At 41.4% G+C, this 57671-nt stretch carries 55 protein-coding genes and 4 pseudogenes (1 of these 59 running past the window's edge); 33 read left to right on the top strand and 26 right to left on the bottom strand.

The annotated features are described in order from the left end of the window. The 4 genes from V7K76_RS33865 to V7K76_RS33850 all read right to left on the bottom strand — a co-directional run. Nucleotides 1–730, bottom strand: partial view of a protein adenylyltransferase SelO gene (locus tag V7K76_RS33865; RefSeq protein ID WP_334776889.1) — the 5' portion only. The gene continues 749 nt to the left of window position 1, outside the view; only the first 730 of its 1479 coding nucleotides appear in the window; its start codon is at nt 728–730; the stop codon falls past the left edge of the window. Nucleotides 731–1057: 327 nt separating this feature from the next. After that, nucleotides 1058–1513 carry a hypothetical protein gene (locus V7K76_RS33860; RefSeq protein ID WP_334776887.1) on the bottom strand — a complete coding sequence of 152 codons (456 nt, stop codon included), beginning with the start codon at nt 1511–1513 and terminating at the stop codon, nt 1058–1060. 387 nt (nt 1514–1900) lie between these two features. Continuing rightward, nucleotides 1901–2476 carry a GNAT family N-acetyltransferase gene (locus V7K76_RS33855; protein ID WP_334776886.1) on the bottom strand — a complete coding sequence of 192 codons (576 nt, stop codon included), beginning with the start codon at nt 2474–2476 and terminating at the stop codon, nt 1901–1903. Nucleotides 2477–2638: 162 nt separating this feature from the next. Beyond that, nucleotides 2639–2842 (bottom strand): hypothetical protein, encoded by a 204-nt coding sequence (locus V7K76_RS33850; protein ID WP_334776885.1) that lies wholly within the window; start codon nt 2840–2842, stop codon nt 2639–2641. Nucleotides 2843–2939: 97 nt separating this feature from the next. Between V7K76_RS33850 and bioB the strand changes: the two genes are divergently transcribed. Then, nucleotides 2940–3947 (top strand): biotin synthase BioB, encoded by a 1008-nt coding sequence (bioB, locus tag V7K76_RS33845; RefSeq protein ID WP_334777022.1) that lies wholly within the window; start codon nt 2940–2942, stop codon nt 3945–3947. 85 nt (nt 3948–4032) lie between these two features. On the opposite strand, the gene petL is transcribed toward bioB, so the two are convergent. Continuing rightward, complete coding sequence (gene petL / locus V7K76_RS33840; protein ID WP_334776884.1) at nt 4033–4128, bottom strand: cytochrome b6-f complex subunit PetL; 96 nt, start codon at nt 4126–4128, stop codon at nt 4033–4035. Between the two features lie 156 nt (nt 4129–4284). On the opposite strand from petL, the gene aroB reads away from it, so the two are divergent. From aroB to V7K76_RS33825, 3 genes and pseudogenes are all read left to right on the top strand, one after another. Further along, nucleotides 4285–5376: a 3-dehydroquinate synthase gene (aroB, locus tag V7K76_RS33835; protein WP_334776883.1), complete on the top strand. Its 1092-nt coding sequence runs from the start codon at nt 4285–4287 to the stop codon at nt 5374–5376. Nucleotides 5377–5512: 136 nt separating this feature from the next. Further along, nucleotides 5513–5860 (top strand): annotated as a pseudogene (locus V7K76_RS33830) (Uma2 family endonuclease); the annotation flags it as partial. Nucleotides 5861–6134: 274 nt separating this feature from the next. Further along, nucleotides 6135–6455, top strand: a complete 321-nt coding sequence (locus V7K76_RS33825) for a hypothetical protein (protein ID WP_334776881.1) — start codon at nt 6135–6137, stop codon at nt 6453–6455. A gap of 82 nt (nt 6456–6537) precedes the next feature. Here the strand turns inward: V7K76_RS33825 and V7K76_RS33820 are convergent, their stop codons facing one another. Further along, nucleotides 6538–6753 (bottom strand): hypothetical protein, encoded by a 216-nt coding sequence (locus V7K76_RS33820; protein WP_334776880.1) that lies wholly within the window; start codon nt 6751–6753, stop codon nt 6538–6540. Nucleotides 6754–6960: 207 nt separating this feature from the next. Here V7K76_RS33820 and V7K76_RS33815 point away from each other — a divergent pair, with 207 nt between their 5' ends. Together V7K76_RS33815 and trxA are read left to right on the top strand one after the other, a co-directional pair. Then, entirely contained in the window at nt 6961–7272 is a 312-nt protein-coding gene (locus tag V7K76_RS33815; RefSeq protein ID WP_334776879.1) for a hypothetical protein, read from the top strand. Nucleotides 7273–7492: 220 nt separating this feature from the next. Next, on the top strand, nt 7493–7831 hold the full coding sequence (trxA, locus tag V7K76_RS33810) for a thioredoxin (RefSeq protein ID WP_292851230.1): 339 nt from the start codon (nt 7493–7495) through the stop codon (nt 7829–7831). A 124-nt stretch (nt 7832–7955) separates the two neighbouring features. On the opposite strand, the gene V7K76_RS33805 is transcribed toward trxA, so the two are convergent. Continuing rightward, complete coding sequence (locus tag V7K76_RS33805) at nt 7956–8489, bottom strand: dihydrofolate reductase family protein (RefSeq protein WP_334776877.1); 534 nt, start codon at nt 8487–8489, stop codon at nt 7956–7958. A 257-nt stretch (nt 8490–8746) separates the two neighbouring features. On the opposite strand from V7K76_RS33805, the gene V7K76_RS33800 reads away from it, so the two are divergent. After that, the gene (locus V7K76_RS33800; protein WP_334776876.1) at nt 8747–9217 is read left to right on the top strand and encodes a (2Fe-2S) ferredoxin domain-containing protein; all 471 of its coding nucleotides are present in this window, start codon (nt 8747–8749) and stop codon (nt 9215–9217) included. Beyond that, on the top strand, nt 9214–9375 hold the full coding sequence (locus tag V7K76_RS33795; RefSeq protein WP_335030422.1) for a hypothetical protein: 162 nt from the start codon (nt 9214–9216) through the stop codon (nt 9373–9375). The genes V7K76_RS33800 and V7K76_RS33795 overlap by 4 nt, the downstream gene beginning before the upstream one ends. A gap of 3 nt (nt 9376–9378) precedes the next feature. Here V7K76_RS33795 and V7K76_RS33790 read toward each other — a convergent pair whose 3' ends face one another. Together V7K76_RS33790 and V7K76_RS33785 are read right to left on the bottom strand one after the other, a co-directional pair. Beyond that, nucleotides 9379–9783, bottom strand: coding sequence for an ExbD/TolR family protein (locus tag V7K76_RS33790; protein WP_334776875.1), 405 nt, complete (start codon nt 9781–9783; stop codon nt 9379–9381). Further along, nucleotides 9770–10438 (bottom strand): MotA/TolQ/ExbB proton channel family protein, encoded by a 669-nt coding sequence (locus V7K76_RS33785; RefSeq protein ID WP_334776874.1) that lies wholly within the window; start codon nt 10436–10438, stop codon nt 9770–9772. The genes V7K76_RS33790 and V7K76_RS33785 overlap by 14 nt, the downstream gene beginning before the upstream one ends. A 343-nt stretch (nt 10439–10781) precedes the next feature. Here V7K76_RS33785 and V7K76_RS33780 point away from each other — a divergent pair, with 343 nt between their 5' ends. The 3 genes from V7K76_RS33780 (at nt 10782) to V7K76_RS33770 (ending at nt 14031) form a co-directional block, all read left to right on the top strand. After that, entirely contained in the window at nt 10782–12227 is a 1446-nt protein-coding gene (locus V7K76_RS33780) for an energy transducer TonB (RefSeq protein WP_334776873.1), read from the top strand. A gap of 507 nt (nt 12228–12734) precedes the next feature. Next, complete coding sequence (locus tag V7K76_RS33775) at nt 12735–12980, top strand: hypothetical protein (RefSeq protein WP_099099597.1); 246 nt, start codon at nt 12735–12737, stop codon at nt 12978–12980. A gap of 10 nt (nt 12981–12990) precedes the next feature. Further along, nucleotides 12991–14031, top strand: coding sequence for a hypothetical protein (locus V7K76_RS33770; protein ID WP_334776871.1), 1041 nt, complete (start codon nt 12991–12993; stop codon nt 14029–14031). Nucleotides 14032–14349: 318 nt separating this feature from the next. Here V7K76_RS33770 and ilvA read toward each other — a convergent pair whose 3' ends face one another. Continuing rightward, a complete protein-coding gene (gene ilvA, locus V7K76_RS33765; RefSeq protein ID WP_334776869.1) occupies nt 14350–15861 on the bottom strand; it encodes a threonine ammonia-lyase, biosynthetic in 1512 nt (503 codons plus the stop codon). 241 nt (nt 15862–16102) lie between these two features. On the opposite strand from ilvA, the gene V7K76_RS33760 reads away from it, so the two are divergent. From V7K76_RS33760 to V7K76_RS33740, 5 genes and pseudogenes are all read left to right on the top strand, one after another. Continuing rightward, a complete protein-coding gene (locus tag V7K76_RS33760) occupies nt 16103–16417 on the top strand; it encodes an RNA recognition motif domain-containing protein (protein WP_334776868.1) in 315 nt (104 codons plus the stop codon). A gap of 144 nt (nt 16418–16561) precedes the next feature. After that, nucleotides 16562–16678: pseudogene (rpsU, locus tag V7K76_RS33755) on the top strand (30S ribosomal protein S21); the annotation flags it as partial. 115 nt (nt 16679–16793) lie between these two features. After that, complete coding sequence (locus V7K76_RS33750; protein ID WP_334776866.1) at nt 16794–17300, top strand: hypothetical protein; 507 nt, start codon at nt 16794–16796, stop codon at nt 17298–17300. Nucleotides 17301–18243: 943 nt separating this feature from the next. Then, the gene (locus tag V7K76_RS33745; RefSeq protein ID WP_334953763.1) at nt 18244–19758 is read left to right on the top strand and encodes a beta strand repeat-containing protein; all 1515 of its coding nucleotides are present in this window, start codon (nt 18244–18246) and stop codon (nt 19756–19758) included. Nucleotides 19759–19775: 17 nt separating this feature from the next. Continuing rightward, nucleotides 19776–20450, top strand: a complete 675-nt coding sequence (locus V7K76_RS33740; protein WP_334953762.1) for a hypothetical protein — start codon at nt 19776–19778, stop codon at nt 20448–20450. Between the two features lie 316 nt (nt 20451–20766). Here V7K76_RS33740 and V7K76_RS33735 read toward each other — a convergent pair whose 3' ends face one another. From V7K76_RS33735 to V7K76_RS33720, 5 genes and pseudogenes are all read right to left on the bottom strand, one after another. After that, on the bottom strand, nt 20767–21732 hold the full coding sequence (locus tag V7K76_RS33735; RefSeq protein WP_334953761.1) for an acetamidase/formamidase family protein: 966 nt from the start codon (nt 21730–21732) through the stop codon (nt 20767–20769). Between the two features lie 134 nt (nt 21733–21866). Beyond that, a pseudogene (locus V7K76_RS33730) lies at nt 21867–22508 on the bottom strand (S-layer homology domain-containing protein); the annotation flags it as partial. A 1653-nt stretch (nt 22509–24161) separates the two neighbouring features. Next, nucleotides 24162–24881 carry a conjugal transfer protein TrbI gene (locus V7K76_RS33725; RefSeq protein ID WP_334776862.1) on the bottom strand — a complete coding sequence of 240 codons (720 nt, stop codon included), beginning with the start codon at nt 24879–24881 and terminating at the stop codon, nt 24162–24164. Nucleotides 24882–25252: 371 nt separating this feature from the next. Beyond that, entirely contained in the window at nt 25253–25384 is a 132-nt protein-coding gene (locus V7K76_RS34765) for an NACHT C-terminal helical domain 2-containing protein (protein ID WP_442936253.1), read from the bottom strand. Between the two features lie 18 nt (nt 25385–25402). Next, a complete protein-coding gene (locus tag V7K76_RS33720) occupies nt 25403–25534 on the bottom strand; it encodes a hypothetical protein (protein ID WP_334776860.1) in 132 nt (43 codons plus the stop codon). Nucleotides 25535–25673: 139 nt separating this feature from the next. On the opposite strand from V7K76_RS33720, the gene V7K76_RS33715 reads away from it, so the two are divergent. The 4 genes from V7K76_RS33715 to V7K76_RS33700 all read left to right on the top strand — a co-directional run bounded on the left by V7K76_RS33715 (nt 25674) and on the right by V7K76_RS33700 (nt 31088). Continuing rightward, nucleotides 25674–26822, top strand: a complete 1149-nt coding sequence (locus tag V7K76_RS33715) for a helix-turn-helix domain-containing protein (protein WP_334776858.1) — start codon at nt 25674–25676, stop codon at nt 26820–26822. Between the two features lie 82 nt (nt 26823–26904). Continuing rightward, on the top strand, nt 26905–27324 hold the full coding sequence (locus V7K76_RS33710; RefSeq protein ID WP_334776856.1) for a hypothetical protein: 420 nt from the start codon (nt 26905–26907) through the stop codon (nt 27322–27324). A gap of 79 nt (nt 27325–27403) precedes the next feature. Continuing rightward, nucleotides 27404–27718: an ISAzo13-like element transposase-related protein gene (locus V7K76_RS33705; protein ID WP_334777021.1), complete on the top strand. Its 315-nt coding sequence runs from the start codon at nt 27404–27406 to the stop codon at nt 27716–27718. A 343-nt stretch (nt 27719–28061) separates the two neighbouring features. Beyond that, nucleotides 28062–31088 (top strand): SMC family ATPase, encoded by a 3027-nt coding sequence (locus V7K76_RS33700; RefSeq protein ID WP_334953760.1) that lies wholly within the window; start codon nt 28062–28064, stop codon nt 31086–31088. 36 nt (nt 31089–31124) lie between these two features. Here V7K76_RS33700 and V7K76_RS33695 read toward each other — a convergent pair whose 3' ends face one another. Further along, nucleotides 31125–32531, bottom strand: a complete 1407-nt coding sequence (locus V7K76_RS33695) for a peptidoglycan-binding domain-containing protein (RefSeq protein WP_334776854.1) — start codon at nt 32529–32531, stop codon at nt 31125–31127. 306 nt (nt 32532–32837) lie between these two features. Here V7K76_RS33695 and V7K76_RS33690 point away from each other — a divergent pair. The 3 genes and pseudogenes from V7K76_RS33690 to V7K76_RS33680 form a co-directional block, all read left to right on the top strand. Beyond that, nucleotides 32838–33800, top strand: a pseudogene (locus tag V7K76_RS33690) (S-layer homology domain-containing protein); the annotation flags it as partial. 651 nt (nt 33801–34451) lie between these two features. Continuing rightward, nucleotides 34452–35192, top strand: coding sequence for a hypothetical protein (locus V7K76_RS33685; RefSeq protein ID WP_334776853.1), 741 nt, complete (start codon nt 34452–34454; stop codon nt 35190–35192). Nucleotides 35193–35198: 6 nt separating this feature from the next. After that, nucleotides 35199–37925: a protein kinase domain-containing protein gene (locus V7K76_RS33680; protein ID WP_334776852.1), complete on the top strand. Its 2727-nt coding sequence runs from the start codon at nt 35199–35201 to the stop codon at nt 37923–37925. 120 nt (nt 37926–38045) lie between these two features. Here the strand turns inward: V7K76_RS33680 and V7K76_RS33675 are convergent, their stop codons facing one another. Further along, nucleotides 38046–39398, bottom strand: coding sequence for a GAF domain-containing sensor histidine kinase (locus V7K76_RS33675; protein WP_334776850.1), 1353 nt, complete (start codon nt 39396–39398; stop codon nt 38046–38048). Nucleotides 39399–39683: 285 nt separating this feature from the next. Here V7K76_RS33675 and V7K76_RS33670 point away from each other — a divergent pair, with 285 nt between their 5' ends. Further along, a complete protein-coding gene (locus V7K76_RS33670) occupies nt 39684–40001 on the top strand; it encodes a DUF3155 domain-containing protein (protein ID WP_099100497.1) in 318 nt (105 codons plus the stop codon). 450 nt (nt 40002–40451) lie between these two features. On the opposite strand, the gene V7K76_RS33665 is transcribed toward V7K76_RS33670, so the two are convergent. Together V7K76_RS33665 and V7K76_RS33660 are read right to left on the bottom strand one after the other, a co-directional pair. Beyond that, complete coding sequence (locus V7K76_RS33665; RefSeq protein ID WP_334776848.1) at nt 40452–40982, bottom strand: cofactor assembly of complex C subunit B; 531 nt, start codon at nt 40980–40982, stop codon at nt 40452–40454. A 148-nt stretch (nt 40983–41130) separates the two neighbouring features. Further along, complete coding sequence (locus V7K76_RS33660) at nt 41131–41478, bottom strand: PadR family transcriptional regulator (RefSeq protein ID WP_334776847.1); 348 nt, start codon at nt 41476–41478, stop codon at nt 41131–41133. Between the two features lie 797 nt (nt 41479–42275). Between V7K76_RS33660 and V7K76_RS33655 the strand changes: the two genes are divergently transcribed. The 6 genes from V7K76_RS33655 (at nt 42276) to rpsN (ending at nt 47411) form a co-directional block, all read left to right on the top strand. Next, nucleotides 42276–42854: a DUF3611 family protein gene (locus tag V7K76_RS33655; protein ID WP_334711516.1), complete on the top strand. Its 579-nt coding sequence runs from the start codon at nt 42276–42278 to the stop codon at nt 42852–42854. Nucleotides 42855–43163: 309 nt separating this feature from the next. After that, nucleotides 43164–43481 carry a hypothetical protein gene (locus V7K76_RS33650; RefSeq protein WP_334776846.1) on the top strand — a complete coding sequence of 106 codons (318 nt, stop codon included), beginning with the start codon at nt 43164–43166 and terminating at the stop codon, nt 43479–43481. 333 nt (nt 43482–43814) lie between these two features. Continuing rightward, entirely contained in the window at nt 43815–45095 is a 1281-nt protein-coding gene (gene serS / locus V7K76_RS33645; protein WP_334776845.1) for a serine--tRNA ligase, read from the top strand. A 140-nt stretch (nt 45096–45235) separates the two neighbouring features. Further along, entirely contained in the window at nt 45236–46336 is a 1101-nt protein-coding gene (rseP, locus tag V7K76_RS33640) for an RIP metalloprotease RseP (RefSeq protein WP_334776844.1), read from the top strand. Between the two features lie 23 nt (nt 46337–46359). Continuing rightward, nucleotides 46360–47031 carry an endonuclease III gene (gene nth, locus V7K76_RS33635; RefSeq protein WP_334776843.1) on the top strand — a complete coding sequence of 224 codons (672 nt, stop codon included), beginning with the start codon at nt 46360–46362 and terminating at the stop codon, nt 47029–47031. Nucleotides 47032–47108: 77 nt separating this feature from the next. Continuing rightward, nucleotides 47109–47411 (top strand): 30S ribosomal protein S14, encoded by a 303-nt coding sequence (rpsN, locus tag V7K76_RS33630; protein ID WP_334776842.1) that lies wholly within the window; start codon nt 47109–47111, stop codon nt 47409–47411. 85 nt (nt 47412–47496) lie between these two features. On the opposite strand, the gene V7K76_RS33625 is transcribed toward rpsN, so the two are convergent. Continuing rightward, a complete protein-coding gene (locus tag V7K76_RS33625) occupies nt 47497–47826 on the bottom strand; it encodes a hypothetical protein (protein WP_012410384.1) in 330 nt (109 codons plus the stop codon). 105 nt (nt 47827–47931) lie between these two features. Here V7K76_RS33625 and aat point away from each other — a divergent pair, with 105 nt between their 5' ends. Beyond that, on the top strand, nt 47932–48507 hold the full coding sequence (aat, locus tag V7K76_RS33620) for a leucyl/phenylalanyl-tRNA--protein transferase (RefSeq protein WP_334776841.1): 576 nt from the start codon (nt 47932–47934) through the stop codon (nt 48505–48507). Between the two features lie 71 nt (nt 48508–48578). Here the strand turns inward: aat and V7K76_RS33615 are convergent, their stop codons facing one another. From V7K76_RS33615 to fni, 3 genes are all read right to left on the bottom strand, one after another. Next, a complete protein-coding gene (locus V7K76_RS33615; RefSeq protein WP_334776840.1) occupies nt 48579–49214 on the bottom strand; it encodes a glutathione S-transferase family protein in 636 nt (211 codons plus the stop codon). 105 nt (nt 49215–49319) lie between these two features. Further along, nucleotides 49320–51155: a signal peptide peptidase SppA gene (gene sppA, locus V7K76_RS33610; protein ID WP_334776838.1), complete on the bottom strand. Its 1836-nt coding sequence runs from the start codon at nt 51153–51155 to the stop codon at nt 49320–49322. 225 nt (nt 51156–51380) lie between these two features. After that, on the bottom strand, nt 51381–52451 hold the full coding sequence (gene fni, locus V7K76_RS33605) for a type 2 isopentenyl-diphosphate Delta-isomerase (RefSeq protein ID WP_334776836.1): 1071 nt from the start codon (nt 52449–52451) through the stop codon (nt 51381–51383). A gap of 153 nt (nt 52452–52604) precedes the next feature. Here fni and V7K76_RS33600 point away from each other — a divergent pair, with 153 nt between their 5' ends. Together V7K76_RS33600 and V7K76_RS33595 are read left to right on the top strand one after the other, a co-directional pair. Beyond that, nucleotides 52605–53192: a Uma2 family endonuclease gene (locus tag V7K76_RS33600; RefSeq protein WP_334776835.1), complete on the top strand. Its 588-nt coding sequence runs from the start codon at nt 52605–52607 to the stop codon at nt 53190–53192. 242 nt (nt 53193–53434) lie between these two features. Then, nucleotides 53435–53578: a hypothetical protein gene (locus V7K76_RS33595; RefSeq protein WP_334776834.1), complete on the top strand. Its 144-nt coding sequence runs from the start codon at nt 53435–53437 to the stop codon at nt 53576–53578. Between the two features lie 260 nt (nt 53579–53838). Here the strand turns inward: V7K76_RS33595 and V7K76_RS33590 are convergent, their stop codons facing one another. The 3 genes from V7K76_RS33590 to V7K76_RS33580 form a co-directional block, all read right to left on the bottom strand. After that, nucleotides 53839–54912: an SGNH/GDSL hydrolase family protein gene (locus tag V7K76_RS33590; protein WP_334776833.1), complete on the bottom strand. Its 1074-nt coding sequence runs from the start codon at nt 54910–54912 to the stop codon at nt 53839–53841. Between the two features lie 491 nt (nt 54913–55403). Further along, nucleotides 55404–56801 carry an S-layer homology domain-containing protein gene (locus V7K76_RS33585; RefSeq protein ID WP_334776831.1) on the bottom strand — a complete coding sequence of 466 codons (1398 nt, stop codon included), beginning with the start codon at nt 56799–56801 and terminating at the stop codon, nt 55404–55406. 198 nt (nt 56802–56999) lie between these two features. Continuing rightward, nucleotides 57000–57671, bottom strand: a 672-nt coding sequence (locus V7K76_RS33580; protein WP_335030421.1) for a group II intron reverse transcriptase, incomplete at its 5' end; no start/stop codon positions are given.

Below are 57671 nucleotides of genomic sequence, written 5' to 3'. Positions count from 1 at the left end.
GTTTAACTAATTCGGCGTAAAACAGAGCATATTTATCTTCTTCAGCATTTAAGTGTCGATAATACTGCTCAATTACGTGGTCTAACAGCTTCTTAGTTAAATCTGGACGCTGGAAATAGTGCAGTCGCTCAAAAGTGCCAAACCGAATATGAGAACTGCTCATTCTAATCATCACAGATGAACGGGTAGGCGAAGGTTCATCACCCCGCCAGAGGGGTAAACCTGTTTCAATCATGCTCAGACAGCGCGAAGTACGTACACCCAAGTAATGCAGTGCTTCCGCAGCCAGAACTTCCCGCACCCCACCTTTGAGCGTCAGCATACCATCGCCACCACGGGAGTAGGGCGTTCTCCCAGAACCTTTAGTGCCAAAATCGTACAATTGGCCATCATTGGCGCGTACTTGCCCGTAGAGAAAGCCTCTACCATCACCCAACTGTCCGTTATATTCACCAAATTGATAGCCGTGGTAACGCAGTGCCAACAAGGGTTTGCGCCCCTGAAATTGGCCAAAGGCTGTGATGAAATCTTCGTCTTTGACTACTTGGGGGTCTAGACCAAAACGGGGTAATAGTTCATCGTTACGCCAACGCAAGAGGTGTTGGGGAAATTCCGCCGCTGCAACCTCATCATAGTAGTCATCGCCTAGAGATTCTAAAGCGCTTTCGTAGTTGAGGGTGAGAAAAGGATTGCTAGAATTCTTGTAGTTTGGGGTTTCAGCCAGAGTCATTACGAGCAAAGCTTAATTCATTCTTCCTTTAATACTACCTCTGGCTTCAGCATCAGCATAGACGCAAAAAGCGACTTATCTCTAAAATATGGCAGCACCACCATCAAAATCTGGAGCGCATAATGAATAAAATTTTACAATTAAAGAAAAAGTTAACTTAATTAGCAATTTTAGACTCTAAATTTGAGTTTTTTGGTTCAGAATCACACTAATATTAAAAGCAACCTGTGAGTTTTTCTGATTGCGATGAAGACTGGCTTAACCGAAGTTTGTATCAAATCCGCCAGTCTCCTGAAACTTAACCTTAATTAAATGAAGCTGAGTTTTTTATTTGTTAATTGGTTGTGATGTTGGTGCGGCAATTCCTACTGAGTTTGATGTTCCTGGTGATACCTGTGAAGAGAGAATTTTTTTCACTTGTAGGTTATAAGTTTGCAAAATTGATTGAACCTGTTTCTGTTGATCTTGATTCAGATCCAAAGATTTTAACACTATTCTGATTCTCTGACGTGATTGCAAAGCTGCCTTAAATTTAGTAGCTTGGGACGGGTTTAATAGAGCCTGAATATCTTTATCTCTTTGCTGGCGAGCCAGTTGAATTTGTAGCCGCTGTTGCTTTGTGAGTTTGATGGGCTGGTGTGATGCAGTACTAGTCTGAGTTTTTAAGACTGGTGTAGTGGTTGAATTTGGAGATGGTGCTGCCAAGACAACTCCGTTTAAGATGGTAGCAAAAGCGAAGATAGCAGAAAATACAGAAAAGGGCTTTATAGAATTAATGAACATTTGAAAAAACTCCTCAGTCATTTAATAAGATTGGACACATCGGGTAAAGCTAACCTTGATAAATAAGCTAGGTAGTGAATAAATCTTACTATTGCATTTGCTTATGGACTTGTTGTGTATTTATTATGAATTTGTTATGAATTTTAAAATGTTCATACTTGAGATATCAAATCTATTATATTTTAGATATTTTACCATTATTAGTATCTTTACTATTAGCAATATTTACAATTTTAAAAAAATAGTTGGTGCGAAAATCAAGGATTGCTAACCTTACAAAAATTATCTAATTTCTGTTCATAAATAGAATTTAGAAATAAGTAAATTTATCATGATAAATAATATGGAAAGTAACTTAATCTTCTTGAGACTTGTACTCAGCCATTTTTAAAATATAGGTACTTCCCAATTAGGATTTGTAAGACTTGTCAAAATATGATCTTCCCATTGACCATTAATTAATAAATAGTCTCTAGCATATCCTTCAATAACAAAACCGAGTCTTTTGAGTACATTGCCACTGCGTCGATTGTGAGGCATGTAATTAGCCATAACTCGGTGAAAATTTAACTCTTGAAAGAGATATTGAGTTGCAGATTTTAGCCCTTCTGTCATATACCCTCTACCTTGTTTATTTTCAGCAAGGCTATATCCCACATAGCAAAAATGAGCGGCTCCTCGAACAAAATTACTAAAATTGACCGTTCCAATAACAACGGTGGGATTTTTTTTGGTAAAAATAAATAGTTTTAACGATTGCCCATTGATAAATTCCAGAAAACTATTCTCTATTTGATATTGCCAATATTCTTCAGTGAAGAAACCATCAGCCCAAAGAGGGTAGAATGGAGTGAGATAAGTTTTATTATTAATGAAGTATTTGAGAATTTGGGGTATATCTTCATGGATCGCTGCTCGTAATAATAGGCGATCGCTTGTAATTATTGGCAGTTCTGATATCATAAATTACTTAATTGGCGGGATCTCTTCCAAAAGCATTCACTAAATTTATAAATTTTCTCATACCCTGCGGTTTAGCAGCAGCCAAGGCAATAGAATTCGCTCCTACACAGGCAAAGTCCGCAGAGGCGGACTAAGGAAAATAGTTCTTGTGCCTGTTTTATGCTAAACCCACTCAGCTAACTTCTGACCAACAAAAGATATATGCGCCAGTTGCATAAGTCCCCCCAATCCCAAATCCCAAATCCCCAATACATGAGTATTTTTGCTCTTAATCTGCCATTCCACCAAAATCTTGATAAGCTGATGTCTAATATCTAGAGCGGAAGGATTGAGAGCCAATGGGTGATAAAGCACAGTGCAGGGCATAACTTCAATAAAATTGCTTTGCCCAAACGCTGTACCGCAGCAGATTCAAGCAAAAAATAGCTCAAGATTCAACCCAGTCTACAAGAAGGATAGTGATGTGGTGGGAATACGCTACGATTGGCAGGAATTAGAGATTCGGGCGATATACAATACGCCATTGCTAGAGCTTATTTATCAAGCTGCTAGCGTGCATCGCCAATGTCATGACCCAACAAAAATACAAGTTTGTAAACTCATATCGATTAAAACTGGGGGTTGTCCCGAAGATTGTAGCTACTGCGCCCAATCTTCTCGCTATAAAACAGAGGTAAAGGCGCAAGCACTCCTAGAAAAGGAAACTGTAGTTAACATCGCCCAGAAAGCAAAAGAAACTGGTGTTAGTCGCATTTGTATGGGTGCTGCTTGGCGCGAAGTGCGGGACAACTCACAATTTGAGGAAGTCCTGGAAATGGTCAAGGATGTGACGGCAATGGGTTTAGAAGTGTGCTGTACTCTGGGTATGTTGACGGCCAATCAGGCCAGGAAATTGGAAGAAGCGGGACTTTACGCCTACAACCATAACTTAGATACCTCGCAGGAATATTACAGCACAATTATTACCACAAGGACATATAGCGATCGCTTGAACACAATTGAAAACATCCGTCAGACAAATGTTACTGTATGTTCTGGCGGTATTCTTGGCTTGGGCGAAACCGTTGATGACCGTGTTGGAATGTTACAAACTCTGGCAAACTTACATCCGCATCCAGAGTCCGTGCCGATTAATATTCTTTCACAAGTACCAGGCACACCCTTAGAAAATCAGCCTGATGTCCCCATTTGGGATATTGTACGGATGATTGCCACAGCCAGGATTTTAATGCCAGCTTCCGATGTACGTCTTAGTGCTGGTAGGGCGAGACTTTCTCAAGTTGAGCAAGCTTTCTGCTTCATGGCAGGAGCCAATTCTATCTTTTCCAGCGACGACAACAAGATGTTGACGGTGACAACTCCCTGTCCAGATTATGACACTGACCGAGAAATGCTGAACTTACTTGGTTTGGGAATGCGATCGCCTTCCCAAAGACAGGAGAAAATAGCAAGTCCGGCTGTTGTAGGATAAATATCTTTTTCTGGGATGGGCGTCTCGCCCGTCCCTAGTAAACTGAGGGCAGGCAAGATGCCCACCCCACAAGAAAGATTCTTGGTTAAATTATTTTGGCAGTCCGCAGACCGAAAAACAGACCGACAGCCAAACCAAAGAACAAAGCTAAAAAGCCGATGTAAGCTGCAATTGCAAACATTTGTTTTTCTCCACAATACTTCCTAAATCTATTGAATCATTAGTTGTTGGGCATTGGGCATAGGTTATTATCCTTGTCCCCAGTCCCCAGTCTCCAATCCCCAATCCCCAGATTGCGATACAATACAGCCCACGGGCGCTTGTTTAGGGTTGGGCAATGACTTCTGTAATTAATGTAAATTTACCAGGGCAGTCTTATGAGATTGCGATCGCACCTTCGAGTTTAGATCAAATCGGTCAACAAATGGCTAGTCTCAAGCTAGGTAAGAAGGTATTGCTGGTTTCTAATCCGACGATTTTTAAACATTTTGGCGAAAGAGCGATCGCATCCCTAAAATCTGCTGGATTTGAAGTTGCTAGCTGCACCCTACCACCTGGGGAACGCTACAAAACCCTCAATTCCATCCAAAAACTCTACGATATTGCCTTAGAAAACCGCCTAGAACGTTCTTCTACGATGGTGGCTTTGGGCGGAGGTGTAATTGGTGATATGACTGGCTTTGCGGCTGCAACTTGGCTGCGAGGCATTAACGTTGTCCAAGTGCCTACCTCTCTGTTAGCGATGGTAGATTCGGCAATTGGTGGCAAAACTGGCGTAAATCATCCTCACGGCAAAAACTTGATTGGGGCATTCCATCAACCACGCTTAGTTCTGATTGACGCAGATGTGTTAAAAACTCTACCTATGCGCGAGTTTCGGGCAGGAATGGCAGAAGTGATTAAATACGGTGTAATTTGGGATGCCGAATTGTTTGCCCAGTTGGAAGCAAGTAAACGCCTCGACCAACTCCGCTATGTCAAACCTGAACTAATAACCAGCATATTAACGCGTTCTTGTCAAGCTAAAGCTGATGTTGTTAGCAAAGATGAGAAAGAAGGGGGATTACGGGCGATTCTCAACTATGGACATACCATCGGTCATGCAGTGGAAAGTTTGACTGGTTATCGTCTAGTAAATCATGGTGAAGCAGTGGCTATTGGTATGGTAGCAGCCGGTCAAATTGCTGTGGAATTGGGAATGTGGCAAAATGTTGACACAGAACGTCAAAATGCTTTAATTCAAAAAGCGGGTTTACCAACTCAATTACCAACTGGGGTAGATATTGAGGCAATTATTGAGGCGTTGCAATTGGATAAGAAAGTCAAGGCCGGGAAAGTGCGGTTTGTTTTACCAACAGAAATTGGTGTAGTAACAGTTACCGATGAAGTGCCATCGGATATTATTCGGCAAGTGTTGCGGGGAATGTGAACAATTTCAAGAAGAATTCAGGAGCCAGAATTCAGGAGTAAGAATTCAGGAGTAAGAATAAAAATTAGTTGCTCTGTTCTTCAATTACGAATTACGAATTACGAATTACGAATTACGAATTACGAATTATTCAGCCATGATACTCCAAGCCAAGAATCAATTGACCTTGCAAGAGTTCTTAAATCTTCCATCAGGCGAGGGAGATATCACCTACGAACTCATTGATGGTCAAGCAATTCCTAAAATGTCACCAAAATTTTTTCACGCAAAACTTACCCGTGTCCTTCTCAATTTGATTGAGCAATCGTGTGAAGGGAAAGGAGAAGTTTGCCCAGAATGGGCTGTTCCATTAACCCGTCGGGGACGAGATTGGATGCCAATTCCAGATATCTTGTACATTTCTTATGAACGTTTACCTGCTAACTGGGATGAAAACGAAGCTTGTCCTGTTCCTCCTGATTTGGTAATTGAAATTATTTCACCATAGGAGATTTTTTGCATCTAGGACAATTTTTTAGCTCTCAACATTCATCGAAATTTCAAGTGGTAGAAGTTTGTCTAGTTTTAACAAGTTGCTTGAGCAACTTGGCTAGTGAATTGATATGGTGGCTGGATTTTTGCTGTGCTGTACTAATAGTTTGATTGATTAATTCACCCATTTGTGGGAGGTAATTAGCAACCCAATAAGTGTACTTTGCTTATAGTCAGACCAATACAAGATGGTTTGAAGCAGGATTCACGCAACAGATGTATCAATTATGTTAAACCTAATATCCACCGGATGTATAAAAATAAAACCCTTGGTAGTTTCAACAGCTTTTTTTCTAGCTATACAAACTTCTGCCAATGCTGAACCAGCTATTCCTAGTTTAACTCCAGGACAAGCTCAACATTTATCCCGTGACTTGGTTCCATATAATTCTCAAGACTTTTTTAGGCAAGGAAAAGATTCAATTGAGAGAGAAATTCAAATTCTGAGGCTAGAACAACAGCGCTCAATTAAACCTGTTCTTAAGATTGATTCAGTACCGCAAATCAAAAAACCAAATCTCCAGCAAAAACCTCAAGGTCTTATCTAAGGAATAAGAATTAAATAACATACGATTTAGGGTTACAGAGGTTTTGTGTTTTCAAGAAAATTTGTAACACAAATTTACAATTTTAATCGTCTAGCAAAGCCATCAACGCTTGAACTTCAACGTCTTGCTCTTGCGGCTCTGATAATTGAGACTGTAGCCTTAATAATTGACCCTGTAATTCTTCTGCTACATGGATCATATCAGATTCTTGTGCGATTTTTATCTGATTTTCTTTAATTTTGATTTGTTTAAGCAAATTATTTTCAACATGGGTTGAGTTGTAATGTTGAGCAATCATAGCTTTAGTTTTACGATCAATGTATGGAGTGCAGTGAAATTTTTCACCTATGTATTATTCCACACTTTTGTCATTTTTTAAATATAGCTGTTCATGGTGAGCTAAAAGAATTCCACACCCAAAGCCCTCGCAGCTGGTTTCGTAGAGGGGACTATGATGTACCTTGTATGATTAGGAAACGCTATAAACATTATTTTTGTGAACAGTATGGACTTAAAGTTTATTAAGAAAAAGATTTATACCTTTGTAAAAATTATATCTACAGTGCTTATAACAAGCGCAATTGGATTGGAATCGTGGAATATTTATGCAGTCATCACTAATACTAATGTACCAAGCAGTCTGAATCCAATTTTTTGGATTGAGCGTTTTGCCATGATCAGCCATTTTATTGAAGGTATTATAGCAGCTTTTTATGCACCTGCAAGACAAAAAATACCAATAAAATATGCTACTTATACTTTTTTTGTCGGCACAATTGGTTTGTTGGAACTGTTTGAACGACAGGATGAGTATTGACGCTTCTACGCCTTGAAGGCATAGGTTTTTAGATTTGGTTGGTAGGGTGCGATCGCATAACGCACTCTACCTACAAAAATTGTAAGTTATTAAGTATACGCTACTCATCTGCGGGAATTTTCCAATGTAGGCAACTGGTGAATCTGACACTCAGAAGGGAGTATAGTTTATATAGCTAGCTTTTTGCTGAGATTTTAGTTTGATACTAAGGAATTGAAAAATGTCTACTGATACTGACATAGTTAGTTACGTTGAAGAAAGCGAATTTGATGTTGTTTTAAATGGAAGTGAAGAAAAAATTGTTGTTGTTGATTTTACTGCTACTTGGTGTGGGCCTTGTCGCCTAGTCAGTCCGTTAATGAATCAACTTGCCGAAGAATACAAAGGTCGCGCTAAAGTCGTTAAGGTGGATGTTGACAGTAACAAGCCAATTTTCAAAAAATTCGGTCTTCGCAGTATTCCAGCAGTTTTAATTTTCAAAGATGGTATCTTAGCAGAAACGATAGTAGGGGTTTCTCCTTACGAAGAATTTAGCAATGCCGTTCAGAAACTTCTTTAGTTAATTTGTAATGACGCTCTTCGCGTAGCGTCTTCCCTTCTCTACGAGACGCTACGCGAAGGCAGAAAACTCCCTAAGTTAATGCGTAATTTATAGATATTATCATTAATAATTACGAATTATTTTAATTTTTGATTTGTCGCCTGTAATGTGACTGGAGTAAACCACTAGAATATTGTTTTGAGTTAATTAGTTCCAATTTCTCTTCAGGGGTAGGCGGTGGGAAAAGTTGTATACCACCACCTAAGATAGTTGGAATAGTTGAAATAATATATTCGTCAATCAAGCTGTGCTGAAGAAACGAATTGATTAATTTTCCGCCACCAACTAGCCAGATATTTTTAAAACCTTCAGTCTCTATATTTGCTAACGCCTGTTTTACTGGTTCAGAAACAAACACAACGTCCTCACGGTCAGATTGGAGATGGCGCTGGGTGAAAACGAAGGATTTTTTTTCTGGATAAGGCCATTGTTCAAAACCAAGCCCGACTTCATACGTATTACTACCTAAAACGATCGCATCAATCGATTCGTAGAAAGCAGTGTAACCGAAGTCTTCACCTTCTGTATCAAGGATTGATAGCCAATCAATTCCGCCATCGGTGCGAGCAATGTAGCCATCCAAACTAGCTGCAATGTAGAGTGTAACTTTCGTCATTGTGCTTCTGAATTTGGTAGTTTTCACTCAATTAATGCAAGCGATCGCAGGCCGATTTCTTCTACAGTATTTTAGCCTTGGATGGTTTATATCACAAAATAGCGGTAGCTTACCCAATTAGTTACGTTTTTTTGATTGTATCTTTTAAACCGACCTGCAATAAATTCTCGCTCTTGATAAATACTTTGATCTACTAGAACAGACTAAACGGGAAACTTATATTATTCTGTCACTGAGAGAAATAGGTAGGGTCGTCCATGAAAAAATTCCTCCGGCGTATTAAAATATTACTCCAACGTATCTTCACAAGGTTTGCATCCAATTCTCAGCAACCATCGCCCTTAATAAATTCTAATTCTCGCCCTCGCTCATTAGAGACTTCTATTCCTAGTGTTTCTCCCCGATGGGAGTCTGGTTTGGTGCTTGTGTGTTCGCAATGTACAAACGAGCAGTCAGGCTCAACAGCTTCCGAAGACTTAGAAAATTGGTTGAAATCGCGTTTAAAATTTGACGGATTATGGGGTGATTTTCGGGTGGTTAGCACCAGTTGTTTAGGAGTTTGTCCCCGAATAGGCGTTACTGTTGTGCTTGTAAGTAATGGAAGTTACGGTAATAGTCCCTGCTTAATTGTAAATCCTCGGAGCGATCGCCAACTTCTCTATTCATACATCAAACAGAATAAAAAGGAGTCAGAATTCAAAATTCAGAATTATACAGAGAATTTATGATTGCTCCTATGCTTGCTGAAATCTGCGATCAGACAATAGTTAAGTCCCTGCTTTCTGCCTTATCCCAACAATATAGCGTTTCCCGAACATACCGTGACCCTACGGGTGTACCTCACGTAAACGAGAAACGCTATAATTATTTACGCCGACTTACTTAGTTTTTATCTTTGGGTAGCGATCGCTAACCTTGCTCCTTTCACCTGACGTACTTGATCCATTATCCCCACTATCTCACCGTGCAAGACCTTTTGATCGGCATTAATAATCACCAATGTATCTGCGTTAGAACCAACTAAAGTCCGCACTTGCGCTGCTAAATCATTAACTACTACTGGCTTGCGGTTTAGGCTGACCTGACCTTTTTCATCTACCGTGATGGTAATTTTATTGGGAATTTGCTGTTCTTTGGCCGTGGCTGCCTTCGGTAGATTTACTGGTAGCCCTTCCGATCGTGTTAAAAACAGTGTTGACATAATAAAAAATGTCAAAAGGGCAAACATTACATCAATCAAAGGTACTACATTTATAAACGGTGGTAAATCTGGTTCATTATCATCTAGATCCATAGGACTTCTCCTGGTGTTCGTGGCGATCGAGTTGGTCATAGCGATCGAGGAACAGTATTTCTAACTGTCCGCCGTACTCTTGAATCATTGTTATCTGTCTCTGGTATAGTCCCCGGAAGATACTGGCTCCTAAAAGCACAAAGATAGCCACAATCAATCCTGAGGCGGTAGCAACTAAAGCTTCACTAATACCAGCAGTGACTACACCAGTTTTAGTACCTCCGACATCACCAATATTCAGTCCCGCAAATGAGCGAATTAATCCTAAAATTGTGCCGAGAAGTCCCAACAAAGGCGCTAAACCGATAATGGTGTCAAATACAGCTTGAAACCGCTTGAGCAGAGGAATTTCTGCTTGTGCTTCGCTTTTCAAAGCCAAACGAAATTTCTCTGGAGTCGGTCTTTCTAGCTGTAGTCCAGCCAGAAAAATGCGTGCTATGGGTAAATCTACATTTTTTTGCAGCTTATCCACAGCACTCACGACATTATCAAGTCGATAAAGATTTAAAACCTCTCGCACTACCCGGTTTTGACGCTTACCAATTTGTATCCAAAACTTTGCCCGCTCAATCATTAGTGCCCCTGCCAACACCGAAAAGGCCAACAGGGGTAACATGACCACACCGCCTGCTTCAAACAAATTCTGAATTCCCATGTAGTGCCTCTAAACGTCATCAACAATACAAAATCAGACTACCAGAATCAAGCTAAAAAATGAAATCTTTTCTCAATAGAGTCTAAGATATAATCATAATTTTTTCAAATTTAGCGATCATTAATTTTATTAAATATTTTTCTATTTTATATAAATTAATTTAATTAATACATAACACAAAAATTAACTGTATCTAGAAATCCTCATAATCAACAGTTAAAGATATTTTTACTATTAAGTATGCTGTTCGTAACAGTGCCCGAAATAATTTTAATTTTTTACTTGATATTTGCAACCATGCATTCTAAGATAGCTAAATTAGTGAGAATAGGTAGCAATAGCTATGAGTTTTTCCGGCACTACTGTCGAGCAACGTTCCAAAGAAGTTGAGGCTCTCAAGTCTTTTCTGACTTACAGTCTGATAGGTTCACTGGCGCTGCATATCGGCGTACTGTCATCAGGCATAGGTAATTATTTAACGAAAGTGCCCACAGGTGAAGAAGAACCAATAGAGTTTGCGGTCGTGGATTCTCCAACTGCCGAACCAGAAAAACCAATTGCAGAGATTCCAGAAGAAATCAAAAAAGAACCACTTATTGTCCAAAAACAGCCTATAGAAACTCCACCAGTAGAAAAAATTCAGCAGGAAGAACAGATTACAACAGTCACTCGGAAGCCACAGCCGACAAATACACTGCCAAAAGCAATTGCTACTAAGCCAGAAGTTGCGGTTAAATCTGCACCCGTTCCACAATCAGCCCCACCTAAAAGTTCAGCAGGCGGTGGTGGTGGTGGCGGCTCTGGTGTTGGTTTAGGCTCAGGTAGTGGTATTGCTGTAGGTACAAGTACTGGCACTGGCACTGGTGGAGGTACTGGCACTGGCACTGGCGGTGGAATTGGTAGCGGTACTGGCACTGGAATTGGTAGCGGTACTGGTAGTGGTACTGGTACTGGCATTGGTAGTGGCACTGGCAGTGGTATTGGCAGTGGAGTAGAGAACCGTCCGACAGTAGCAACAGCGCCAATAGCGCCAACACCTCCAACAATTAACACTTCAGGTAATGGTAATGGTAATGGTAATGGTCGTGCAGCCTGCCGCGAATGCAACGCCAAGTATCCAGAAGCAGCAAGACGGCGAGGAGTTGAAGGCAAAGTAGAAGTAGCTGTCGATACTGATGCACAAGGTAATGTTACCAATGTGCGGATTGCTCGCTCCAGTGGAAACCGCGAATTAGATGAAGAAACAGCCAGACAAGCGCGTGAGTGGAAATTAAAACCCGCAGAAGGTGGTAGACAAGGGGTATCTATCGCCACTGAATTTGCCATAAAAGGTTCACGGCGATCGCGCGAACTTGAACAACGGCAAGCGCAAAGACAAGCAGAAGAAAGACAAGCACAAGAAAGAGCCCAGCAGACAACGGCTGCCAATTCCACAGAAGAATCCCCAAGACGTAGGCGCAGAGAGTTGGCACCCTCATCTAATGAAGCTACAACCACAAAACCAGCAATATCTGGATTGAGCCGGCGACTGGAACCTCAAAGAGCGGAAAGTGGTACTACAAGCTCGTCATCTGAAGCTAGAACAACTCGCACTCAAGGAAATGTAAGAGAGTCCTTACGCCGCCTCCGACGTGAGCCAGCCGCTACCGATTCATCACAAAAGCCACCAGCAACCACAAATAGGCGGCAAAGAGATAACACTAGCCAAAACAAGTTGCGGGAGTCTTTGCGCCGTTTACGCGCACAACCACAACCTCAATCGCAACCTGCTACTCCCAGTCAGCAGTAGTCTGACATACTGGATAAAACTTATTGCAATCATACTTGGATTAGCGATCGCACACCGCCTTCTATTTTTAGGAGGCGGTTGTTTTTTTAGACAGGAATGGCTTCGATTTGCCAATAAAAGTAGAAGCGAATAATCCTGCACTTTCCTCTATCCATTTCTTACGATGAGGGTAATGTCAACCGCCTGCGCCTAAGAAATGGTGCTGGTACAACACGGCGTAAATAAACCACCCATTTAAAATCAATGAAACGCTTACGCTGTATTAATTTTGAATTTTGAATTTTGAATTTTGAATTCCGCCTTGCGGTACTAGTGTTTGCTCCTCTTATATGCTGAGAGAATAGTCAATAGCTAACTCTCAAGTTGCTCATCGGCACTTTATGCTAGGCGTTAAATTCACTGATTTGAATAAAACTTCTACATAAACACACACTGATGCGGTTTGATTTGCTTGAATAGCTATATTGGTAGGACATTGATACGTCGGCAATTCACAATTCCTGAATTATGGCAAGTAAATTCATTGATGTTAGGGAATATACTGTCAGGGCACACAAAAGACAGATTCATACTCGTGTTTTCCAGTTTGTCTGTAAAGAGTGTAACGATCTGACAAAGCGCGAGACTTTCGGCCCTCGACCTTTATATTGTGAGAGATGTCGCCCTCCCCAACCGCCTAAGAAATCCCAACCAGCATCTCACAAGGCAAAACCCAGAGCAATGTCTTATAAAAGTGACATAGATTTAAATTGATTAAAGCCTTATGACTCAAAATGGACAATTAGAACCGCCTCCGGGCACCTTTCTCTCACCACTGTTAGAATTGCGAGATTATTATGCTCGCCTCACAGAAGAGTACGAACGCCTCTTTGTACAGGCGCGATCGCAACTCGATCATGTAGAAGCGTTATTGTCTAACTGGTCTTTTTCTGATGCCAACCAACAGATATCAAGACTAACTGCGGCTGATGAAACCTCAAATCTTTCCCCAGAAGGTTCTTTGCGGTTTTTATCACCCCTTGATGACATCGACGAAATCAACTTGGTGGAGTCTGTACAGTCAGAACAAAAAGACTCAAATCAGGTTGAGATCAATAATTCTTTTTCTGCTGCTGTTGATACAAAAGAGAGTCAACCTCTAACTACATCAACCGATCCAAAGATCGCCCCAGAGAACAACGATAGTTCCACGAAGGTGGTAGAAATCCCTTTACTACCTCAATATCAGCACACTATCTCGCGAATGGAAGCCATAAAACAGCTATTGCAAGAGCAGATAGGTACTGTTTGTCATATCGATTTTATCGTGCGATCGCTTTATGGAGAGTTAGATTCCAATCTATTCAGAGTAGTTAAAGGTAGGGTGCAATCTTCCCTCACCCAAGGTAGAGAAAGAAATTACTGGGTAACTATTCCCGATGAACCAGGTTGTTATACTCTGGATTTAAGTCTGGTAGCCCCAAGTAATCGCAATGGTGCTTTTAGGAGTATCAAAAACAAAAATAAGAAGCCTTTCATACCCCCGGCAAAAACAGTACCGATGCTCAAAGCCTTTGAGGGTCTATTCTTGATTGATGCCCTCACCTCTCTATTAGAACAAAATCCAGGTAAAGTTTTCAGCGTCGCTGAAGTCATCGCCGGAATTTATGGAGAAATAGATTCTCAGCAACTTAGAGAGATCAAAAATAAGGTGTTGAATGAATTATCTAGAGGCTATCGTACAGGCAGATTCTCTAGAGTTCCTAACCAAATCGGCTTCTATACTTGGGATTCCAATCTGATATTAAAGAGTAGTTCTCGTTAAATTGGGAATGGGGATTGGGGATTGGGGACTGGGGATTGGGGATTAGGGATTGGGGATTGTTTTTCTGCTTCTTTGCCTCTCTCTACACCTCTATTGTTTGCTATCTATTACCCAATACGCTTGGGTTAAGGGCTACTAGCAACAATTTTGGGTTTTCGAGACGCGATAAATCGCCGTCTCTACAAGTGTTTTGTTGCTCATTCTGAACTGTATTCCTCTATTACCTACTCCCTATCTTCCCCATCTTCCCCATCTTCCCCAGTCCCCAGTCCCCAGTTCCCAGTCCCCAGTCCCCAGTCCCCAGTCCCCAGCCCCTACCTATCCCAAAAACAACTTGTATGCCGGATTCTTGTTTTCATCCCAATAGCGATAGCCCAAATGATCGAGAAAAGCTTGCCACTCTTCCATCTCGTGGGGGGGAACTTGGATACCAACAACGATTCGTCCGTAGTCTGCGCCGTTGTTGCGATAGTGAAAAAGACTGATATTCCAGTTGGGACTCATGGAAGTAACAAACTTCATCAATGCGCCGGGACGTTCGGGAAACTCAAAACGATAGAGCAATTCATTGTGAGCCAGGAAAGAGTGCCCACCTACCATGTGCCGCAGATGTAACTTGGTTAGTTCGTCGTCCGTTAAATCAAGGGTTTCAAATCCATGAGCTTCAAAGGTTTCTACCATCTTTGCAGCATCAGCACGGTTTTGAATTTGCACACCTACAAAAATATGGGCTGTTTTTTCATCGGCAATGCGATAATTAAACTCGGTAAGATTACGGTTGCCAATACATTCACAAAACTGGCGAATACTTCCCCGTTCTTCTGGAATTGTAACTGCAAAGATCGCTTCGCGGCGTTCACCAAACTCTGCTCGTTCTGCGACAAAGCGGAGGCGATCAAAATTCATGTTTGCACCGCAGGCAATAGCGATTAAGGTTTCTCCCTGGATTTGTTCTCGTTCGACGTAAGCTTTAGCCGCTGCGATCGCTAATGCACCAGCCGGTTCTAAAATTGATCGCGTATCCTCAAACACGTCTTTAATCGCAGCACAAGTAGCGTCTGTATCCACCAAAATGATTTCATCTACATACTGCTGACATAAACGGAAGGTTTCTTCACCGACTTCTCGCACCGCCACGCCATCAGCAAATAACCCCACTTGCGACAAGCGCACCCGATGTCCAGCTTTGAGTGATTGAGACATCGCATCAGCATCTACTGGTTCAACACCAATAATCTTGATTTCGGGACGCAACCGTTTCACATAAGCCCCAATCCCAGAAATTAATCCACCTCCTCCAATTGCAACAAAAATCGCATGGATGGGTTGCTGATATTGCCGTAAAATTTCCATCCCGATTGTTCCTTGTCCGGCGATGACATGAGGATCGTCAAAGGGATGAATAAAGGTCAATCCTTTTTCTATTTCTAATTCACGGGCATAGCTATAAGCATCGTCGTAGGTGTTTCCATGTAACACAACTGCCCCGCCCCTCATTCTCACAGCGTCCACCTTGACTTGAGGCGTAGTTATTGGCATCACGATAATCGCTTTGGTTCCCAAGCGATTGGCTGCAAGGGCGACTCCTTGAGCATGGTTCCCCGCAGATGCCGCGATTACACCCTTTGCTAATACATCTGGTGGCAGTTGCACCATTTTGTTATAAGCACCCCGTAATTTAAAAGAAAATACTGACTGCATATCTTCACGTTTCAACAGGAGTTGATTATTCAGCCGCGCCGATAAATTTGGTGCATACTCAAGTGGTGTTTCCTGAGCAACATCATACACACGGGCAGTCAGGATTTGGATTAGGTAGTCGCAAAACATGGGCGTCAAGGTGTTAGCAAATGCTGGATGGAGATTAATTTTATGTTACAAGCGATCGCACTGGTTTTATTTCAAATTGAATTGCAATAAGTATAGTGTTGCTGATGAATATAACTTCTTCATTTATGTTAAAGTATGCGTGGAAGATGAAATTCGGCTATGTAGTTTGTTTTTATATATACTTGTATTACAGACCTCTCCGGATCTAAATCTCTACACCTTTTGATTCTGGACACATTTTATGTCAATTTACGTCGGTAATCTATCTTATGAGGTTAAAGAAGATGACCTCCGGCAAGTCTTTGCAGAATACGGAACTGTCAAAAATGTTCAATTGCCTATCGACCGAGAAACAGGTCGGGTAAGAGGTTTTGGCTTTGTAGAATTGGAATCAGACGCACAAGAACAAGCGGCGATTGATGCCCTTGATAATGCTGAATGGATGGGTCGAAATTTAAAAGTTAATAAAGCCAAGCCCAAGACAGATGGGGGTTCCTCTGGTGGTAGACGAGGAAACTATGGTGGTGGCGGTGGTGGTGATTCTCGCCGCTATTAAGTCTAAAAGCAAGAATTTAACTCTAAGGTCTTGAGGGCAGACAAGGCATCTGCTTTTTTTGTGATTTTGTTGACTTGAGTGTTGACCACAACCGAACCACTAATTTAAGTCATTTAGTAAACGTTATAGTATACTACAACCCAAATAATCACAGGCGAAAGTGAAGGGATTGAATCAGCCTTACGTCGATTTAAGCGGGAAGTATCCAAAGCGGGGATTTTTCCAGATATCAGAAAGCACCGTCACTTTGAAACGCCCCTGTAAAAGCTCAAACAGCGTAAGAGAAGTTTCCGCAATTCATTATAACTGTCTCTGATGAAGCCATGCGTTAGCGTCGGCGATCGCAGGTATCGTTTTTGTAATAGGTGTAGCAACCATGAACCCAGAAGCTAAACATATTGTTAGCGAACTAAGGCATAAGTTCTACTCTAACTTTGCTGCTGCTATGAGTATGCCAGTGATTATAACTGGTACATCTTATAGTAGTAATTCACCGATCGCATCTTGGATGGATCATAGGCAAAGACTGAACTACATGAATGTATACGCTTATACAGCACCCGATGAATTTGTCCCATTTCGCCCATTCATTCTTCGACTGGCTATTAACAAGAGTGCTGGTAGAGTGACGGTGTTCAGAAAAGGACAAGTATGCCTGGGTCTAAATTTAGTGTGGGATTTCGAGTTAACTGTACTACCAAAAGAGATATTAGACTTTCTTCCCTGGATAGTTAACTTAGTTGAGGCCCATGATAAAGGTTCGCCATTGTTGCTACAATCACCACCCCATTCATTTCAATTAAAAGTGTCAGAGGTCGGGTTATTTAATAACGCGTGGACTCAGAAAGCTTGGCTGCTTGCGAATTCGACAATATCTTTATAGTAGGCTGTCAAGTTTCAATTGATGGGTAAGCAAGTTTGTAATCTGACTTTTCCCCTTCCTGATATAGGAAGCGGATTATACCATTTCATGAAATACCTGATACAAATGATTTATCTCTAACTCTTTTCCCTTGCCCCCTGCTGCCTATTTGTATCAACCTTAAAGTGAAATGGTATTAGGGGGTTAGGTTTTTGTCGGCTTTTCCAATCATCGCTGATTTTTACTTTCCTTAAATAATACTATCGATCGCAACTTAATATTACATTAATTTATCATCATCTTTCGTGTTCTTTCTACATAGTAATAATGCAAATCCAGTTAATACAAATAATCCTGGTAATGTATTAGATTCATTTAGTAGTGTTGGTTCTGACGCTGGTGTTACATCAATGTCAAAAGATGGGGTGGAGTTAGTAAAAGTAAATCCATTTGAAACAGTTATACTTTCTCTAAAACTTATTCTTTAATCAAAGTAAAATTTTATTCTTTACCAAGTATTTACATACTCTTTACTTGAATCATTCATCTGTCTTTAGAAAGATTTTTATTTGAACTTCTATATACACATTTGACATATTAATGACACAACACTGACATAGATATAAATAAAATCTTAAAAAAAAAAGAACTGTCAGTTAATGAATTAATCTAATTAAATTCATCACAATTAAGTCAAACAATTAAGACTTAAATCTCAAAATGCTCTCAGTAGTTCACGAGAGTAAACTTGGCTATTTGGGAAAGTGTTTTAACCCTTCCCCTTTAACCTTTAATATGCACCCCAACCTGAAAAAGCACATTTTTGGGTTGGCAGACTAGTAGGGCGCTCGCAGTTTTTCAAATTAACTTTGATCTCTTTCTACAGGTAAACAGCAGAAAAATGCTTGCAGACTTATATCTGATGTCAAATTTTATACGATTTTAAACAATTGGAGTAATCGGAATGTCTACATTTACCGTCACTAATACAAATAACAGTGGTACAGGTTCACTGCGGCAGGCAGTGCTAGATGCTAATGCTCTTTCAGGAAAAGACATCATCAATTTTGGTGGGCTGTTTACAGATGGGCTGGCTCATACCATCAGTCTGCCTGGTAGTAGTCTGAGTATCACAGACAACCTGACTATTGAAGGCACAAATCCGAGCTTACTAACTATTAAGGATGATAGTGCGTCTCGTGTTTTTGACATTGCCAGTGGTGTAACATCTGCAATCAACGGGCTGACTATTACCAATAGCTACGATGAAGCTGGAGGTGGTGGTGGGATCTCCAATGAAGGCGTTCTTACCTTAAGCAACAGCATCATCACTGGCAACACAGCAAAGAGCAACACAACAGACCCCGATAACGGATACCTCCTCGGCGAGGGCGGCGGCATTCACAACACTGGCAGCCTGACAGTGAACCACAGCATCATCACTGGCAACACAGCAGATCAGGGCGGCGGCGGTATTTACAATGATGGAAGCCTGACCGTGAACTATAGCACTATGACTGGCAACACAGCAGATCAGGGCGGGGGCGGCATCCAAACCAACTATTTTGACGGTACTTCGATGATGCCTATAACAACCTTGAACTACAGCACCATCGCTGGCAACACAGCAAGTAGCGGTGGCGGCATCCAAAGCAGTGGCAGCCTCACCGTGAACTACAGCAGCATCACTGACAACACAGCAGCATATAGCGGCGGTGGCATTCAGAGTGACGACAACCCCGTAACTGTGAACCACAGCAACATTAGTGGGAACACAGCAGAGTACGGCGGCGGCATCAACATCACGGACGGTATCGGGGGTACTCCAATATCAGTGAGTAACAGCAGCATTAGTGACAACACAGCAAGTAACGGCGGCGGCATCTATATTACCGGGGGTACTCCAACTCTATCAGTGAATAACAGCAGCATTAGTGACAACACAGCAGGTAGCGGCGGCGGCATCTATATTGACGGCGACAACCCACTCTCTGCCACTATAACCGTGAGTAATAGCACCATTAGTGGTAACTCGGTACTCGGCGACGGCGGTGGAATCTATGATGGTGCCCCAGCCAATGGTATATATGATACCACTGGCGCTATCATAAATTTCCCCGGCTCAATCCCTTATAGTATCAATATAATTAACAGCATCATTAGTGGCAATTCGGCACAAGATGGCGGCGGTGGTGGTATTTATAACTACAACGGACAGTACAGTAATGCTACCTCCAGCACTATAAGCGTGAGTAACAGCATCATCAGTGGCAACACAGCACAATATGGCGGCGGCATCTATAATTTGGGTATTATAACCCTGAGTAATAGCATCATAAGCGGTAATTCGACATCCCTTACCTCCCCCCTCCTGACCCCGAGCTTGTTGAACCGAACGTTATTGATTCGGGGACAAACGGCGGTGGCATCTATAACGGGGGCTTTACCTACCCCGTCTACAAAGACCCTGATAATGTAGCTTATGGCAAACTAACGGTGATTAATAGCATTATTAGTAACAATTCTGCATCTAGTGGAGGCGGCATCTACAATAATGGTATCCTATCAGTGAGTTACAGCAGCATTAGTCATAACTATGCCAGGGACTACGGTGGTGGGATCTACAACTCTAGCTCTAACGAATTCAGCCTCTCCTACCCTGACTTTAACGAGTCCAGCAAGTACAATACATTAGGCATCGTTACGGTGACTCATAGCAGCATTAGTGGCAATACGGCACTTACTGCCGGCGGTGGCATCTACAATGATCCTGACCAAGACTTTGGCAAGATAGTGGAATTCCTTAAAGGCACTGATTTGTCAGCTAATATTACATACGACGGCTTAGGCATCGTTCAGGTGAGCTATAGCGTTATTAGTGACAACCAGGCACACTTTGGCGCTGGGATATACAACAATGCCACCTTAACAGTAGGCAACAGCATTATCAGGCACAATAAAGCTTTCGGAATCGAACTCAGTTCTAGTAAATTCGAGTCTGGTAAGGGTGGCGGTATTTACAACTCTAACTCTAGCTATGCCACTGCCACAATAGACTACAGCATCGTAGCTTGTAACTTTGACACACCCGAAGAGGATTCAAATAAGTTTATTAAGCTTGATAATATTGTAGGTAAATTCATCACCAAAGGTTCGTTAGTGAGAGTTTAGAACAATATTATTTTTGTCAAATTGTAATTTCGTAATTATCTATGAAAGCTTAAAATAGTGCATTAGACATCTCCGAAAAAGAATTGTTTTGACGTAGCACTGCTACGTCTCTACAAGGGTTATGGGTAACGCATATTTAATTTATGGAGATGTCTATTAGATGTAAGTTGGGTGGAGCGGAGCGCAACCCAACGTATATCAGGATGTTGGGTTACGCAAAGCCTCCACCCAACAAAGCAATTTTTTCACAACTTTGAGAAATCACCACCGTCCTAACCTATGTGACTACGGCTATATTTAGCCTTCTTCAATTGATTTAGATAAAGTCTAGCTTAGAAAAAATTGATTTGGGTAGCATTCCATGTACACCTTTTTGGGGACTGTTTACAACTTGAGTAATGTGAAAATTCACAGCTAAACTACATAATACATAAGCATCCTCTGGCGACAAATTTCCGAAGCGTTCCAGAAAATCAATCATGTTTTTTAAAGCCAATTCTAAGGCTTCATCTAAGGTTTGAGCAAAGCCCATTGTGATGATATGAGTTGGAGTTTCGGCAATTGGTGTTGTTAGTTGTAAATTCTTGCGAAGTTTCAGTGTGATTCTACCGTTCATGGAAGTTTCAATGGCGGTGACATTTACTTCGCCGTCTCCTTGTGCCGAATGTCCATCACCAATGGAAAATAATGCACCTGGTACGAAAATTGGCAAAAATAAACGAGAACCAGCTTGCAGTTCCCGATTGTCGATATTACCACCGTAAGAACCTGGTGGGATAGAAGTTCGAGAGGTTTCTGGAGTAGCGACACCAAGAATTCCAAAAAACGGTTTGAGGGGAATTTTTATGCCAGCACCTACCGGAAATTCAGCGATATTGTTTACCAAATTTAGAGGGATGAATCTCAAAGCAGGCTGAGGAAACTGATGTGGTAAAGCTCCCCAACCTCCACGAATGGCATTGAAGCCGACAGGTAAACGAGGTGCGATCGCATCTAATTGTACTTCTAAAACATCCCCTGGTTCGGCATCGCGCACATAAATCGGACCTGTGAGTAAATGCGGCCCTCCAGCAATTTTTCGTTCCGGGAGAAGATTTTGGCAGATGTCGAGAAATTCTGGTGTGAGAAACTCAGGTGGTGCTTTGTCGTAAACGTAGTAACCAGTATAAGTTTCTACGTCAACTGTATCGCCAGAGTCAATAATGAGTGCTGGTTTTAGCAGATTAGAAAAACCACCTAAATGCACAGTTTCTTTTGAGGCTTTTAAAATGTAATGAGTCACGTCGCTTTGCTCCGAATTCAAAATTCAAAATGACGCTCTCTACGAGACGCTGCGCGTAGCTTGCTTCCCCGTAGGGGTACGCGGACTCGCTAACGCTGCGCTAACAAAATTCAAAATTAATTGCTGAGTCTTAACACAACATAAGGCGAGTTAATTGCTGAGGCTTGATTAGAACTGACTAATGCTTGGTAGATAAAAGCTGCTACTTGCGCCCGTGTAGCATTTGCAGTTGGCTTCAGTAACTTCACATCAGGATAGTTCACCACAATTTGCTTTTCAGTGGCGGCTGCGATCGGGCTACGGGCATAGTTAGCGATGTTAGAGGCATCGTTGAAATATTGCAGAGTACTTTTAGTATTGCCGCCAGAAGTATATCCCAAACCATTAGCGAGGGAAACTAAAACCTGTTCGCGGGGAATAGCTTGGTTAGGCTCAAAGCGATTACCAGGATATCCTGATAAGAAACTAATCGCATAAGCTTCCTGAATAGCACTAGATGCCCAATAGTTATTTGGCACATCAGTAAAATTGATTGCCTGCCGTCGCTGTGCTTTTTGGAAAGCTTTATCGACCATCGCAGCAAATTGAGCGCGTGTCACCGATTCTTCTGGGCGGAAGGTGCCATCAGGAAATCCAGCAATTACACCTCGCTGAGATAATTGTTGAATAAATTGTGCTGCCCAATAGTCAGATGAAACATCAGAAAAAGCAGTTTGAGCTAAAGATAGCGGGGAACATCCCACTTTGGTAACTTTCTCTTGTGAAGGATAAGTCACTGGTTCACAAGCAAAACTTGCGAACTTAGACTCTACATCAGTCCGTGTGGGCGGATTTTGTTTATCTAGTTGCGATTTCCAATCACCAGATATTTTTTCTATAGTGGGATGCTTACTTAAAAACTCTGAGTCTGCAACAATATCATGAGGCCCCTTAACACTTATCTTAGAACTATTTATGTAGATATTATAATCATAAACAACGTTTGTATTTTTAGTATTGTTATTAATATCCTTCCCAGGAAAAGCATAGAGAATGTTCCTGAGAATTCTGACATCAGATGATGTATGAGCAAATATTTGCCCACCTTTAATTTCTGGACTCTGATTATTTAAAACCGCTGTGTTATTTACAATATCAACATGATCGCTGAAAAAGGCATGAATCCCCGATCCACCATTATCAAATGTAAGATTGTTTTGAACTAAAGTACGTCCTTTATATGCACCCAGTTTGGGGTTGCCATCATTTCTTGTACTATCGATAATAATGCCATTACCGTCTGTGATCTTTCCAACTGCAATCCAAGGGATGTACATACGATTGTTGTAAGTTTTGTTGTTGGTAACAAACATCTTGTATCCTTGGTTGTTGTCAAAATTCCAATTGCTCAACATCGAAATGCCACTGCAACCATAAACACTATACCAGGCATTATCGAACACCACATTATTATCTATCGTCACATAGTCCGATTGAATCGCTGAAATACCTGCTCCTCCACACCCATGCACTTTGTTGTTGACAATACGTATATGGTGACTATGACCATTTTTTTGTCCATCCACATTTATGCAGTTTCCACTTGTCAGTGGATTTTGTTTGTTAGCCTTCTCACTCATCGCATAATCAAGGGTTATATTGGCATTGTTTCCTACTACTTCCAGCCCGTTGATCTCGATATACGAAGCTCCACTTGAAATTAGGATACCGTTCCATGTATTGTGTTGGATTTTTGGGAAATGCCCAGGATATGCTTTATACCTAATCCAGGCATTTGCAGTTCCAGAACGTTTAATACTTATTACACTCCCATCTTTGGGTGAATTTGTGTATACTCCGTTCATAATCAAGACTGTATCACCAGGGTTGGTAAGGTCTGCTGCCTTTTGAATTGTCCTAAAGGCAGATGATGTAGAAAGTCCGCTATTGTTGTCGTTTCCACTACCACTAACATAGTATGTTTTCGGTGTTGCATTCGCGCTGATTAGCCCACGACTGGATAAGCTAATTTCCTTATTAGTGGAAACCTGACGGACGTTTTCAGCTAAAGATACTTTTATCCTTTGTCCCGGAGCCAAAATATTTAATACTACGGGAATTGCTAGATATGCGCTTAAACCGAAACCTTGAATTACCATAAGAAAAGGCTCCTTTATCGTCACTACTTAATAAAAGTACCAGGATATTTCGTAAGTTTGAATACTCTTTTGGATAGAGAATACAATAGAGTCAAATTTACTAGCTATCCCATAGCATACTTAAATAAGTATTCCAATAAATACTGATACTAATTAAGACGATATAGAGGGAAAAGACTTGCTGTTAAATATAATTTTTTCGGGTTAAAAATGAAGGCGATCGCACACTATAGTTAAAGTGGCGATCGCCTATCATAGGTGATTAAATTCACGACTTGAATGAAGTTAAATCTAGTAGCGAGATGATGGTACTAAATTCAAGTTAGAATTCAGTGTGATCTTTAAATCCTGTTCAGGTCTAAGGACAAAAGCATTTACTTCTTTTTTCCGCAATAGCACACTCGCACCTGCACCCGCAGCCGCACCGAGAACAGGTTTTAAATCGTCAATTCTGCGATTACCAGTAACTAGCGAACCTAAAATACCAACACCCCCACCAATAGCTGCGTCAGTTAAAACCTGATTGGTGCTAGGTCCCTGTGTAACTTTTTGAGTTGTGCTATATGTCCGAGAAGTCGCATTAATCGACTGACGCTGACCGTTAGAAAATTCTAATTCTTGAGCTACGAACCTTACGCCTTTTCCTTGGTTATCATCTGTATTTCTTGTATCTCTTGAATAACTATCTAAGTCAACAGATTCTAGCCGTCCATGTACTTTAGTACCAGCAGGAATCAAGACATTTCTATTTCTGTCGATAATATCGTTGGCTATTCTCAAGGTTATAGATTTACTTTCTCCAGGAGCAATAGTAATTGTCTCTTTTTCATAGGTGACAGGAAGAGCAACTCCAGAAGGAATGGTAGCGTTTCCGTATTGCCCAGTTCTGTTTTGTCCAATGTATTGAGCATTAGCAGGAGCCAAGTTAAATAAGGGGCTAATGGCGCTTGTAGTAACGGCCATTGCCATAAATGCAGCGGTTCCATATTTCCATTGATGTAGACGAGTCATAGAAGGGCATCCTTTGTGTATGTGATGTATTTAATGACGAGGATTCACTGAGTTTGTTTCTGACTGTTTTTGAACCTGTCTATAGGCGTATTCCGAAGATAAAAGTACTTATTATGATGTGGAGTATCTGCGATCGCAATCACTCTTCAGAATTTTTATCCTGCTAATGTGCGTCACTCCAAATTAGAGGCGAAACACTTATAAGACGCAAATGAGTATCATTTTGTTCCAAAATGCTGTTTTACTACTCATGTCCACATATCTAAGCCATTGAATAGAAGAGAATAAGCTGACTGCGAACTCTATACTTTCATTTTAGATTGATTTGCTAGGACTTGGGAAATATTTTCGCTTTTTTAACGAATCATTCACTATCTGTTATATGGGTATTTAAGATTGCTGCTGGCGCTGTTTAATCTCTGCGATCGGTAAAGCAAAGTATCTTCTATTTGCTGTCGTACTTCCTTGCTGACATAACAATCGCTATTTAGGCAATCTACCAGTAATTGATTAGTAGTGTATCAGTAATTATTTCTGGTTTTTACTAAATTTACAATCTTCAACTTTACCCATTGTTCGGTTGCAGGGTTGTAAGTTTGGCTGTGTTTGTCCACAGCATCACGGCGATAACCGTTACCTGTATTCTTTGTCATATCTTTATCACCTCCTTCAGACTGATGTAAAACTGCTTTGACATTTTTTGTTATAATTAAATAAAATAGTATCAACAACTTTGACACCTGTAGCAATGCTCCTTCGCAGCCGCTACGCTAACGCTCTCAAGAATCAGCCATGAAAGAGATCATTGCTGCGAACCTGAACCGCTACCGTAAAAGTTTAGGCTTGTCTCAAGAGCAACTTGCAGAACAAGCTGGGGTAACTCGCCAGAGCATCAATAACTACGAGAACGCCAAAACTTTACCAGACAGCAAAATCCTCTCTGCTCTGGCGAGTGTTTTGGGCATTACACTTGATGACTTGCTACGCTCACAAAGTGAAGGGCTACCCAATTTCCGGTTCCGCGCTCATGTAACATTCGACACGGCAGTTGCTACAACGTGGGGAACCCGCGCAACGCACTGCCTCAAAAGTGCCCAGTTTGCGGCCCAAGTGCTACGAATGCTGCAAACTTATAACGCCCTAGAACAAGCCGTTGGCTTACCAAGCTACAGCCCGGAAAGTACACCTTGCCATCAAGTAGAAGGCAACGAAAAGCACATTCAGACAATAGCTGCTTTGTTTCGCCATCGTCTGGGCTTGGGAGATGCTCCCATTGCCAACCTGTTTCAGTCTGTAGAAGAAATCGGCTTAAAAGTTTTACGCTCCTCCGTTCCCATTAAAGGTTTCTTTGGTTTGAGTGCTTGTAGTGATATTGAAGGTGCTTTTGTTTTGGTGAATACCCATAACATCACCATTGAACGTCAATTGTTTACCCTTGCACATGAGATTGGACACTTAATCTTTCACCGTGTAGAGTACCAAGACATTCTGATTGAAGAAGGAACCTCATATAAAGAAAAAGCACGAGAAAAGGTGGCTGATTACTTTGCCAGTCACCTACTTGTTCCTCAAGCTGAATTTGAGCGAATGTACTCGCTTACCAAAGATATTGTCAAACTCAAACGGCATTTTCGGGTAAGTTACCTAGTCATCTTGAATCGTTTAGCAGAAATGGACATCATTGATTTTGCCAAAGAGAAAGCCAAAATATGTGCAATTTATAAAAAGCAACATGATGGTACATCTTTGCAAAATTCAATGGAATTACCACCAGCACTAATTGTGGAGGATTATACAGAAAATGAACGTTATGAATTTCTAATTTGGCAGTCCTTAAAATTGGGCAAGATTTCAGAGATGAAAGCAGCAGAACTTCTCAACTTAACTGTTGAAAAACTGCGGGTGCGTCGTCAAGAAAATGAGGTTTATGCAGTCGCTTAACGGAACAATTCTTGACGCAACAGCACTCATTGATTTTCGCTGGCTCAACGAGTGAGGGTGGCTACAACAGCACTACAGCCCGTTGTACATTGCCCAGGAACTTCTAGACTCAGATCAACTGGAACCCCCAACTCGCCAAGCTGCTAACCAATACTTAACACCTGTGGCTCTTTCCACAGAAGAGATGTTTGCCAGTTTTCTAGAATTTAGCGTCAGAGCGCCCCTTTTGAGTGTCGCGGATCGATCTACAATTGCTATTGCCCGTCATCAATTGCTGATTTGTGCTAGTGATGATGGGCTAGTTGTTGAAACCTGTAAGGCATACGGTGTTACCTACACCAGAACACTGCGATTATTGACTGAGATGGTAAAGACAGGACACAAAACAGTGATAGAGGTGACGACAATGGCTGATTCATTAATCAAGGAGCGGGGTAAACACATTTCTCCCAAAGTTTTGACAGATGGGACAATAAATTTACAGAAGTATGCCGCAAGCTAAAAAATAAAATTTATATTTTTTGCATAATTGTTATGAAATGAATATATCTAACCTCAATTAATCTTCAGATTACCCAAGTATTTTAAGCTTAAGTCTGGATGCAAAAGCTCGTATAAATATCGGCTTATTTGACCTCGGAGGTAAAAATCGAGTGCCTACGGAAGCTGATAACCATAATTTCCACCAAAAAACAACTGGAACTCCTTACGATATCTCTGTTACAGAGCTTGATAATCTGTTTTTGTATTTTACAGAATCTAAAGTAACAGGTGATTATATCGTTGGAACTGTAGCAGATTTTTGGAAATCAGAAAGCTGGCAATTTTCCGAAAACTTTTCTATCAGTACATATATTGAACTGTTGATACCTCGGTCAAGGTCAAGCGATGTCTAAGACGGGCTACGCCTACGCAACTAGCCAATGACAAATTAGATAAGAAAGATCCCCGACTTCTTTGAGAAGTCGGGGATCTGTAACTTTCAATTCTCCCAAATCCCATAAGAATGTTTTCTTCTCAGACAACAGCAAGAAATAACAAAAGCCTCCCGGAGAGTTTCATTTTTCTCCGAAGACAGTAAAACTTTTTCATGCAACAAGAAAAATTCACTCATCATATTGTAAATTTTTGTAAATTTGATGTCTTCAAGACTAGAAACCTGATATCTAGATAGCTAAACTAACAAACAGTGCATCTGTACTGTTAATTATTAAAAGTAGATGTGGCGCTATAGCGTGAATGATCCCAGTACAACTTATCCTCAAAAACTTTCTCAGTTACCGTGATGCAACTTTAGATTTTGGTGGTTTGCATACGGCTTGTATTTGTGGTTCCAATGGTGCGGGTAAATCTTCTCTTTTAGAAGCAATCACTTGGGCGATTTGGGGTGAAAGCCGCGCCACTGCTGAAGATGATGTGATCTATTCTGGTGCAAAAGAAGTTCGGGTTGATTTTACTTTCCAAAGTAACCAGCAAAAATATCGGGTGATTCGCACCCGAATTCGGGGAGGTACTAGTGTCCTTGAATTTCAAATAGAAATACCATCTGGGTTTCGCTCACTCACTGGCAAAGGGGTAAGAGCAACCCAAGATTTGATTTTAGAACACATCAAGCTCGATTACGATACATTTATTAATTCTGCCTACTTACGTCAAGGTCGTGCAGATGAATTCATGCTCAAGCGTCCCACAGAACGCAAAGAAATTTTAGCGGAGTTATTAAAACTCAATCAGTATGATGATTTAGAAGAACGGGCAAAAGAATCTTCTCGTCAATTTAAAGCAAGGGCAGTAGAGTTAGAGCGTTCTTTGGAGTCGATAAAAATTCAGCTGCAACAACGCGAAATTACCCAAGCGCAAAGAGTGGAGTTAGAAGCCGAACTAAACCAACTGCAACAGGTGCAAGCTTTTGATAATATTCAATTACAAAATTTGCAAGTTATCCAGCACCAGCGCCAAAATTGGGAACAACAACTCAATTTTGTAAAGCAGCAATACCAAAATCTTACCCAAGATTGCGATCGCCTCCAACAAGAGCAATCAGCTATTGGCTCTCAGTTATCAGATTTAGAAAAAATATTACACCAAGAAGCTGAGATTAAAGCTGGATACGCCCAATATCAAAGTTTACAATCTCAAGAAGAAGCCTTTGCTGTCAAATTTGAAGAATACACTCGCGCTGGGCAAACTCGCCAACAAAAGCAACAACAGCTTACCAAACAAATTCACGAAATCGAACGGCAACTACAACAAGCCCAAGCGCAGCTAGAAGCTTTGCAGCAACAAGAGCGAGACATTCAGCAAACTCTCACCAAGTCGGGTGAAGTTGAAGCCGCTTTGTCACAGCTAACCGCAGCCCGTCACCATGTTGCTCGTCTAGATCAACTGCAAATGCAAGTGACTCCTTTATTGCAACAACGAGCAACTTTACAAAGCCAACTCGATCGCACTCATGCTGGTTTAGTAGCGCGACTCGAACAACTCCAAAGTACTGAGAACCAATTGCAACGCCAGCACCGCCGCCAACCGCAACTGCAACAAGCGGTGATGGATGTAGCAATTCAGATTGAGGAACTGGAGAAAAAGCGAGTTTATCTGCAACGAGTCCAAGAAAAAGGGCAAGAAAGGCGGCACTTTATTGAACGTCTGCAAGCTCATCAACGGGACTATGAAAAACTGCTGGGAGAATTAGAGCAGAAATTGCAAATGCTCCAAAATCCTGAAGCACTTTGTCCATTATGTGAGCGTCCTTTAGACGAACATCACTGGAGTCGAGTGGTGGAAAAAACCCAAAGTGAGTTAGAGGATACTCAAGGGCAGTTTTGGGTAGTCAGAGAACAAATGGCTGTGTCTGACCGAGAAATTCAGGTACTTAGGCAGGAATATCGCGATATATCCCAACAATTGGCGAGCTATGATGGTTTACGCGAACAACGGGGACAGTTGGCAGCACAATTAGAAGCGACAACTGACGTGCAACAACAGTTACAACAAATTGCTGCCGAAAAACAGCATTTAGAGCGATCGCTCCAAGCTGGTGATTACGCTCCCGATAAACAAGCCGAACTCCGGCAGCTAGACCAATATCTGCAACAAGCTAATTATAATGAACAAGACCACGCCCTGGCGCGGAGCGAAGTTGAGCGGTGGCGCTGGGCAGAAATTAAACAGGGACAAATTAAAGATGCGACTAAGCGACAAGCACAACTATTAGCCCGAAAACCAGAATTACAAGCGACTATTGCTCAATTACAAGCCAAAATTCAGCAAGATCAGATTGATTCTGAATGTGCTAAACAAATCGCCGCTCTTGAGCGTCACATTGCCGAAATTGGCTACAGTTCTGAGCAGCACAACAATTTGCGTATAGCTGCAAAGAAAGCTCAATCTTGGCATTTGCGGTATCAACAACTGCTATCAGCCCAGCAGCAGTATCCGCAACTCCAGACGAGATTGCAAGAGTTAGGGGAGTCTAGAAGCGCCAGATTAACCGAGCGGCAAAAACTCGGCGGCCAAATTGAAAGCATTATTCAGCAACTACAAGCAACAGCTAACCCATCTGCCCAAATTCAAGCTTTAGAGCAGCAGTTAGCAATCCGTAGACGGCAACTCGATGAGCAAATAACCAAGTTGGGGCGTTTAGAACAACTGGCGCATCAACTGGAAACGTTGCAAATTCAGTATGAAGAACAGCAGCAGCAATTACAAGCTTGCAAGCAGGAATATCGTGTTTATCAGGAATTAGCGCAAGCTTTTGGTAAAAATGGTATCCAAGCACTGATGATTGAGAATGTGTTACCGCAACTAGAAGCTGAGACAAATCAACTACTTTCGCGGTTGAGTGGAAATCAGTTTCATGTACAATTTATTACTCAAAAAGCTAGGCGCAGTGCTAAATCAACCAAGAAAAATGCCAAGCTGATAGACACCTTAGATATTTTAATCGCCGATTCTAGAGGAACACGAGCTTATGAAACTTACTCTGGTGGGGAAGCATTTAGAATTAACTTTGCCATTCGTTTAGCTTTGGCAAAATTATTAGCGCAACGGGCGGGGGCGGCGTTGCAATTGTTGATTGTAGATGAGGGTTTTGGTACACAGGATGCTGAAGGATGCGATCGCTTGATTGCCGCAATTAATGCCATCTCTTCCGATTTTGCCTGCATCCTCACTGTCACTCACATGCCCCACCTCAAAGAAGCCTTCCAAGCCAGGATTGAAGTGAATAAAACTCAAGAAGGTTCACAGTTGAGCTTGTCAATTTAATCAAATCTTCCCAGTCCCCAATCCCCAGTCCCCAATTTAATTGAATTTTACCCGTGCATCAATACCTAATGAGCGGAGCTTTTTTGTTAGCGTTTCTGCTTGGGTGCGATCGCTAAATGCTCCAGCATTCACATAATCCCCTAAATTGGATTGCTCCGCAACAGCATTGGGTATATATTGTTGCACTTTACTCAGAGTATCATTATTGGAAATTGGAATTATGACTCTGTAAGGATTATTAGCAACCAAGGTGTTGCCATTGGTAACAGGCACTACATATTCATTGGCAGGAGGTAATATATAGCGACCATTATTCTCAGTATAATTGCCCCCAGTTGAACCATTCAACCCTAACGCTTCCCAAGTTTCCCAATCTACATTTCCAGTCGAATTAAGTCGAGAAGATTGCTGGAATGCAATCACAGACTGTCTGGTATAATCGTTGAAAATTCCATCAGGGTTAGTATTAGAGAAGCCCAATTGCCCCAAACGCTCTTGAACTAATCTGACATTCTCTCCGCGATCGCCTAAAGTTAGATAATCTCTGCCCGATTGTTGAGTACCACCGGAGGCTCTACGCACTGAGTCCAAAACTTGGGCATTGGCGATGCCATCAACAGCTAGGCGGTTATTTCGCTGGAATGCAATTACAGCTTCTCTAGTCATTGGGCCAACATTTCCAGTGGCATTAGCATTTAAATAACCTAACTGCCGCAAACGCACTTGGAGTTCTCTCACCTGTTGAGTGGAAAGACTCGATCTTCCTGAAGTCTGAGAGGAACCCGCTAATGCGTTCCAAGTTTGTTGATTGACAATGCCGCTAGCAGGTATACGATAATTCCGCTGGAATGCAATTACAGCATCTTTAGTAATTCGTCCAAAATTCCCGGTGGGATTAGCATTAAAGTAGCCTAACTGCCGTAGACGCTGTTGCAATCTTGTCACGGCTGCACCAGTTTTACCTTGAGAGAGAGTAGGATATTGGCCAACTGGCGATGCCTGGATTGGGCTGCGCCTAAGCAATGTGCGATTAGAAGTTCTACTCTGACATGCTCGTTGCAAGGCTTGTTGAGTACTAATACCCACAACTCCATCAGCAGTGATTCTATTTGCTTGCTGAAATTTGATCACAGCATTTTGAGTCAAGCTAGCAAACTTGCCACTCACCGGGCCGTTAAAGTAGCCTAATTTTTTTAAACACCTCTGGCTGCTGCTAACTTCTGGCCCATTACTTCCTATTTTCTGAAGTGCTAAAGCTTGCCCAGCAATACTTAGAAGCCCCGTAATCAGTGCCACAGATAAAAGACGTATCGCCGCACTGCTAGATAACTTTTTCCAATTCAAAAATTTGAAATTAGCTACGGTAGGAACAACCTTGACGCTTTCAGATGCCTCATATTCCAAGGCGATCTCAGTTAAATAGCTATCTAACCCTGTTTTCACTTGCTTTTTTCAAGTTATTGCTAAACAGGATTATACCACGTTCTCTGTATTGTGCTTGTTTTTAGTATGATTCTTTACAATAAAATCCCCAAGTTAATTATGATATACAAACTTCTTTTACATCCACCCCATCCCTAAAGGGAGGGGATTCTAAGAAGTTACCTTACCACGCTGAGAGGCTCGGTAAATTGGGAGCATCCACTTTTGGCGGATCGCCCTCAGACTAGAAGTCTGGGGCTATACAAACTAAACCCACCTGCGCGGGTTTCAGAGAGTCCGCGTAGGCGGACTTCGTTTGTGTAGCCGCGATTTCCAATCAATTTTGCTGATGTACCAAGCAACTATTGGGCATCCAGCGCAATTGGGCAAGCTTATACTATTGGTTTCTTGGCAGGTTATCCTGGCAATCTCTTTAGACCAAACGAAGCTATTCCCCGCGAACAGGTTTTAGTTTCCCTCGCTAACGGTCTGCAATATAGCCCCAGTGGCAATACTGAAAGCACTCTGCAATATTTCAACGATGCCTCTAACATCGCTAGCTATGCCCGTAGCCCGATCGCAGCAGCAACCGAAAAGCAAATTGTAGTGAACTATCCGAATGTGAAGTTCCTGAATCCAACTGTAACTGCCACTCGCGCCCAGGTAGCAGCTTTCATCTATCAAGCATTAGTTAGTTCTAATCAAGCTTCAGCAATTAACTCGCCTTATGTTGTAGCTGTTGGGTCTACTACCCCAACACCCGTATCAGTCACAATTCCTCAAGGAACTGCTATTGCTGTGAAGTATGAGAAGGCCGAAAAAATTCTAGTGACAAAGGATGAAACATCACCTTTGACATTGACAGTATCGCAAAACGTGCTTACGCAAGACGGATCTGTAGTGATTCCTGCTGGTAGTCAAGTTATTGGTCAACTCAAACCTGCTACTGGTGGTTCTCAATTCGTTGCCCAGAAACTGGTTTTAACCAATGGTCAAGAGTATCAGCTTAATGCTACTTCTGACGTGATTACCAAAACTGAAACCGTCAACAAGGGTACTAGTACTAGTGCAATTATCAAGGATACTGTATTGGGCGCAGGTGCAGCAGCTGCGGTTTCTGCTGTTACAGGCGATCGCGCTATTGCCACAGAAGAAGTCTTGGGTGGCGCTGGTATCGGTGCATTGATTGGTCTGTTCTTCGGTAAGAAGAGTGTTGACTTAATTGCCATTGACCCAAATACCGATTTACAAATGACAATCAATCAGAATTTGTTGGTTTCACTTAAATAGTTATTAGTCCAAAGTTGTAACCCACAATCTGTTCGTATAGATTAGAAATAGGAGTGAAAATAAATGTAGAGACGTAGCAGTGCTACGTCTCTACAAGGGTTTTAGCCAACGAATAATTAATTTATGGAGATGTCTATTATTCTTGGGCTAACAGTTTACTGAATCTCTTTCAAAGCCTTGCTTGATCAGCAAAGCCAAAAAATCCTTATTTGGAACCAACCACCGAAAAACAAGGTTTTAAATATTCTCTGATGAGAGGAATAAAAGAGCATTAATCTGTTAATCTAAAATCAAATTGTAATATTAGTGTAAGTGCTGTATATTGTAGCTATATAGCATGTCACCCTAGTTTTTTCACCAAACTCAGCATTTTTATAAAATTTCTGAAACTTAGTTTCAGCAATAACCTCGCGCTATTTTTTATTGATTAAAGTGATGTAACGGTATCGGTTGGATGAGAAGGCTAAAGTCCTTACTGTAAAATCATTTCAGCAAAGTTTTTGTATCTCACTCAACTGCACACCTCCACAACAGCACTCCAGACGTAAGACAAGACTAATTTTTCTAGGATTTCTTAAAAATAATTTTAATGTTGGTACTTTCGCTCAAACGCTCAAATTAATCAGGTGGTAGAGAAAGGAGATAATGCTTATGAATCAAGATTTATTAGATATTATTAAATTACTTCAAGGATTTGTCCCTGGAGTGAAATTTACAGGTATCGAAGCTCTGGATCTAAAACTAGCAGATAAAATCGATATATCTGTTAATTTTAATTTCGGTATAATAGGTAATCAAAATAAGCCTATAGCTATAATGACTCCCAGAAATTCTAAAAGTAAAAGCTTAGAAACTTCGGTAGAGAATGTAAATGAATCTATTGCTTTTCTTCCAACTAATACATCAAAACAACAGAAAATAGAACCAGGAAGCAACATCAAATTAAATATTCAAAGTGTTCCTTTCAGTAGTGGATTACATTTAATCATTAATCAAAGAAATTGGTGGGATAAAAAAGGAAACCCAGAAGAGAAATCAGTGCTAATTGACAACATTAAATTAATCCCCATAGAGGAAAACGAGTGGGCATTGATTAAAACAATCGAAAATGCAGAACAATTTGGATTATGTCTTAATATAAATGGGGTTATAGAGTTAGAATTTCCCAGAAATAGTTCAAAACGATTTATAGATATAAATAATTTATCACCAGAATTGTCCGAAAACTTCAAGTTTACAGAGTATAAAGCTGGTGAAATTATCAAGCTCGAAGTAATTCCTGACTTAGTATTCTCATTAGAGAAAAACATAGTTAAAAAAACAATCTTAATTGAATATAAACCCAAAACCTCTCGTAAAGAATATTTTCTCTTTATTTTAGCTCAGGAGTAAATTACTATGTACTTAGAAAAAGAAGATAACCTTAAGCAAGAAAATGATAAGTATTCGTTTAAAACATTAGGGGGTAATAGCCAAAATTTTTATTTGACACTGGATGAAAAAGGGCAGCCTATTAAACTTGGTGACGGCACTTTTGGCATAGTATTTGCAGTCCACGATAGTAATAAAGAAGACAGATTTGCTGTTAAACTTCTTTACGATCATAAGGTCGATCAGTCACGTTTTGAAAATGAAATTAAATCAACACAAGAACTTACGCGAGCCAAGGGAGAGAGAAAAATTTTTGGTGTTATCAGAACAGTTGGTTCGACTAATTTATTTCAAGAATCAAATGTATATAAGACACTAAAGGGATTTTTTGAGCCATTAAGAATCTCAAACTATGCTCTAGTAACCGAGAAGTATGATGCAACACTAAAAGACATTTTAGAAAGAGACGGTAAACAAAATACAGAAGAGGATAAATCTCAAAACATTACTCTTGGGAACCTTACAGGATATGAGATTCTTAGACAGATGACCTTTGAAGAGCGTATAGCTAATATACTTCCATATTTAAAAGATATTGCTCAAGGTCTTGTAACTCTTCATAAAGCTGGTCTGTTACACCTCGATATGAAACCTGCAAATATTTTCGTAAATGAAGAGGGTTCTGAGGTTAAGGCTGTGATTGGTGATCTTGGTTTTCTCTTACCAAAAAGAGATCCAATAACTGCATCTTTGCCAATAGCTAATGCAGAGCTACCTCTTGGAACACGTCACTACCGTTCACCTGAACAAAAAGACTATTTTGATATTTGTGATGCAGATATTCAAGTAGATACCGAGAACCATAAAGTTGAGCTTATTAGTACCGATCCTAAACTTCGTGATTCAATTATTGGAAATAACGATTTTGTAGTTTTTAGTAAGAATAAAGAACAGTATGAAATTGAGTCAATCTCTCTTGACGATAACTCATCAATACGTATTTTTTTGAATGTAAATAATGAGGTTATTAAAAATATTAATAATGATCATAAAACACAGATTTTATTGTACAAACGGCAAGGCATACAAACTGATCTATTTGGTTTGGGAGCTATTTTCTTTGACCTACTTACTTGTGGAGAATCGCCAGAGCGTTTTTATGATAATATTCGAATAATCTATGACAAAAAGGAGAAGAAAGTTGATGAAATAATGGAAGACTATGAAAAGGTTTTTACTCTTCAATCTAGTGAACCAAGTTTAGTTCAGGTATTTGAGCCTTTTAAGCTTCATAAAAATTCAACAATATATGCTCCTCGCGAAATTGTTGAAATTATTCTAAAGTGCATACTTTACAAAGCAGGAAATACTTTTTATACCCTTAGCGATGAAAGTTCTGAGAAAATAGCTGTGCAGCTTGTGCTTGATAAAATACTGGAATTGGAACAGAGTAGAAATTTCGACTTTAGAAGAACAAATAATAGTCTTTATCGCCGCAATTGGGAAAAGCAAAATAATTCACCTACTCCAAGTTTTTTAGAAGCACTCAAAGAACTACAGAATTTGGATAAGGATAAATTACCTGCTCGTTTTGTCAGAGGATTTTGGTATTTGGATAAAATATCTGAGTTAGTTAATCGCTCTGTCCAATCTTCATCCTCGCAGAATTCATTCTCATTTAGTGAGTTACATCCTACAAACTTGGTTATTAGAGAGACAAGTGGTGAACCAGAAAATCTAACTATAAGGTTTCAGGCATACAAGACGGAAGAGTATTATAAAAAAGATTTAAGAAGTGACTCTGTATATACAAAAATTACTCGTGATATGGGAAATCCCTTTGTTCCAAATTATTTAGCGTTTCTGCGTCGGAAAATTAAAATTAAAACTAAAGAATTAGAGAATCAAAAACATGAATATCAATTTTTAGATTCGTCTTCTTATAGAAAGAATATTGAAAAGGGAGATTGGATTATAATAAAGCCTCAAAATAACACTACAAATGTATTGTTGCAAGTTGAATTTTCTGAAGGCCCTAATTTAACTTATAAACACGTCTCGTTTAAGGAAGAAAATAAAGATGAAGTATCGAGAATTATAAACAATATTACTAATAGTGAGATAGTCAGGGAAGTTGTGTACTACCAAAATATCGAACCTTGTGTTTATTATTTAAACATGATAGGTATTTATATATATAATATATTTTTCGTAGGCATTGAAAACAATACTTACAGTAAACCAGGAATAAATGATATTATTAATAGTCTTTTGACTATTAATAATTCTCTTAAAAATAAGAAGATAAATATAATAGAACCATATAATGATAATGAACAAAAAAAGAACTTTTTTGATAGTTTTAGCAAGCGCCCAAAAAATCTAAAGACGTCTAAAATTAAAGAAATTCTTGAAAGAGTTGCTTCTATCTATCTAAAGTTGACTATTCATGAAAGTGAGAATTCCTATTATAATAGTCGCAAAGAAGATAAGGAGCGAATTACTTTACTGCTTGAAGACCTTGAGAAACTAAAGCGTAATATTACTGATTTTATCAATATCGATGAAGTCCAAACTGTCCTCCTTAGATCATATCTTAGTGATGAGTCGCTTGAAAAAATACCAACACTGTCTGAATTAATAAATAATAGCCCGATAGGTGTATCTCTAGAGTTTGATAAGCTAACTTCTTCGCTGGTTGAAGTACAGTCAGGTAATATGACAATACGCTTGGATGATATGCTAACTCTTTAAATGCTGACTATAAATGTGAATAATACTTAGCTGTTTGATTGTTAAAAGTCATAATCATAGGTTAGGATTTTGAGCAGTCTTAAAGGTTAAAGAAAAACGCGATCACCTGTTCTGAATAGACTAACTTTTAGCTTCCGGCAACCAAATAATAAAGGTAGTCCCCGGCGCATTGGGTGAAGTTAGCTTAGAGTTGATTGCAGGGCTGAAAACCTCGATTTCCCCCTGCATTTGCTCTATTAATTGTTTAGCGATCGCTAACCCCAAACCTGTACCTGGGATTTCTGTTTGCCCTTGTACACCCCGATAATGCCGTTCTCCAAGATGTTCTAAATCTTGGGGTGGAATTCCTGGGCCATTATCACTAATGACTATTCCCTGAAAATTCGCTTTTTTTTGCCCCGCCTGAATCAAAATTTTACCACCAGTGGGAGTGTATTTCAAAGCATTATCAATAATATTAGTTAACACCTCTCGTAATGCTTTGACGTTGGCACGTACTAGAGATGAATTTTGTTGAATTTCAGTTATGAGTTTTAGCTTTCGCTCTTGGGCGATCGCTTTGGCTGATATTAACAATGGTTCTAATATATCTGCTAACGAGCAGTCAACTGCTTTATCTCCCGTTCCCGGCAATAATAGCGGCGGTTTCGCGTCCTTTTGGATAGTTGCTTCTACAAATACTTCATCTTCTGTCAGAAGTGGTGCTAAATCTGTCTCTGTCAAGTCAATTACTTGCTCAAATTGTTGCAGCAATTCTTGGAGGCGATCGCTTTCCCGCACAATACTATTTGCCACATCCCGGTTAGCGTCTGCTGGCCGTAGTCGTTTCAATAGCAGTTTACCAAAAGTCCGCAACGCCGTTAATGGGTTACGAAACTGATGCAACAGGTTATCCAGTAAATCGCGCTGTTTTTCTTGAAGAATTTGTTGCTCACGCAACTGCTGCTCAAACCAGGCTCGTCTCTGATCTAAAATACATGCGATCGCTAATGTTTGGGCTATCCGTTGAATCTGACTTTGCTCATGTTCATTCCACGCCCGATCTTTCCTACCTGTCACTAGTAACCCCATCATCACACCCTCATAGACCAGAGGTAAAACAATTTGGTTGCCACTAAGTAGGTATTCCTCTTTTAGATCGGGTTGAGACGCATCTGGCATCTCAGACTCCCGTGACGAATTTGGAGATTCTAAACCTGTTGTCAATAACCTTCGGTGATGATTGGGTAATACAAACACATTTCCAACTTGAATTTGCTTGTATGCCGTCGCTTCAGCAGTCTCCTCCCCTGGCGGTAATAATGCTGTTTCGGGGTAAATTACCACAGGAATAAGTTTTGCATCGCCGGCAGGAGTTTCTACCAATTCTTGTGTTAAGTACACAATACTTAAAGTTGCTCCCAGCCCTTGGGTTAGCAGTGCTATTTGCTCTCGACACAGAGCAAGAAAATCGGAACTGGCAGACATTAACATTTTTTAGCTCTTGCTCAAGATTATAGATTTTGAGGCATGATGTAAGAGAGGATACTTAATTTTTACCTCACTCATTTAATAAAGCTTAACTAAAATCTTCTTAGAGATGGTTTCTACTAAGGGATTATATTCTTAGGTGATTTTGTTTTGTCTATGTTCAAAGATATTAACTTTCTTATATTAAAAGGTTAAAAACTATTGATATTCTGAACTAGAACCTATATAATGACGACGGATTTTGTAGCTATCACTACAATCTATAGCTTGAAAGAGGAGGACAATAGATTGGCAAGGAGACGCAAAAGGAAGAGTCGTCGTCGTCAGGAAGGACGGCGCATTTTGGAACACGTGCCTCAATATAGCATCGAAAGTGGCGAAGAAAAGCCTGTGACAGCAGCGAGAAGATTCATTCAAGCTGAAGGAATTTTGCCACCAGCGTTGCTACTCGTAAAGCGCAATGAACACACCACAGATCGTTATTTCTGGGCAGAAAAGGGACTGTTTGGTGCTCAATACGTAGAGGAAAACCATTTCTTGTTTCCTAGTTTGAGGGTGTTAGAACCTTCGCCAGGTCAGGAACCTCTTGCTTTAGCTGGTAGGTGAACCTATAAATGGTCATCTTAGGCATTGAATGTGGCTCCTGACTATCATTAACTGGCAAAATTGCTAAGTTTATGCAAAATTTAATTTTTTTTTAGTTTGTAGCTGATTTGCCAGTAAATCTAGTCCAGGTAGTTGGAAAGTAAACCTGTCTCAAACCACGCTAGATTGCATGGGTTGATACTATTTTGATGATGCAGAAGGGAGTAGGTATAGAGCCAGGCGCGTTTAAAAGTGCTAGTGAAGTTGCGCTCTTATGCCGTAGATATTGAGAAAGCTCTGTCAATGAATTTAAGTTAATGAATTTAAATTTTTTCCCCACGACACAAGTCGTGGGGAAAACTGACAAAGCATTGGTCTTGATTTCCTCCTTCCTACTTTCCATTGCCGAAAGAGTAGGTCAGGTCAGAAGTCTGCATATCATAGTTAAAAGATGGTCACGAAAATCAACAATTATTTCCCAGGCTTTAGCTGTAGAGTCCTCTGCAACTCACTGAGTTCATCTCGATGGGCAACTACGGTGATCCTACTTGAGGAGGTTTGTTCGCTCTGAGTTGTTTCTACTTTGAGCGACACCTTCTCAAGTCTTCCAGACTTTTTCCAATAAAATAGACCACTTAAGGGCGACAGCAGAACCATAGCCAGAACAACGGTACTCAGGCGAGGAAAAAGCAGGTATACAACCAAAGATAGACAAATAATCCCGGTAGCTGCGAGTAAAGTTAGGAATATAGCTAAGAACCAACTGGGGCGAACAAAACCTTCAAAAGTCACTTGGTTTTGTTCTCGGTCTACCGCTGCCACTCGGTAAGACCGCGATCGAAAATACTCTTTTAATTGAGACATCAAAGCAGCTTCGTCTTGCTCAGATACCAGTCGCGCTATTTCTGTGCGGTCTTTAGTCGAGGCGCGAATAAAGAAAAACAGCCCAACCGATAACAACAAGGTTAGCAGGAACGTAGATGGCAGAATAGCAGTATCCATAACGAATTGTTAATGTTTGACTGGAGGAGACTTATTCATTATCAATTATTCGTTATACCAATTTGAACAATGATTACGACAAACTGAGCGCCAAAAAGCGATTACCAGCGACTCTTCCAAAATCTAAAATCTAAAATCTAAAATCCTATTACTTTGTCCTCCCGTTAATGTAGTGTTGCCAAAGAAAAGCTAAATCCTGAGCTTGAACTTGCCATTCGGGAGAAACTTGGTACATCCGCCTGGGGCGTCCCCGTCCTTCGAGTTTCTTCCAATATCCAGTGATTGCCCTTTGGTCTTCCAGAAATTTAATTGCACTATAAAGTACGGTATCTGAAAGCCGATAGATGGGATACTCAGTTTCTAATTGCTCGATCAACTCGGTTCCGTAGGATTCCCCTTGTAATAAAACAGACAGTATGTAACAAACTGCAAGTTCCTGACAAAGGTAAGTTGGCGGAGGATTCTCAAAAAAATGATATATATCCTCAAGTTTCATGGTTAGTGAATGGCTAAAGAAATGCCTTAGGGTAAGGTCTACAAGGATTGTAGTCAGTATACAGTGCTACTGCTAAGTGAGTAATACATATAAAGCTACTTAGACTAGATATCCATTGCGTAAACACCAAATAATCACCCACGTCTGTGAAGTTGTGGGAAGAGTTTGCGAGTTTTAGGGGTACAAAATAATGTATCCCTACCTAAGCTCGATACAGTGTGTTGAGGAGCGAACAGACAGTGGCGAAGTCACTATCTAGGTGTGAAGTGATGCCAAAGTGGTTAGAACCGCTTAAGCAATAAAATGCCATCGAAGAAATTTTACAGGTAAAATGCTATTTTGTCTGTAAATGTTAATAAACACTTTGTTTTACAGTAATTTTCCCAATGCGGATTATTAAAGCTTACGCTAAGGGATTTGTCTGGGTTAAAGCTGCTACGCTAGTGAAAACACTTAAGTAGCAACCATTGCTGCTTTCCTCGACAAGATAATCTCTTGTCTCTTGTGGCAAGTGTGATAGTAAATTTATCTAAAGAAGACTCAAAGGCGGGGGAAAAACCTGACTTTTCAAGTTATGTGGAAAACCCCACGAAAACCTAACCCCAACTCGTTGCGGGAAGGGGGGAAAATTCAAAGTCTCTCTCCTTTAAGGAGAGAGAAATAGAAGTGAGGTTTTCTAAATACCGTGAAAAGTCAGAAAGAAGATGGGGAAAAGCGGGGACACGAGGAAAGAATTCTCTATGTCCCCACGTCACCGTTTCCCCTTGTCCCTTAATCAAGCGCAGCACATTGGTACTATGTCACAAACTCCCGATGCCCCATCATCTTCCTCAACTCTCCGGGCAATTGCCCAAACTTTTCGCCTTACAGGTTGGATTAGCTTCTGGATTCAGCTAGTGCTAGGCGTTGTTTCTAGCATAATAGTGCTGCTGTTCGCCGTCTTTAATCAAAAAACTGGCAGTCCTAGTAATAATCCTGGGACTGGCTTTGGTGTATTTTTAGCAATTTGTGGACTGGTTGTTTTGGGTGGAGGCATTTATTTAGCTTACCGTTACACTAGAATTGGCAAGCAATTAGAATCCTCCAATCCCAGCAACCGCCCTCGCAAAAGTGAGACTGTGCAAGTATTACGCTTAGGGCTGTGGGTGAATTTAGGAGGAACGCTGGTGACTCTATTGGGGGCGCAAGCGATCGTTGGCACACTGGTAGCAAGATCCATCTCTCCGCAAGCGATAACTACCCAATTTTTTGACCCTACCCGAATTATTAGCGGTCTAGATATGCTTGTGGTACAGGCAAACACCAACACCGTCTCAGCGCACTTTGCAGGGCTTGTGGCGTCACTTTGGTTACTCAATCGCATTAACCGTCCTTAATAAGCTGTTGTGATTATAGTTTGCACATTGAGGCGGCAGGGGAGCAGGGTGCAAGGGAGAGGATTTACAGGTTTTGCAATCATGCTTGTGATGCAATTTGCAGGCACAACAGCTTACAAGTGGGGAGTCGGGGAGAGTAAATAATTTTCCCCTATCTTTTTTTATTTAGCAAATTAATTGCGTAATCCTATTCTACTTTTCCGTAAAATATAGCCCAAGGTGTGAAGACAACTATAGATTATTTGAAAAAAACATCCTGCTAAAAAGTGGCACAGGGATGATAAACATCTTTTTTGGAAGTCTTACACTATGAAAAATCAACCAGGACAGAAATTTAATCAAGAAGCTTGGAGATTTGGCGTACAGGTTTTCTTTAGTAGCATCGTACTGGGACTGTGCATTTTCAAACTTGCTTCACCAGGGGATGAGAAGAATATTGCGCTTTACTGGGGTGGTTTATCAAGTGTACTTGCGTACTGGCTACCTTCACCTGGGCAAAATAGAGACGAGAAGGAACCACCGAATATCACTCAAAAGACATTTGCGGCAACTGAAAACGCTAATGGCAATGGTCAAATTCTGGCTCAGGTTGCTGAAACGACAGTGACTTCAAATACCAGTCCATAATTGGTTAAATGCATTATCTACTTTCGTAGCCCTGGCAATGATGCTAGGGTAAAATTTTGATAATAAACCTCGTCTAACTTGAGAACTGTAGTTTTTTACCAAAATTTTGCGATTGCTTCCTACCCTGCGGGAACGCTAAGAGCGAACGTCGCAATGACACAACAGAATAATTCAAAACTCCAGGTTTCAACATGGACGAGGTTTAGGTTAAGACTGATTTTTCTAAAAAACTTTGTTTTCCCAGTCACAGCAAACCGAAATTACTATATGCTGGATGCTTATGTGTTAACTGTATTGACAAAAAGATAATAGGCTAAAAACTGAGAAAAATCTGTGCTGGATATCAAGCAAATACGGGAAAATCCGCAATTCGTTCAAGAAAGATTGAATAGTCGTAGTGGTAAATACGACATTGAACCGATATTACTGTTAGATCGGCAACAACGGGAACTTGAAGGGACGCGTAGTCAACTCCAAGCCCGGAGCAACGAAATTGGTAAAATTGTCGGGCAGAAGATTAAATCTGGGATTAATCCTCAAGACCCAGAAATTCAAACTTTGCGGGATGAAGGTAACTCTGTCAAAGTGACGTTGAGCCAACTGGAACCCCAAGAAAAAGAACTCAAAGCTGAAATTAACCAACTTTTGTTGGCACTTCCCAACTTGCCAAGCGACTCTACACCCCTTGGTAAGAATGAGGAAGATAATGTAGAAGTGCGGCGTTGGGGTGATGAGTACATTCCCCAAAATGCGAATATTCTCCCTCACTGGGAAATTGGCGAAAAGCTGGGTATTCTCAATGTCGAACGAGCTGTAAAAGTTGCCCAAAGTCGCTTTGTGACATTGATAGGCGCTGGTGCGGCATTGGAGAGGGCATTAATTCAATTTATGCTGACTCTTCATACTCAAGCTGGGTATGTGGAAGTCAGTCCGCCGTTGTTAGTGAATACTGAGTCTTTGACGGCGACCGGTCAGTTACCCAAGTTTGCTGAAGAAAGTTTTAAATGCGCCGATGATGATTTGTGGCTGATTCCGACGGCGGAAGTTCCAGTTACAAATCTCTATCGGGGTGAAATTCTCGCTGCTGAAGATTTGCCTATTTACCACTGTGCTTTTACTCCCTGTTTTCGCCGCGAAGCTGGTAGTTATGGGCGGGATATGCGGGGATTAATTCGCCTGCATCAGTTTAACAAGGTGGAAATGGTGAAATTTGTCGAACCCAGTACGTCTTTTGATGAACTGGAGAAATTGGTGGGGAATGCAGAAGCAATTTTACAGGCGTTGAAGTTGCCTTACAGAGTAGTAAATTTAAGTACTGGGGATTTGGGATTTGCCTCTACCAAAACTTATGATTTAGAGGTTTGGTTGCCCTCTTCTGGCAAATACCGCGAAATTTCTAGCTGTTCCAATACTATAGATTTCCAGGCGCGACGGGCTGATATTCGCTTCAAAGAGGCGGGGAAGAAAGGAACTCAGTTTGTACATACTCTGAATGGTTCGGGTTTGGCGGTAGGAAGGACGATGGCAGCAATTTTGGAAAATTATCAACAACCTGATGGGACGGTGAAGATACCAGAAGTATTGCAACCTTACTTGGGACGTGAAGTTTTATAATTTGTCATTAGTCTTTTACCAATGCCCCATGACGGCAGTTGCTCCACTTGGGGAGACCCCAAGACCGCACTGCCTCCCCAATGCCCAATGCCCAATTAGAATGGAGATAACTATAGCTTAATATCTTCACAATTTACTCTATGTCAGTTTTAGCAGCGATCGCAGTCTTGGCTGTTTTGATCTTGGTACACGAGTTGGGACATTTTGTTGCAGCACGTTCTCAAGGCATTCTCGTTAACCGTTTTTCTTTGGGTTTTGGCCCAGTTCTTTTGAAGTACCAAGGTTCACAAACCGAATATGCTATCCGCGCTTTTCCTTTAGGCGGCTTTGTGGGCTTTCCCGATGATGACCCCGATAGCGATGTTCCACCCAATGACCCAAATCTGCTGCGTAACCGTCCAGTTTTAGACCGGGCGATAGTTATCAGTGCCGGAGTAATTGCCAATTTAATATTTGCTTACTTGGTGTTGGTTCTGCAATTGGGTATTGTCGGCATTCCCAAAGAATTAACCTATCAAGCTGGTGTCTTTGTACAGCCTGTTAATCAAGAATCTGTTGCCTATCAAGCAGGAATTCGGGAAGGAGATATTATTCTGGCTGTTAACGGTCAAGAACTCCCGGCTTCTGATAAATCAACTCCTTTGCTGACTAAAGAAATTCAAACTCATCCCAATCAGCAAATCGAACTGAAAATTCTGCGTGAGAAACAACAACAAACCCTGAAATTAACGCCAAAACTGGGAGCCGATGGCAAAGGTGTAGTTGGTGTGGCACTTAGTCCAAATGCTACGGCAATTTATCGCCGCCCTAATAGCCCTTTTGAAATTTTCGGCATTGCTGCTAATAGATTTCAACAATTATTTGTTGGGACACTGAGCGGTTTTGGTCAGTTAATTACCAATTTCCAACAAACGGCTGGACAAGTTTCTGGGCCAGTTAATATTGTCAAAATAGGTGCGAAATTAGCTGAGGATAATAGTGCAAACCTGTTGTCTTTTGCGGCAATTATCAGCATTAACTTGGCTATTATCAATATTTTGCCTTTACCTGCTTTGGATGGCGGACAACTGGCTTTTCTGCTGATTGAAGGTTTGCGCGGTAAGCCTGTACCTGCCCGGATTCAAGAAGGTGTAATGCAAACCGGTTTGGTGTTACTCTTAGGCTTAGGAATTTTTCTGATTGTCAAAGAAACTACCCAATTAACTAGTCAATTGGAGTGGGTACAAAAATTGTTCCAGTAAAAATAGGGAGTGGGGAGTAGGGAGTGGGGAGTAGGGAAAAGAAACTTTTACCTTTAAAGAAGCGATCGCTAGAAATTTTAGCTCGTCTGAAGCGTCTTTATCCAGATGCTACTTGCTCTTTGACCTACTCAACGCCAGTACAATTGTTGGTGGCAACGATTCTCTCGGCTCAGTGTACTGATGAGCGGGTAAATAAGGTGACACCAGCTTTATTTGGTAAGTTTCCTGATGCTGAAAGTTTGGCGATCGCTGACTTGGTAGAATTAGAAAGTTTGGTGCGTTCCACAGGGTTTTATCATAATAAAGCTAAAAACATTCAAGCCGCCTGTCGAATGATTGTCACCGAGTTTAACTCTGTTGTCCCTAATCAAATGGAACAGTTGTTAAAGCTTCCAGGTGTGGCGCGGAAGACAGCAAATGTAGTCTTGGCTCATGCTTATGGTATTAATGCCGGCGTGACAGTAGATACTCACGTCAAGCGCCTCAGCCATCGTTTGGGTTTAACTGAACATACAGACCCCGTTCGGATTGAGCAAGATTTAATGGGTTTATTGCCTCAGCCTGATTGGGAAAATTGGTCAATTCGGCTGATTTATCACGGTCGTGCTATTTGTAAAGCCCGCTCTCCCGTCTGCGTTGCTTGTGAGCTTGCTGATTTATGTCCTGCTGCGAATCAGCCAGTGGTTGTAGGATAAGCGACGGGTGTAACCCCAGAATTGATGGAGAGACTGTAGAATGGAAAACGGTGTCTTTAAATTAAGTTAGAGAATTTATGGCGAAAAAGAGCTTGATTGAGCGCGAAAAAAAGCGCACTAGGTTGATAGAAAAGTATGCTGACAAGCGGGAAGCTCTTTTGGAAGAGTTCAGAAGTGCAGCATCTCCTCTGGAGAAGCTAGAAATCCACCGGAAGATTCAACAGCTACCCCGGAATAGTGCGCCCACTCGCCACCGCAACCGTTGCTGGTTGACTGGTCGTTCTAGAGGTGTTTACCGCGATTTTGGGTTGTCTCGGAACGTGCTACGGGAATGGGCACATGAAGGTCTTTTGCCTGGAGTTGTTAAGTCTAGTTGGTAAAAAGTTATGAGTGATGAGTTATGAGTGATGAGTTATTAATTGAGACAAACCTAACTCCTAACTTCTAACTCCTAACTCCTAGCTGTTATTGGCCACAACACTTATCAATTCCCAGACTTTCTAAGAGTAGATCGCTGACGGCGTTGGCGATCGCAAACTCTCCGTAGAAGCTATTAGAAAAATCATAGGACTGCATCTCTGTGACAATGGCAATTACCAGAGAACCAAGGTCGTTTTCTCCTTCCATCCGTTGACGCACAAAAATCTGTGCGGCTCGTTGGGCAATATTTTGGTTGACTGCTTCGGGGATAAATTCTGTATCTAGCCACCGTTGTAAGCGTTCTCGTAACCATTCACCTTCGAGTAGGGGGTTTTCGGGCGGTGGTAGGGTAATGGGTGGGATTGGTTGAGTCATTTTTTTTAACGCAGAGGGACGCGGAGGGAAACGCAGAGGTTGACTGTTAGCATCAAATTGCGTTTCTAAGAGTGTTTTTTTATATTTATTTATGCAATATGATATATGCAATATGATATCGCCGCTATTGTTGAGGGCTATGCACAAGGCTATTTTCTCATGGCTGATGAGCGCGATCGCCTGAGTTGGTACGGAAGTCGCGATCGGACTTTTATTCCTTTGGATGAACGGTTTCGCTACCCTAAGTCTTTGCAGCGCGTTATCAATCAAGAACGGTTTACCGTGGATATTAATCGGGATTTTCAAGCTGTGGTGGCTGGCTGTGCTGACAGAGAGACAACTTGGATTTCACCGGAATTACGAGAGATTTATTCGCTACTTTACCAGAATGGTTATGCTTATAGTTTTGAAACTTGGCAGGGTGACGAACTAGCCGGGGGAATTTTAGGGATTGTCATTGGTGGCGCTTTCATTGGTGAGTCGATGTTCTACCGCATTCCTGAAGGTTCAAAGGTGGCGATGGTGAAGTTGGTAGAAAGATTGCGTCAGAGGAAATTTGTGTTTTTTGATGCCCAAATGATGAATCCCCATTTGGAAAGATTTGGTGCTTATCGGGTTGAGGATAAAGAATATCAAATGCTACTTCAGCAAGCGTTACAACGTGCTTGTAACTTATTATAAAACAGGAGTCAGAATTCAGAATTCAGAATTCAGAATTCAGAATACTCTACCCTTGTTGTTATTTTCCCAAATTATTGAGAGGAGAAGTCGTATTTACCTCCACGCTCAAGGGCACGTTTGTAAGCAGGTCGCGTCTGAATGCGATCGATAAATTCTTTCAGCTTTGGCCGGCTCTCAACTTCTTTGGGCTGCATAGCGATTACTTCCAAAGGAAAACTCATTTGGATATCGGCGGCGGTAAATTCTTCACCCGCAAACCACGTATTTTTACGAAGTTCGCTTTCTATATAGTCAAAGTGAAGTTTTATCTGGGGTGCGACGAATCCGCTAACCACACTGCTGTCTCCTGCCCCGAAATTGTTCAATACCAACTGCATCACTAGCAGGGGCATTGCCGAGCCTTCGGCGTAATGTAGCCAATACTTGTAGCGCAGATACTCCGGCGTACCCGATGCTGGGACTAGCCGACCATTACCGTAGCGATCGATTAGGTATTCGACGATCGCCCCCGATTCAGCAATCGTCGAGTCTGCATCTGTAATCACTGGTGACTTGCCGAGGGGATGAACTTGGCGCAGCGATTCTGGTGCCAGCATCGTCTTTGCATCGCGTTCATAGAACTTGATCTCGTATTCGATACCTAATTCTTCGAGCAGCCATAGCACACGCTGCGATCGCGAGTTGTTAAGATGATGCACAACTATCATAAAACGTTCCTCTTCTGGTAGCTTATTGTTCTGTGACTGCTCCTACACTGTACTGTACTCAGTCAGTGTAGGCTCCTGGGCGACTCTTCTATGAAGACAAAGCATCTAATCAATCTTTAAGTTGAAAGGCAAGCGGGCGTAAATTCCTTGGGGATCGTTCATCTTTTGCAGAGTCTCTATTTCCTGTTGTAATTTTTGGAATTCAGTGGTGATGGGATTGGCTGATTTGAGTTTCGCCGACTCAATCCCTAAAGCAGTCCGCGCGTCTTCTGTTGCACGCCCAAAAAAGCGTTCTCCAAAACTGCTAGTGCGAGGATACTCTTGCACTTCCCAGTCTTCTCCTAGTTTCGCCTGCTTGGCAGTGTATGCGATCGCAGTATTCAAACCACCAATTTCATCCACTAAACCAATTTCTTTGGCCGCCTCACCCGACCAAACCCGTCCTTGGGCAATTTCTGCTACTTTTTGTTCTGGCAGTTTGCGACCTTGAGAAACTTTATTCAGAAACATACTATAAATCCGGTTAACACTGCGCTGATAAAGTTCCAACTCTTGAGGCGATTTCGGACGCGAAACTGTTTGACTATCAGCATAACGTCCGGTTTTCACTGAATCCCAAGTAATGCCATTATCATTAGCCAGCTTTTGCCCATTAAATAGCATCCCAAACACCCCTATGGAACCCGTAATGGTATTTGGTTCTGCAAAAATGCGATTTGAGTCGCTAGCAATCCAATAACCACCAGAGGCGGCGACATCGCCCATTGATACTACAACTGGTTTGACCTCACGAGTTAATTTCACTTCTCGCTGCATGACTTCGGCTGCGGTAGCACTACCACCAGGACTGTTAATTCGTAAGACAACAGCCTTCACATCCTTATCTTGTCGTAGTTTGTTGAAGATTTTAGCAAAGCGATCGCCTCCAACTTGCCCATCATCGCCTTTACCATCGACAATTTCACCCTCAGCATAAACCACGGCTATTTGATTTTTGGAGCTACGTTCTACACCCAAAGATTTGCCGGAAACTTGTGCGTAGCTATTTAGGCTAATTTGTCGGAATGTTTTGTCATCTTTATCGCTATCTGTCAACTTTTTCAGGTCTGCTACCACTTCATCGGGGTATTGTACTAGATCGACTAAACCGCTAGTTTTGGCTTGTGTGGCTTCTAGTAGCGCCTGATTATCTGCGATCGCCTGTAACTGGTTAGGTTCAATTTTTCGACTTGCGCCTACAGCAGTGCGCCACTCTCCCCAAACATCATCCAACAATTTCTGAGTTTGTTCGCGGTTTTCTGGACTCAACTTCTTGAGGATAAACGGCTCAACGGCTCCTTTAAATTTCCCTACCCGCACGACTTGAACACCGATACCATACTTTTGCAACGCTCCAGCTAAGAACATTGGTTGTGAACTCAAACCGTTGACTTCCATCATTCCCAGAGGATTAAGTATGATCGAATCCGCCACTGAACTAACGTAATATTCCTTTTCACTCCAATCACTGCCATAGGCCACAACCTTTTTCCCCGCAGCGCGAAATTCCTCCAGGGCTTTCCGAATTTCTTTCAGGGAGGCATAGCCGACGTTACCACCTTGGCTTGCGTTCGTTGCATCCAGATAGATCCCGACAATTCGCGGATCGCGCCGCGCCTTTTCCAAAGTTTCCAAAACTTTGCGGAGTGCAATTCTATCGTCCTCTACACCTGATATCGTGTTTTGAAACAGTTCACTTGAACTAGGTTCGCTATCAGTAATTTTCATTGACAAGTCAAAAACTAGCACTGACTTATCTTTCACATTTGGCCCAGTATCTTTAGAGGAACTAGCAGCCAATATCAGCAAGAAAAGTCCAGTGGTTCCTAAACCACCGAAAATAATTAGTCCTAGTAAAGTGCCAACTACACTAGCAAAAGTTTGTTTGATAAAATTACGCATTAGTTATTATTGGGGATTGGGGATTGGGGATTGGGCATGGGGCAAAACAGTTCCGAGTTCCGTTAGCGGTAGCGGGGCGTTTAGCCCGTTCCCAGTCCTGAGTAAAGAAATGAGATTCTCCACTCAGCACTCAGCACTCTTTACTCAGCACTCTTGAGGGGCATTGAGCATTGGTCATTTACAAATGACAAAGGACAAAGGACTAATGACTAATGCCCCATTTACTTATTCTATGCGCTGTAAACTACCAGAGTGCCTTAACTGATACAAGGTAGTGTTGCCAGTGCAAAATAAGACTGTGGTAATTTCGGCGATTAATACTTCAGCAAGTTCGGCTACTGCTGTCTCTGATGTTGCTGCTGCTTGCAGAAAAGGCATTGCTAAACCAGCGATATCGGCTCCCAAGGCGATCGCGGTTGCAACATCCAATCCATGCCGCAAACCTCCTGAGGCAATTAAAGGCACATCTGGTGCGTAGGCGTAGCCCGTCGTAGACATCGCTCTAATAGCTGTAATACACTCTGCTGTTGGTAAACCCCAATCGGCAAATGTCATCCCTAAGCGACGTTGTAAGGGACTTTCTGCCCGTTCGCTTTCTACTTTTGCCCAAGAAGTACCCCCCGCACCAGCGACATCAATTGCTGCTACTCCGGCGGCGATTAGTTTCTGTGCGATCGCTGCGGAAATGCCGTTACCAACTTCTTTTGCAATCACTGGCACTGGTAGCTTGCTGCATAATTTAGAAATCTTGTCAAGCAAACCCCGAAAATTAGTATCACCTTGGGGTTGAATGCATTCTTGTAGAGGGTTAATGTGTAAAATCAGTGCATCAGCCTCTAGAATATCAATTACCCGCAAACATTCATCTAGTCCGTACTTGTAGTTAAGTTGCACAGCGCCCAAGTTCGCAAATAGCAGAACATCGGGCGCATACTTGCGGACAGCAAAAGTATCAGCCACCTGGGGTTTTTCTACCGCGACTCGTTGGGAACCGACACCCATTGCAATTTTGTAATCTTGCGCGACTTTGGCCAAACGTTGGTTAATGATTGCAGCTTGTTCTGTTCCGCCAGTCATGGAAGAAATTAACAAGGGTGCGCCAAGGTGTTTTCCTAAGAAAGTTGTACTAATATCAATATCGTTGTGGTTTAGTTCGGGTAAGCAAGAATGAGTAAAGCGATAACGTTCCAGTCCATTGGTGATTTGATGAGACTGAACATCTTCCTCTAAACAGATCCGAATGTGATCGGCTTTGCGATTCTGAGTTTGTACAGAGATATTGGTAGGGGCGTTCACTGGTGGGTATGACTAAAAGTATTTGCTTGCGATCGCTATTGTTACATTGTCTGCAACCGTATTTGTATAACAAAAATATTTATTTTCACTATCTTTAGGGTACGTTACGCTATTGATAACAGAACCATTCCCCCATTTCGTGAGTTAATTAATATGGTTTTACAAACAGAAAAGCGCTACTACACTCCAGAAGAATATTTGGAATTAGAAGAGAAGGCTGAATATAAAAATGAATACAGAGACGGAGAAATTATACCCATTACAGGAGGAACAACTAACCACAATAAAATTGCACTTAATTTTTGTAGAAAATTTCCCCTGACAGTGCAAGGTCAAAATTATGACATATATATAGGCGATGTGAAATTAGCAATACCTCGTTATCGCATTAATACTTATCCTGATGTTATGGTCATCAAAGGTAAGCCTATTTACGAGGGAACAGGTAAAACAATTATCACTAATCCTTTATTGATTGTTGAAGTCTTATCAAATTCAACTAAAAATTATGATAAAACAGATAAGTTTAAATATTATCGTTCAATTCCTGGTTTTCAGGAATATATTATGATTGACCAGTATAGTTTTGCTGTGGAACAATTTACTAAACAAGCAGAAGGTCAATGGATTTTTAAAGAATATGAAGGTGAAGAGGCAAATTTAGTCTTCGATTCTATTGAATTTCAAATGACCTTGCGTGATCTTTACGAACGAGTTGATTTTGAGTTGATTGAGGAATAAAACCTAACTACTAAGGTGCGGGCTGTGGCGATCGCGTCGGTGGTTTTCATGCTCTTGAATACACGTATTTGGGTACATCTAAGGGTTGAGGGAATAAAACAGGAATGACTATTAAAACATTACCATCCGTCAGATAGCAGCCTTGCTCTAAGACACAATACCCCAAAAGAGTTACAGGATAAACAATATAGTAATTTGTGGTAAAACAATTAGAGCCTTAAAAAGTAATAAGCTCCAACACAATGACACTACTGCCGCAATTTAATGATTCTCTGAATCAGCAAAATACAGACCATAGCCTGACCTTTGCGGCAGCAAAACTTTCTGAACCAGTTCTGCTCAAAATCTGGGATAACCCTGATGATGCAGAATATGACAAACTATGAATTTGGTGATGTTGTTTTAGTCCCGTTTCCCTTTACTGACCAGACTACGACTAAAAAACGTCCAGCAGTAGTTGTAAGTTCTAATAAGCTAAAAATCTTTTAATTTGCATCCTCCAAAAAATAAATCTCTTGTGGGGTGGGCATCTTGCCCGCCCTAGTTGTACAAATTAAATGCGCCACAGCTTAACTATCAACGCGATCGTTCAGATTTAATATTGATAGCTATTACTAGTCAGGCTAACCCAGCAACTTCCTTTAGTTTAATTTTCAAGTGTTGTATGAGACAATTGTGCATCAACAACCCGACCTGCTGATACAAGTGCTGACCTTTTTTGTTGACGCTTCAGCACCCCTATAGCACCAAAAACACCAAGTGCTAAAATCCCCAAGTTGACCGAAGGTTCAGGGACAGACTTAGCATCAATCGCCGCCAGTGCAACATCTGCTATCACCTTCTGAGCAGCCGTTGTTGGGTGGAAATCGTCCCAGAAGAGAAAGTTGTTATTAGCTGGATCACATATATCTAACCTAGATAGACAAGACTCGGTTACATTTGTAAAACCGAATGTGCTTGCCTGATTAAATAAAGAATTAGTATCAATATAAGTAATGTTGAGATTAGGGTTTTGACTCAAAGTGCTTACAGTTTGTGCTAAACCTAAGTTAAACTGAGCAGACGAATTACTAAGGGTTGTAGGGTTGCGACCATCAGTTTTAGCCCCTGGTACCTTTCCTAAATCTGGCAAGTTAAATACCAAAATATTTTTTGCGCCGATTGCTGCCAGAGTATTCAACGCCTGAGATACATTACTGACTGGCGTAGCCGAGTCTTCAGGATTAGCAAAAAGTAAATCATTCGCGCCTGCCCATAATGTATAAAGTGCATTGGGATCGGCTGTTTGATGATTCGCTTGCAGAATTCCAGCAAAATCAGAGACTTGTTTGAGGACTCCCGGTAAACCTTGATTGGGAAAGACAGCGTTATCTAAACCAGTGCTAGCACCACCGTAAGCGAAGTTTATCCCTTGGGTAGGAACTGGTGTGGGAGGAATAGTAGTGAAATTTTTTATAATATCAGTCAATAAAGTGGGCTTTAATCCTAATTGATCTCCAAGATAATCCACCCAGATTGGCCCATTGGAAAAACGTCCTTGAAAGTAAGGCGGGCTTGGAGGATATGGATTACCTATAGCATTGGTAACATTGTATATATTGCCTGTATCAGAAAGACTATCGCCAAATACAAAAAGCTGATCGAAACTCGCAGCCGAGGCTTTGGTGGGTAACATGAAAGAAAATAGAACAAATCCGACTGCGACAGCTTGTTTTTTCATATTTGTTTGACCTGTGGTATTTTTTAGTCTGTTTAAAAGTGATGAAAGGGCGATCGTCTGACAAATTGTCCTTTGAGTTACTTCTTAATCCCCAATTCAAAACTAAGTACCTTTATGAAAAAAGTGAAGGTTTAAAACCTCGCCCCTTATGGGCGAAACAGTCCTTGTATCCCAAGGGTTGTTGAAACCCCTCTTCCCGTTGTGTCTGTCTTGATTCAATTGCGAATTGCGTTAGCGAGTCTTCTCCCAAGGGGAGACGCTAAGAGCGAACGAGCGTCATTGCGAATTGCGAATTGGTTTCATTGAGCTATTCCGCGTTATTATACTTAAAATATGCATAAAAAATTCATCAATTACAGATAAAAACGCTGAAAATACTTAGATTTACATTTTCTTCATCAAAAATCGTGATTGTGCAAAGAAATAGCAAAATTTACTACCTAAAACGTTGTAAATACTCACTTTTATGTTCAGGTTAAACTAACTGCTTTTTAACCTCTCTTTAACTTCACAGCCTCAGCAGCCGATACACCCTCACCCTGAGTGCCGAAGTACCACAAAGCCGTAGCAGCCTCAGTACGGGTTACTGGTTTTTTGGGTTGAAACAGAGTTGTATAACCAAACACCCGCCGAATATTCGATTGTTCGCTATTTTGGTAATCAGCTAACACTGCTCTTAAAGCCTTGGGGTCAATTCGTGCTGCATCTTGGAAGCCCCAGGTTTGTTTGACCGCATCTAAGTTAGCAGGGGGTAAAGCTTGGCGAGTATCTAGAGGTAATTTCCACAGTAGTAACTGTTCCCGCGTTAGGGGTGCATCAGGACGAAACAAAACTACTGTAGAGTCTCCAGACAAAGGACTAGGAATTAATCCAGCTTCGGCTAATCCCTGAATTGCTGGAAAATCAGGATCTTTTGCCGATACATCACTAAAAGCTGGTTGAGTACTTTCTGATGCCAAGCGAATTTGTTTAGCTGGATTGCTAGCATACATAGCATTGTTAGCAGCAATTAGCCAACGGGCATATTCCCGATGTGTAACGATTTTACTGGGTTCAAACTGTTTAGTAGTACTAATAGTAGAGTTGCTTTTAGTTGTCTTTGGCTCTAAAGATAAAACACCTAATGTAGCCAAGTCTTGGATATGTTGCCGCCATTCTTGGGGTACAACATTGAGATCGTTGAATACCTGAGATTCAGGTGTTACTGTCGGGATTGTTTGGTTATTAGCCGTACTTGGTGTCTGTGCTGCTAAGTTTGCAGGTGGTATTGGGCCAATGAACTGGGGATTTCCTGGTTGAGAAATGGCGTTAGTAGTTTCGCTAGGATTTGTAGTTGGGGCAGGTTGTGCCGTTGCAGGACTATTGGGTACGTAATCAATCAGTAATTCGGTAGCTGTTTGGGGTTGATTCGGTGTGGCGTTAGTAACTGATTTAGGCTGAATGGAAATCTTCAACAGCAAATCGTTACGACGTGCCTCAAAAGCGCCTCCTGCATCATCTGTTGGCTGTTGCAAAATCTGCCAGTTATTTGTTTGAAACTGGCTGCGATAAAAGCTAGCAATAAAGTTGCTGGGGTCAGAACTCAACCAACGAGTTGAGATTTTATTTTCTGAACTGCTAGCAGGTGTAACTTCCTCTAGTTTGGCATTGGAATATAGGGGAATATCTTTAGGAAAATCAGCTGGTAACTGAACTGTTGATTGGTTTTGCTGTGCTTGTGGTTGGTTAACCTGAGATTCTCCAAAGACAACTGGATTGCTTTGCAGCTTCGGATCTGCCGCCAAAGATTGCTCTAGGTTTTTGGCGACTGGACTGTTAGCACAGGCTGTTAAGGAAGTGAGTAGAACAGCCCAAATTAGAAATACAGCTGGACGTTTGCAGGGAAGCACAGGAAATCACAAATTGAGTTTCAATTCCTACCCTAGCGCAGACTGTTCATTAAGTGGGCATTGGGCATTGGGTATCGGACCAAGATAGTTCCGTTTGCAATAGCTAAGGTTTGGTAGAGTCGATGCCCGGTATTATCCGGGGCACCTCTCTGTTAGATCCGTGCGTGCAGCTTTCACTGCACACGGCTCCCGATGTTCTTAGCTTGCGCTTTTGCTCATGTGCTTGTAGTCGTGGCAACTCTCGTGAATTGCTTCAAGATTATTTTTCTTCCAGTTGGCGTGATTTCCATCAATGTGATGCAGGTGAATCCGTTCCTCATCGATGAACTTCAGACCGCAGGATGCACATTTATGGTTTTGCTTCTTGAGGGCTTTAGAGGTTTCGCCGTAGTAGAGCTTGCTTTTGCGTTCGCTCCAGTAGGCTGTGTCTCCGTCATAGGGGGATTTTGTTCCTTTAACCATGACGTATTTATTTTCGGAGTAGGAAACTGCTGGGAATGCTTTGTCTAGTAATTTCTTGCTAGAGTAGCGGTTTTGCTTGGTTTCCTTATTGAGTACCGTGTAGGTTCTTTTTTGGATGTGGTATAACGAGTTTCTAGACCCGTCCATCTTGCAGAACTTATGGTAGTTTCTCCAGCCTCTAACTACCGGGGCTAATTTTTCAGCCTTTGTGGTAGCACCATAATTCGAGTTGTTGACGATGTGTTTTACTTTCTTACGAAAAGCTTTGAAGTTGTCCACTGAGGGGGTACTTCTAAACTTTCCATTGCTCTGCACTTTGAAGTGCCAGCCGAGGAAATCAAACCCATCTGTCGCGGCGGTAACTTTGGTTTTCTTTTGGCTTACATTCATTCCGCGTTTGCGGAGGAA

The sequence above is a fragment of the Nostoc sp. genome, assembly GCF_036917975.1.
Classification (GTDB): domain Bacteria; phylum Cyanobacteriota; class Cyanobacteriia; order Cyanobacteriales; family Nostocaceae; genus Nostoc.
This window is presented reverse-complemented; position numbering and strand designations above follow the sequence as displayed.

What these genes read in the sequence shown, in the direction of transcription:
- V7K76_RS33675 (WP_334776850.1), bottom strand. Translation starts at nt 39,398, where the DNA reads ATGTTAATGTCTGCCAGTTCCGATTTTCTTGCTCTGTGTCGAGAGCAA.
- V7K76_RS33700 (WP_334953760.1), top strand. Translation starts at nt 28,062, where the DNA reads ATGATCCCAGTACAACTTATCCTCAAAAACTTTCTCAGTTACCGTGAT.
- V7K76_RS33680 (WP_334776852.1), top strand. Translation starts at nt 35,199, where the DNA reads ATGTACTTAGAAAAAGAAGATAACCTTAAGCAAGAAAATGATAAGTAT.
- ilvA (WP_334776869.1), bottom strand. Translation starts at nt 15,861, where the DNA reads ATGTTTTGCGACTACCTAATCCAAATCCTGACTGCCCGTGTGTATGAT.
- V7K76_RS33790 (WP_334776875.1), bottom strand. Translation starts at nt 9,783, where the DNA reads ATGGATCTAGATGATAATGAACCAGATTTACCACCGTTTATAAATGTA.
- rseP (WP_334776844.1), top strand. Translation starts at nt 45,236, where the DNA reads ATGTCAGTTTTAGCAGCGATCGCAGTCTTGGCTGTTTTGATCTTGGTA.
- V7K76_RS33795 (WP_335030422.1), top strand. Translation starts at nt 9,214, where the DNA reads ATGATTGCTCCTATGCTTGCTGAAATCTGCGATCAGACAATAGTTAAG.
- V7K76_RS33760 (WP_334776868.1), top strand. Translation starts at nt 16,103, where the DNA reads ATGTCAATTTACGTCGGTAATCTATCTTATGAGGTTAAAGAAGATGAC.
- V7K76_RS33625 (WP_012410384.1), bottom strand. Translation starts at nt 47,826, where the DNA reads ATGACTCAACCAATCCCACCCATTACCCTACCACCGCCCGAAAACCCC.
- V7K76_RS33650 (WP_334776846.1), top strand. Translation starts at nt 43,164, where the DNA reads ATGAAAAATCAACCAGGACAGAAATTTAATCAAGAAGCTTGGAGATTT.
- V7K76_RS33685 (WP_334776853.1), top strand. Translation starts at nt 34,452, where the DNA reads ATGAATCAAGATTTATTAGATATTATTAAATTACTTCAAGGATTTGTC.
- V7K76_RS33750 (WP_334776866.1), top strand. Translation starts at nt 16,794, where the DNA reads ATGAACCCAGAAGCTAAACATATTGTTAGCGAACTAAGGCATAAGTTC.
- V7K76_RS33800 (WP_334776876.1), top strand. Translation starts at nt 8,747, where the DNA reads ATGAAAAAATTCCTCCGGCGTATTAAAATATTACTCCAACGTATCTTC.
- V7K76_RS33820 (WP_334776880.1), bottom strand. Translation starts at nt 6,753, where the DNA reads ATGATTGCTCAACATTACAACTCAACCCATGTTGAAAATAATTTGCTT.
- V7K76_RS33660 (WP_334776847.1), bottom strand. Translation starts at nt 41,478, where the DNA reads ATGAAACTTGAGGATATATATCATTTTTTTGAGAATCCTCCGCCAACT.
- aat (WP_334776841.1), top strand. Translation starts at nt 47,932, where the DNA reads ATGCAATATGATATCGCCGCTATTGTTGAGGGCTATGCACAAGGCTAT.
- V7K76_RS33850 (WP_334776885.1), bottom strand. Translation starts at nt 2,842, where the DNA reads ATGCCCTGCACTGTGCTTTATCACCCATTGGCTCTCAATCCTTCCGCT.
- V7K76_RS33720 (WP_334776860.1), bottom strand. Translation starts at nt 25,534, where the DNA reads ATGACAAAGAATACAGGTAACGGTTATCGCCGTGATGCTGTGGACAAA.
- rpsN (WP_334776842.1), top strand. Translation starts at nt 47,109, where the DNA reads ATGGCGAAAAAGAGCTTGATTGAGCGCGAAAAAAAGCGCACTAGGTTG.
- V7K76_RS33825 (WP_334776881.1), top strand. Translation starts at nt 6,135, where the DNA reads ATGTTAAACCTAATATCCACCGGATGTATAAAAATAAAACCCTTGGTA.
- V7K76_RS33785 (WP_334776874.1), bottom strand. Translation starts at nt 10,438, where the DNA reads ATGGGAATTCAGAATTTGTTTGAAGCAGGCGGTGTGGTCATGTTACCC.
- petL (WP_334776884.1), bottom strand. Translation starts at nt 4,128, where the DNA reads ATGTTTGCAATTGCAGCTTACATCGGCTTTTTAGCTTTGTTCTTTGGT.
- sppA (WP_334776838.1), bottom strand. Translation starts at nt 51,155, where the DNA reads ATGCGTAATTTTATCAAACAAACTTTTGCTAGTGTAGTTGGCACTTTA.
- V7K76_RS33815 (WP_334776879.1), top strand. Translation starts at nt 6,961, where the DNA reads ATGGACTTAAAGTTTATTAAGAAAAAGATTTATACCTTTGTAAAAATT.
- V7K76_RS33855 (WP_334776886.1), bottom strand. Translation starts at nt 2,476, where the DNA reads ATGATATCAGAACTGCCAATAATTACAAGCGATCGCCTATTATTACGA.
- V7K76_RS33595 (WP_334776834.1), top strand. Translation starts at nt 53,435, where the DNA reads ATGACACTACTGCCGCAATTTAATGATTCTCTGAATCAGCAAAATACA.
- V7K76_RS33725 (WP_334776862.1), bottom strand. Translation starts at nt 24,881, where the DNA reads ATGACTCGTCTACATCAATGGAAATATGGAACCGCTGCATTTATGGCA.
- V7K76_RS33780 (WP_334776873.1), top strand. Translation starts at nt 10,782, where the DNA reads ATGAGTTTTTCCGGCACTACTGTCGAGCAACGTTCCAAAGAAGTTGAG.
- V7K76_RS33715 (WP_334776858.1), top strand. Translation starts at nt 25,674, where the DNA reads ATGAAAGAGATCATTGCTGCGAACCTGAACCGCTACCGTAAAAGTTTA.
- V7K76_RS33590 (WP_334776833.1), bottom strand. Translation starts at nt 54,912, where the DNA reads ATGAAAAAACAAGCTGTCGCAGTCGGATTTGTTCTATTTTCTTTCATG.
- V7K76_RS33860 (WP_334776887.1), bottom strand. Translation starts at nt 1,513, where the DNA reads ATGTTCATTAATTCTATAAAGCCCTTTTCTGTATTTTCTGCTATCTTC.
- aroB (WP_334776883.1), top strand. Translation starts at nt 4,285, where the DNA reads ATGACTTCTGTAATTAATGTAAATTTACCAGGGCAGTCTTATGAGATT.
- V7K76_RS33745 (WP_334953763.1), top strand. Translation starts at nt 18,244, where the DNA reads ATGTCTACATTTACCGTCACTAATACAAATAACAGTGGTACAGGTTCA.
- V7K76_RS33770 (WP_334776871.1), top strand. Translation starts at nt 12,991, where the DNA reads ATGACTCAAAATGGACAATTAGAACCGCCTCCGGGCACCTTTCTCTCA.
- V7K76_RS33615 (WP_334776840.1), bottom strand. Translation starts at nt 49,214, where the DNA reads ATGATAGTTGTGCATCATCTTAACAACTCGCGATCGCAGCGTGTGCTA.
- V7K76_RS33775 (WP_099099597.1), top strand. Translation starts at nt 12,735, where the DNA reads ATGGCAAGTAAATTCATTGATGTTAGGGAATATACTGTCAGGGCACAC.
- V7K76_RS33805 (WP_334776877.1), bottom strand. Translation starts at nt 8,489, where the DNA reads ATGACGAAAGTTACACTCTACATTGCAGCTAGTTTGGATGGCTACATT.
- V7K76_RS33600 (WP_334776835.1), top strand. Translation starts at nt 52,605, where the DNA reads ATGGTTTTACAAACAGAAAAGCGCTACTACACTCCAGAAGAATATTTG.
- V7K76_RS33655 (WP_334711516.1), top strand. Translation starts at nt 42,276, where the DNA reads ATGTCACAAACTCCCGATGCCCCATCATCTTCCTCAACTCTCCGGGCA.
- trxA (WP_292851230.1), top strand. Translation starts at nt 7,493, where the DNA reads ATGTCTACTGATACTGACATAGTTAGTTACGTTGAAGAAAGCGAATTT.
- V7K76_RS33665 (WP_334776848.1), bottom strand. Translation starts at nt 40,982, where the DNA reads ATGGATACTGCTATTCTGCCATCTACGTTCCTGCTAACCTTGTTGTTA.